This window comes from Flavobacterium jejuense (genome assembly GCF_006491595.2).
Lineage (GTDB): Bacteria > Bacteroidota > Bacteroidia > Flavobacteriales > Flavobacteriaceae > Flavobacterium > Flavobacterium jejuense.
Genome location: NZ_VEVQ02000008.1, coordinates 115343 through 173013 on the forward strand (window position 1 = coordinate 115343; position 57671 = coordinate 173013).

Genomic DNA, 57671 nt, shown 5'->3' on the forward strand with positions numbered 1-57671 from the left:
GGAAACTCAATGAATTGATTGTCTATTTTAAGTTCTAAAAGAATAAGTGAATCTTGAATATCTATAGTAAGGTTTATCTCAAAATAAGTACATTTTTTTTCGTTTAGAATTTTATATAATTTTTCAGTATCTATAGCTATTTCTAGCCATTTTGTCCGGTTAAAAGTATCACAATAGAAGAGTATTTTTCTTGGCAAACTATTTTGTAAAATGGATTGCTTTGTTTCTATATCTGTGAATCTACTTCGTAGAGATTCTTTGTTATTACAATCGTAAACACAGATTAGATGGTTGTGCGATAAATTAAGATTTAATGTCCAATTAAATGGTTTTTCTCTGATTTCTTGTCTTGTCTTTATTCTCTCTCGGGTTTCATTGTCTAGAAGTAATGTAGATGAGGTTTTCCTATTTTGATAAGGCTCTATTATCTCTTTGTATTCACTACTGTTTTCCGTTTTTAAATTGTCCTTTTTTAAGGTTGTTTCAAGAAGTAGTTCTGAACCTGTGAAAATTTTAATTTTTCCATTTTCATGAATTGTAATAGACAAAGGTTCTGTTTTTTTACCTCTAAGTATTTTGGATTTATTTAAAGGATATTTGTTTTCTTCAAAAATAAGTTGGTCATAAGGGAAAACAATTTCATCCTGATAATAGGTATCTTCAGAAATAGAATAATAAGCAATCTTTACTAAATTTGTATTTACAGGAACATACATTCTTTCGCTAAAAGCAGGAGAAAAAAGTATTTCATTTCTTTTGGCAATGTTTAGAGATTCTAATGTTTTTTGAGACTCAAATTCTCTGTTTTTTTTAAGAGTATATTTTGCTATTCTTTTTTTAGTATAATTTATAAAATGGATTTCATCTATTTTAATTAGGAATTCTGGGTCATAATTTATTTTTATACATACATTGGTAAACTGCAAAGCTTGTGAATAAATAAGTTGATAATATGTTGCAAATTTAAATGCATAATATATGATGGGAAATCCTAAAACTATAAATAACCAAATATAGAATATAGTTGCATGAAAAATATTTGTTTCTTGATATATAACGAATAAATAAGTGCCAATGTTCGTGAAAAACAGTAAGAAAAGAATAAAGAAATAACTAGGCAATAAAGAAGCAATTGAGGTAGATTTATAGCCTCCTCCATTTGGAGTCGCATGCTTTAAGGCATGATAGAAAGCATTCATAAAGAGTACTCCTATAACATAAAGTAAACTAGTAAAAGTGAGTCCAAAAAAGTATAAACTTATATATGATAGTACTGCTATTAAAAGTAAGGGTAGAACAGGGAAAAATAGATATTCATAACTTAGATAAGGAGGCTCTATTTTTTTATATTGCTTATATGAGTTCATGTATTAAAATGCTTCTATTAAAGGATCTTCATCAGGAAGATAAAGTTCTGGAGTTGATAATTATAGAAATAGTAAACTGTATTAAGTTCGTATTTTAAATAATTATTTTGTTTGTCCATTTTTACAAATCTTTTTAATGAAAAGATTCGTCAAAGTCTTCTATCTCAGAATTATTATTTTTCTTAATTGCTCTTAAAACAAATTGATTATCTGATTCATAACCAAGATCTATTTCGGTAGAAGTACGTTCTCCAAACATCCAAATCATGCGATTTAGAGGAGAAGGAGCTTTTTTTTGAATTTCAAGCCTATGTATAGCTTCAAGAAAAGCTTCTTTAGTAACAGGATTTTCGATATGAATTAGCCTATTTTTTAATATAGGAACAGCTTCTTTTACATTAAGATCGGCAAGTGCAGCAGCAACAAGTGATAGGTTTTTTGTGCGTTTGTAATTGTTTAGATATTCCAAAGCCTTTGTTTTATCATTTTTAAGAATACAAAAGGCATAGAACATTTCTAAGGTTTCTTTATTCTCATTGATACAATATTCACTTGATACAGCTTCTTCTAAATAAGCCAGAATTTCTTCTATTGTTCCCTCATACCCAAGTAAACTTAATGCAATACATACTGTTCCTTTTTCGAGATGAAGTTCATAGAAAGCTCCCTTTAAACCTAAAAATTCTTTGTATAAAAGAGGGGCAAGTTTTTTTTCTCCGAGCATTCCTACAAACTTAACCAATGCACTAAATAGAATATGATTTACATGTATGGGTGAATCAAATCCATCATTCCAAATCTTATCTTGTTCTATTTTATAATTTAACGCTGTTTCTCTAAGTATATCGAAACTATTTTCTAAGAAAGAAATAATTCTTGGTCTAAACAATGGCTCATTTCCATATTCGATTAACCTATAAATATTTTCAGGTTTTGAATCATAGTATTGAAGTAAAAGTTCTTTTTCTGCAATTTTTAATATTTTTTCAAACAATTCTATATTTTTATTCATTCAAATTTTATTTTAATTAGAAACTATAATATTTTTTAACTTACTAATTTAGTATTCTACATAAGGTAAACATTTTCGTCAGGAGATAAATTATTTTAAAAGACATAACATTATGTTTTTCAAATTAATGACAAATTTAAGTTGTTTATCCATTAAAATAAGAAGTGCTATTTTCCATAAGCTTAGTTTCTTAATATTTTCTAAATCAGTTATGCTAAAATTCATTTGGTTTATATATAAATGATTACAATATGGTTTTAATTATAAGGAATAAAAAACTTCAGGTAGCTCATCATCAAAGGCACTAAAACCAAAAAGACAAGGTGATTTTCTCGGCAATTTGTTAAAAGCTACTGCTTGTGCTATTTCTGGTGTAATTTCAATGATAAGCAATTCATATAATTGAATCAAAAAGGCATATTATAAAAACGCAATTTCTTCTAGTTTGTAAAACTCGATATGATCGTCAAACCCGCCATGAATAAATCCCTTTTCAAGTAAATGATCTCTCACACGTTCATGCACCAAAATAGTGAGTAAGCTTTCGGCAAGTCTAAACATAAGTAGCCCCTTCATATCATTTTCTTTCAGTATCAATTGATCAAAAGGGACATCCATCAAGGGAGTACTATCATCTAGTTCAAACTTGGACTTTTTCATATCTACTGCTGAAACAACACCAATAATGTTCACCGCTTTATAGTTATTGTACACCTTTCCGTCATCTGGATCAGTAATGGAGACAGGATACTTATGCAAGTTATCTACACCGACTGCTTCTAAAGCAGCGATAAGGTCGTCACGAAAAAAATGGCATCCGCATTGACTCATATAGGGCGCTAGAAAGTCAGACATTGAGGTATTTGCGGGATGATTGTGAAGGAGTTTTATATCCATGAACGGCACAGGGGCAGTAAAGACTTCACCCCTAAACCACTTATTAGGAGTTTTTTTATAGCTCTTCGATATGTAATCGTCAATATCAAGCCAACGTTTAGGCTTACCTGCTTGTTGCATACTATAAAACATATTGCTTCTCAAAATTTATATTAATACTAATAAGAATCTTATTCTTTGTCAAGTAATCCATCTTGTTTTTATAATCCTTTGATTATAAAAGTAAATTGTCTAAGAATTTTAAGAATCATCATTAATAGTGGTTTTAATTGAACCATTCAATTTAATAAGACTACTAATTTTGAAGAAAAATGGTTTAACATGAATTTGTTTTTTATTCTTCCTCAATTGCATTTAAAAAATCGTCATCATCCCAAAATTTTTCAAAATCGGTATCATCTAAAAATTGCTGTTTTGTTTTTCCTAATCGAATAGATTCTTTGATATGGAATATCATCTCCTCTTTTCTTTCAAAATGAGCAAAACCACAAGCCAAATTGAAAGCTAATAGAACTTTAGTGATTTCTTCTAATTTTTGAACTTCTTTTAGAAGAAGATCAAAATAGGAAGCATCATTTAATTTTATAGCAGCAATTACATTTAGATACAAAATATCTTCATCAGAATAGTTTGTCATTCTTGGAGATAAATAATTAAAAACAGTTCTACATTGCTCATTTTTATCATCACTAACTAAATAATAGGTGTCGTAATATAAGTTATTATACGAAAATTGATTTTCAGAATGATTAAAAATTGCGGTTATTTTTTCTAAAACCCAATTTGAATTATTTTTTTTCTGATGGTTTGATAATCTTCTATCAAAATAGAATGAAAGCAAATTTCGAACTTCTCCAGAATATATTTCACTAATGGCTTCTTTACAAACATTCACAGCATAATTTCGGTACACTTCTAAATCTTTAAAACTATAATTTTCAATTCTATCTAAATCTTGTATTAGTAATCGAATAACCTCAGAAATAAGATCCTTAGTCTTTTCAGAATTGTTTTCGGCAATCCAATTGTCAAAGTATAAAACTATTTTTTCAGGATTTGTTTCATGATATTTTGATCCTAAAATTTGAGCCATATAGGACGCTTTTTCTTTGTGGCTTAAAAAAGAAAGACATTGTGTTATCGACTTCTCATCGAGCGTATTTTTCTGTATTGCCTTTACAATGTTATACAGGTATTCTTCTTCTAATTTCTTCGAAATTCCATTACCTAACAGGGCTATTATTTTAGGAAGGTTTTCAGTATTTAGGTTCTCTAAATCTGAAATTAATGTTTCTTGTAGTTTGTTTTTTTCTTTTGTTTCTGTAAGGAATTCTTTTATTTCAGGTAAAGCTACAGCTTGAATTTGTGATAAAAGGGCATCAAAATAGTCTTTTCCAAAGTAAGCTCGATCTTCTTCTTCATACTTAAAGAACACTTTTAGTAGTTTTTTCTGTACATTGAAATCGGTAGTGTTTTGAAAAGCTGGCATAAAAAGATCTTCCATTTGATCTCCACCGTCACTATTAAGCATATCAGTAGAGGCTTTTTTCAAAAGTTGGTACAAAGCCTCAGAAGTAAATTGAGAAAAAAAATTATCTATTAACTGATCCTGAACTGTGCATCCCCAATAACGGTGCCCTGCATCATAATATTCACAAGCCTTGTAGAATTGTTTTACAATCTTTTTTTGAGTGGATTTATTTTTTCTTGAAATAATTTCTTCCAAAACAAGCAAAGTTGCATTATAATTATCATATGCAGATTTAAAAGTCATACCGAAAATAGTTGTCAAACAGGTGTCAGACAGATTTTTGATATGTTTTTGAATAGCTTGGTCTAGTATTTTAATTTCAGTAATTTTTTCTTCTTTGGCTTTTAGGTTAAAATAACTCGCAAGTGGATTTTTTTTGTTATTAAAATTGAGCTTTATATGTTTTGATAGTTGTAAAATAGCTTCCTCAAATTTTAGAACATCGTTAGTTTCTAATTGAGTTATAAGTACATCAATTGCAGGTAAAGTTTTGAATTTATCTTTATTTTTCCAGTTTTTTAAGATTTCATCGTTTGCTTTTAATTCTTTAATTGTTGGATGATTGTAAATAGGAGTATAGTCTTTAATATATCTGCAATTTTTAATATCTAATGATTCTAATAATTCTAAAAAAGAAATTACTTCAATTGATTTATAATAATTAGAAGATAGGTTTAGTTTTTTTATTGGTAACCCTTTCAAGCCTTCTAAGTTTTTTAAATCGTAGCTTGTTTCAAGGTTAAGTTCTTCTAAATGAGTAAAATTTGAAAAACCCTCACAATTTTTTAAAGCGGAATATCTTAAAGTAAGTTTTTTTAGTTTTTTTAGAGGGGTAATAGGGGTAATATCAAAAACACCACAAGTACTTAAATCAAGTTCTTCTAAATTTTCTAGTTTACCAATAGCTTCTGGAATAGGTCTTAAATATAAGTTTTCATCTCCTTTTCTAGTAATTTCCATTCGCCCTTCATTAAGAGAACCCCATAAATTAAGCTGTTTTAGTTTTTTTAACTTACTTAAACTGTCAGGGATCTTTGCTAAAGTAGTATTTATTTCTAAAGATTCTAAATTTTCTAAATCGGTTAGTATTTCTGGGAAAATATTCATTGGAAGACCAGCTAATCCAATCTTTTTTAGGTTTTTCAGATTTTTAAAAGAGTCAGGTAATGTTTTTAAACCACAAGAAATTAAATCTATTGACTCTAAATGGGTTAGATTTCCAATTTCGTCAGGTAATTGTTCTTTTTTTAGATGACTTCCCCAAATTTCTAATTCTTTTACATTTGGGAATAATTTTACAAGTTTTTGTGTGTCAGCTTTAGTGTTTTGAACAACAGTGTGTAAGGATTCAATATGGAGCATTTCTTTCAAAGAATTAAAATTACAAAAGCTCCAAAGTGTTAAATGTTTAATGTGTTTTAATTGATCTAAATTTTCTGGAACTTCATAGGTATTTTCTCTTGAAGCACTATGAAAACTTAGTTTTGTAATATTTGGATAGTCATTAATAGTTAATGGAATTTCAAATTTTTCAGTACAATTGTCAAATCGAATTTCTTTAATTTCATGTAGATTTTGTATTTCAGAAAAATTAAAAGTTTCTTTGGCTAAATCAATTCTTTGTTCTTGCGTTTCCATACTATTTGTTTCATAATTATATGCTTACAAAGCTAAATGGTTTAAGAATTTTAATAATCATTATTTATAGTGATTTTGTTATTAGAGTATTCAATTTTAGTCTAATAAAACTACTAATTTTAAAGAAAAATAGTTTTACCTAGATTTACTTTTTTATTCCTCTTCAATTGCAGTTAAAAAATCGTCATCATTCCAATATTTTTCAAAATCGGTATCATCTAAAAATTGCTGTTTTGTTTTTCCTAATCGAATAGATTCTTTGATATGGAATATCATCTTCTCTTTTCTTTCAAAATGAGCAAAACCACAAGCCAGATTGAAAGCTAATAGAACTTGAGTGATTTCTTCTAATTTTTGAACTTCTTTTAGAAGAAGATCAAAATAGGAAGCATCATTTAATTTTATAGCAGCAATAACGTTACGATATAATACATCTTCATCAGAATAGTTTGTCATTCTTGGATATAAATAGTTAAAAATCGTTCTACATTTTTCATTCTCACCATAATGAACTAGTTGAGAAATTTGATATCCAAAGTTTTCATAAGAGAAAAGAACTTTTGTTTTATTAAAAATTTCTTTTACTTTATTAAGTAAATAAGTTTGATCTCCAAAAGAAAAATAATCTTTAGCATTAAAATATCTAGTTAACAATTGTTGTATTTCATTGTCGTAAACGGTATCTATTAAAATGTTACATTTTGAAATTATAAAATTTCTATAGATTTCTAAATCATTAAAAAAAACTTGTTCATCATGAACTAGATTTCTAATAATTATTTGCACTACATTATAGGTTTCATTCTTGTCAAATGAATTAGTTTTTAATGCTTGATCTAGTATTGTAATAATTTTTTCAGGATTTGTTTTATGATATTTGGTTTGAAGTAGGTTAGCTAGATAATAACTTTCTTTTTTCTGGATTAAAAAGAGGATCAATTGGTTAGCCGTTTCTTCATCAATTTCAATTTTTTCACAGGCTTCATTAATCTGATAAAGAAAATCTTCTTCCATTTTTTCAGGAATTATATTGCCCAGCATTCTAATTGCTTTTGGGAGATTCTCTTCGTTTAAGTTTTCCAATAATTCACTTAACTCTTCTTGCTCTTTATTTTCTTCTTTTTTTGCTAAAATTAATTTTTCTAATTCTGGTGAAGCAATATCTATTATTTGCTGTAATAAACTGTCAAAACAAGATTTGCCATAATAGACACTTGCTTCTTCTACATATTTAAAGAAAATTTCTAATAACTTTTTGTGTAAAGTTTCATCAGAAGTATTTTGAAAGGCTGGAATAAAAAGATCTTCCATTTGGTCTCCAGCTTCACTATTAAGCATGTCTATAGAAGCTTTTTCTAAGAGTTCATACAAGGCTTCAGAAGTAAATTGAGGAAACAAATCATCGATTAATTGATCTTGAACTGTAGAACTCCATAAACGATGTCCAGCATCATAATATTTGCATGCTTTATAAAATTGTTTAACTATCTTTTTCTGTGTCTCTACATTTTTCCTCGAAATAATTTCTTCTAAAACAAGTAAAGCAACATTATAGTTGTCATATACAGATTTAAAAGTCATTTTAAAAATGGTAACTATTGTTTTTTCAGAAAGATTTCTTAGGTGTTTTTGAATAGCATTGTCTAAAATTTCAATTTTTGTAATTTCTTCTTCAATTTCAATATTAAAAAAACGAGCCAACGGATTATCATCATTACTATAATTTGCTTTTACATGCTTTGATAAGTCCAAAATAGTTTTTTCAAATGATACAACATCATCCGTTTTTAATTGAGTAATCAATATATCTATTGATGGTAGGTTTTTAAATTGGTTTCTTTTTTCCCAGTTTCTTAAAACTTTATAATCTGCTTCTAATTCTTTTAGTGTTGGGTGATTATAAACAGGATTAAAGTCATTAATATAACGGCAATTTTCGATATCTAAAGTTTCTAAAAATTTTAAAGTAGCAATTACTTCTATGGATTTACTATAATTAAAAGAAAGATCTAGTTTTTTTAAATGCAAATCTTTTAGCCCTTCCAAATCTTTTAATTCATAAGAGGTTGATACGTTTAAATCTTCTAAACAAGAAAAGTTAGAAAAAGCATCACAATTTTTTAAAATTGAATATCGTAAACTAAGTTTTTTTAATTTTTTAAGAGGAGTGATAGGAGTAATATCAAAAATACCACAGGAATTCAAACTTAATTCTTCTAAATGCTCAAGTGTTCCAATACTTTCAGGAATTGGTTTTAAATATTTGGATTCTTGTTTATCCCCATGATTTAAAGAGTTGTCTAGATTAAGTTTTTTTAATTTTTTTAAATTACCGAAACTATTGGGTAATTTTATTAAGGAATTACTAATTTCTAAAACTTCTAAATTTTCTAATTGGGTAATAATTTCTGGGAATGATTTTAATGAAAGACCTCTTAGTTTTAATTCTTTAAGCTGTTTTAAATTTGTTATAGAATTGGGTATGTTGCTCAATCCACACTCAACTAAATTTATAGATTCTAATAAATTAAGATTGCTAATTTCGTTAGGTAATAGTTGTTTTTTTAAGAAGTTACCCCAAATTTTAATTTTTTTCAGATTAGGAAAATGAGCAATTATTTGTTTGGTTTCTGTTTCTACATTTTTTACACTTACATATAGTTCCTCAATCTGAGGCATTGGTTTCATTTTGGTAAAATCGCAATCTCTCCAAAGTGTTAAGTTTCTAATATGTTCAAGCTGATCTAAATAATCTGGAGTTTCAAATAAATCTTCTCTAGATGCACCATGAAAGCTTAATTTAGTAATATTTGGATACTCATTTATAATAAGAGGAATTTCAAATTTTTCGGTACAATTATCAAAATGAATTTTGGTTATAGTTTCTGGATGTGTTATTTCTGAAAAATTAAAAGCTTCTTTAGCTAAATCATTTCTTAATTCTTCCGTTGCCATATTATTTGCTTCTTATTTATTTGATTACAAATATAATGGTGTAAGAATTTTAAGAATCACTATAAATAGTGATTTTAAATTTTTTGAACAGTATTATCTTTACAGAAGTTATAAAATTGAAGTTTTAAGACGAATAAAAATAATGAGTTGTCAATTGAACTGTTTGAATTATTAGATAAATATAAATATACTGCTGATTTAGTTAAAAAAGCCGTTGAGGTCTTAAAGAAAGGAGCTGACTCAACTTATAAGCAAGATAATTATCCATTTGAAACAAGTTTATATAAATGTTTGTCTTCAGACGAAAGTTTATATAAATTTGATATGGTTAAAATTTTGATTCAAAACGGAGCAGATGTTAATTTGGCAGCTGATATTTTTTCTCCATTGAGCCAGGCTGTAATGAAAAATGATATTGAAATTATTGAACTTTTACTGGAAAATGGAGCGGATGATTTAGGTAACTCTTTAAGATGCGCAATTGAACGAGATAATATAGAAGTAGTGCAATTATTAATCAATAATGGTGCTAATGTTAATCATTTTGAAGAGTATAATTGTTCCTTTTTGGAATTTTGTAATGAACCTTTTAGATGTAAAAAGGATTATGATTATGAAAAAGCACCAGGTTTAGCAATTGCAGAATTGTTAATTAGTTGCGGTGCAAATCCTGATGGAATAAAAAATGCAGCATCAAGTCCATTATCAGAAGCAATAAGACATGGTTTTATAGATTTAGTAAACTTATTGTTAGAAAATGGAGCAAAATTTGAGGATCAATTTATTTTTTGTTGTAAAACACCGTAGAAATGACCAAATTCTTATTGGAAAAAGAGATGTTTGTTAATAAGTTTTGTAAAAACAATAGAGGAGAAAATGTACTTATCTATAATGCGATGCAATCCGATTATGAATTAGTAGATTATTGGATTAAATTCTGGAATTGAACTATATGATTTTGATAAACAAGGTTTTACTGCTTTTCATTATTTGATTATGAAAGAGAAAATGACAATTTTTGAACGATTTTTGCCTTATTTTGATATTCATAAATGTAATGCAATAGAGCCAATCTTAGATTTAATAGATAATAAAAAAATGAAATTACGGATAAAAGAATTGTTAAACGTTTAATTTTTATAAGCACAATTAATCTAGCAAACCAAGCTCGATAGCATATTTCACTAAACCAGCTGTGTTTTTTACATTCAATTTAGATAATAAATTCCGTTTGTGGGTATTTACTGTGTTTAGACTAATAAATGTTTTTTCGGCAATTTCAGCAGCCGTTAATTGTTTGGCTATTAATATAAGAATTTCTTTTTCTCTATTACTTAACTCTGTAGTTGATGAAAGATTTTTTTTAAGAGTAGATTTAAAATCTTTTTGAATTTCGGCTACTTCTTTTGATAAATAACTTTCACCTGAGTTTACTTTTCTTATTGCATATAACAGTTCATCTTTTTCAGCATTTTTTAAAAGATACCCGTTTACACCTAAACGATTTAGTTTGGCTATAATATGCGAATTACTATGCGTAGTTAGAATTATGATTTTTAGTTCTGGATATTTCTTTTTTATAATTTTAGTTACTTCAATTCCATCCATTTCTGGCATGCTGATGTCTAATAGAACTATATCAGCTTTGTTTTTATCTAATAAATTGATAAGTTCTTTTCCGTTTACAGCTTTTGCTATTACAGTAACATCAGGAATATTTCTTAGTAAGGAAATAAGTCCTTCTAAAAACATGTTATGGTCGTCTGCAATGATTAGGTTTATCATACTAATTTTATAAAATAGGGATTTCTATATTAAAAATGGCACCTCGATTAGGAGTAGAATCAATATGTAAACTTCCATTTAAATTGTTAATTCTGTTCTTAATATTGGTTAAGCCAATTCCATCTTTGTTATTTTCAATAGTAAATCCTTTTCCGTTATCTTCAAAAATAACACTAAATAAGTTTTCTATCAAATTAAGTTGCAATTCAATGTTAGTTGCATGTGCATGCTTAATTGTATTAGTGATTAATTCTTGTATAATATGATATGTTTCAGAGAGAATCTTTTCGTCTATGTTATTAATTTTTTCTCTTGGGTGAGCTGAGAGATAAGCTTTGATATTGCTAGATTTAGCTACTTTGTTTTGGTATTCTTCTACAAACTCACAAAAATTATTCAGATTGAATCTTTTTGGAAGTAAATTATGAGAAATACTTCTTATTTGATTATAGGTTTCATTTATTTGAGAATTAATTCTTTTTATTTCATTCTCTTTACCGTAGGAAGAATTAGTAAGTTGTAGTTTTATTGCGGCTAAATTTCCTCCTACACTATCATGAAGTTCTTGAGCAATTCGAATACGTTCTTTGTCTTGCCCTTCTATTTCTGCTTTTACAAGTTTTAATTCTTGGTCTTTTAAAATGGCTTTATTTTTTTGTTCGCTAATTTCTTTTTGTTTTTTATTAATTAGAATTTGAGCCTTTTGTTTTTGATAATACACAAATGATAACGCTATAATTGGAATTAATAATACTAAAAAACCGATAATTACAATGTTTCTTACTTGTTTTTCTCTTAGTATTTCAGATTCTTTTATTTGTTTGTCTTTCTTTAAGAGATTAATTTGGGTAACTTTTTTTTGAGTAATTTCTTTTAATTTTAATAATTCGTTTTCATTTTGTTTTTTTTCTATAGCCTTTTGTAGGTTTAAGTTTTCTATAGTTTTTTCTTGGTTTTTGAGAAGCAACACTTTATTGTTGTTTTTAAACGTTAGGTCTTTTATTTCATTCTCCTTTTGTAACGTTTTAAATTTTATGTCTAATTCATTTATATCTTGATCATTCTGCATTTTTGCAATAGAATCTTTCACTTCTGAATATCTTGTCATTAATGCATACGCACTTTGATAATCGTTTTGATAAACTGCTATTTCTTTAAGTTTCAAATAAATTTCTTTTTGCTGATTTAAAAGGTTATATGCTAATGCAATATGAAGTGCGTTCAAGAAGTATAATTTTGACTCTTCATATCTTTTTTGCAAATAAAGTATTCTGCCTATATTTTGATTTGTTATAGATTCTATTCCATAAAGTTCGCTTTTTTTTGCGATTTCTAAGGATTCTTCATAATATTCCAAAGCCTCTTTGTGTTTCCCTATGTCTTCATAGTTCTCACCCATATTTAATGCACTAAGAGATTGACATTGAAAATTATTTTGTTCTTTGCATAGTGAGTTAATTTTTTTTAAATAGTAATTTGAAGATTCATATTCTTTTTTAAACCCATAAATAGCCCCTAAGTTAACATGGCTACCAATGGTTATTTCACTATCTTCTTTATAATCAAGGCATTGTTTGAAATATTTTATAGCATTAGTGAAATCTCCTAATTTCATATAAATATTTGCTAACCCATGTAAATTAACATAATAGGGATAGCCTTTCTTTTGTTTTTCAACAATTTCAATCCCTTTTAAATGGTATTTTTTACTAGCTTCAAAAAGACCTCTTTTGTTATTGGATAGTGCGAGTAAATTGTAACTGCTAGAGGCCAAAATTCTTCTTAAAGAATCGTTTGCTATTGCTTCTGTGTTTTTTAGTGCTTTATTTGCATAAAATGACATGGAATCTAATTGTGTCTTTTTATTAAAATAATAGGAAAGTATAATATTTAGCCGAACATTAGACTCTTTTGTTTTTAATAATTTGATAAGTCTTTTAGCTTCTGCATAAGCTTTCTCTTCCTCATTATTGTTTAAGAGATCAAATGTAGCATCTGTGCGAGTTTTTTCAAGTATCGCTAAATTCTCTTGGTTGAGAGTGATGTTTTTGTTTTTTACTTCTTGTCCATTCGCATTTGATAGAAAAAAAATAAAAGTAGAAAAAATAAAAAATTTTGAAATATAATTTGACATCAATAACTAATCTGATTGTTTTGCGATAAAATAATTAGCGACGTAAAGATAGTATTTATTAGTAAATCATTTTTTTTATAACATAAGTTACAATCCCCCAAATCATAAATTCGTTTTCTTCTAAAACTTCAATAGGTTTATAGGAATCGTTTTCAGGTTGTAAAAACAGCTTTTGGTTTGTGATTTTTATTCGTTTTACAGTGAATTCTCCATCAATATAACAAATAGCAATTTTATTATCACTAGGTTCTAGGCTTCTGTCAATCACTAAAATGTCACCATTATCAATTCCTGCTCCAGTCATGGAATTTCCAATAGCTTTAGCATAAAAAGTAGCCTCTTTGTTTTTAATCAAAAATGAATCAAGACTTATTTTTGTTTCTTCGAAATCGGAAGCAGGTGAAGGGAATCCAGCCTTTATACCTTCTGAAATATAAGGAAGTTCGGTTCCATTATCAAAACTGGGAATGAAAAAATGTAGTTTGTTATCTTTGTCTAACATTTTACTTCTAGTATTTCCTTAATATTTGTGGTGTATCTTCTTGATAAATGATTTTGTTTCATTTTCCAGGTTTTTTTTAAATCCTGATTGCCTAATTTTATTTTTCGTTCACCAGTTTTTAGCTGAAAATCATCCATTATTTTCATTAACAATTGGTGTTTTGGATTTTCTTCTTCAAATAAATTAAATTGTTTTTCGTTTTGTGGAATAATTTGGGTTACAATAACACCTGCTTTTTTGTAAACGTCACCTTCATTATAAATTTCTTCTAACATTTTTATGGCGATATTACTAATTGTTATTCCAGAATTTGTTCCAAAAGGCAATGTATGCATTTTGTAAAAGTTATAACGTTCGTTAGGGTTCTTGTACTTGTCTTTTCTAAGATAAATTATCACATTATAACAACATGATTCTTGTTTGCGAAGTTTTTCAGCACAGACCATTGCAAAGGTGGATATTCTTTCTTTTAATTCAGAATACTTAGAAATGTTTTTTTCAAAACTTCTTGTTATGGCAATGCTTTTTTTGTTTTTTGGTTCTTCAATGTCAATAACTGATTTTCCTTCTAATTCATATTTTAAACGTAATCCTACAACGCCCATTTCTTTCTTAATAAAGGCTTCATTATGGGTTTGAATAAAGTCATAAGCGGTTAAAATATTTTTTGCTTTCATTTTTTTACTTAAACGAAAACCAATTCCCCAAACATCTTGGATTTTAGTCCACTTTAGTGCTTTTTCTCTTTTTTCATCAGTATCGATGACGTAAACGCCATTTGTGTGTTCAGGAAATTTTCTTGCAATTTTGTTGGCTACTTTTGAAAGTGCTTTACTTGGTGCAAATCCAATGCTTGTTGGAATGCTTGTCCATTTCCTAACTCTTGTTTTTATTTGCAAACCATATTTTTGAAAATCTTCGATTAGCATTCCATCAAAGTTAAGAAAAGCTTCATCTATACTATAAACTTCTACACAAGGGGTGAAATATTCTAAAATTTTCATCACCCTGTTGCTGAGGTCTCCATATAAGGAATAATTGGAAGAAAATACTTTTACGTTATGTTGTTGTAATAATGTTTTTACCTTAAATTCAGGAACACCCATTGGAATTCCTAATTTTTTAGCTTCATCACTTCGCGATATAATGCAACCATCATTATTAGATAATATGGCTATTGGCTTTCCATTGTATTGAGGCTGGAAAACGCGTTCGCAAGAAGCGTAAAAATTATTACAATCGATTAAAGCATACATTTTGTAAAATTAATTTATAATTTAAACAAAAAGAAGTAATCAAAAGTTAATGTTGATAAGTTGTTTTTTTAAAAGACATAAACTAAGCCAATACCTAAAATTTGTTTTAATTGAAGTTTTGGTCCTATAATAACTTGTTCGCCATCAATTTCTTCCTTCGCTTTTATATCATCATCGTATAAAATGTGAGTCCCAATATTTGCTCTTACATATTCATTAATGGTCATGTTGAGTTGTAATTGCCAATCCACATCTATGTTGCCAAAGTTGTTAAGATAGTCTGTGTATAAACTAATGCGATGTTCTAAATTAATGTTTTTATATACTTCTTTTTCCCATTGATTGGTTATTAGAATACCAACTTCTGTTCTTGATTTTTTTCCATTTTGAAGTATTTCCCCTGTAACTTCATCAATTATTGCTTTATCCACTCCAAAAGCACCTTGATTGGCTAAACGTTGGTCTAAAACTAAAGTTGTTTTTTGTGTTAATGGTGATAAGTATAAGTTTAAATTGATGTCTTTTCTAGAATATTCTGCACCAATACCAAGAAATATATAGGCAGGAGCAAAAGGTTTTGAAATCGCTAATTCTGTATTTGGGTAAGAGTATCCATTAGCAAATTGTGTATTAAAAGTGAATTTTCCTCCATAAAACCAATTGGAAAGCGTATCTTTTCTAAAACCTATGGCTGAATTAATTTGTAGTTGGTCGTCTGTCTTTCTTACTTCTTGTCCTTCTTGTTTGTTAATTCCATAACGAAAAATTAATTCGTTTTTCCAGTTCAAATTCTTTTTTGAATATTCGCGGACAAAGTTTCCTTTTAATAACCCAGAAACAGAGTTGTTTCCACCAGCATTCCAGTTTACAAAGGTAATTTGTGAAATGTCTAAACCAACTTTATTGTTTTTTTTCCAATAAGAAATGGTATCAGGTAATTGTGTTCTAATGATTTGGGCATAATTAGATTGAATCGTAAATAATAAAAACCCTAGTAGGAAGGCTTTCTTCATAATTAAATTAAAATATTGATTTGGTTAATAATACTGTTAACGTCTAGTTGGCAAATTTGTTGTAATTCTTTAATGTTTCCATGTTCGATAAAGGAATCTGAAACACCAAGATTAACGACCTTATTTGGATGGCAATTTTCTAATATATATTGATTAATGAGTGAACCAAAACCACCTATTATGACACCGTCTTCAATGGTTATGATAGTTTTGTATTGGTTGCAAATTTTTGCTAATATAGTTTTATCTAATGGTTTTACAAAAGGGAAATGATAATGTGATACAATATTAGGTTGGTTAGATAATGGAATTGCTTTGTTTACATTTTTTCCAATAGTTCCTGTTGAAAGAAAAGCGATTTTTGATCCTTTTTTTAATTGTTTGGCTGTGCCAATTTCAACCTTGTTAAATGGTTTTTGCCAATCAACAATCTCTCCTCTTCCTCTTGGATAACGAATGGCAATTGGGTATTCCAAACCTAGTTGAGCAGTATACATTATGTTTCGTAACTCAATTTCGTCTATTGGAGCTGAAATAATTAAATTAGGAATACAATTTAAATAAGCAATATCAAAGACACCATGATGAGTAGCTCCATCTTCACCTACTAAACCAGCTCGGTCCAAGCAAAAAATAACTGGTAATTTCTGTAAAGCTACATCATGAATAACTTGATCATAAGCACGTTGTAAAAAGGTAGAATAAATATTACAAAAAACAACCATTCCTTGTGTTGCCATTCCTGCTGATAAAGTAACTGCATGTTGTTCGGCAATACCTACATCAAAAGCTCTTTCAGGAATTGTTTCCATCATGTATTTCATAGAAGAACCAGAAGGCATAGCAGGAGTTATACCAATAATTTTTTCGTTTTGTTTGGCTAATTCTACTAAAGTATGTCCAAAAACATCTTGAAATTTTGGGGGCAATCCTTCTTCATTTTTTGGATGAATTTTACCAGTTTTGGCCTCAAATTTACCTGGAGCGTGGTATTTTACCTGATGTTCTTCTGCTAATTGTAAGCCTTTCCCTTTTGTCGTTATTACATGAAGGAATTTCGGACCTTTTACCTTTTTTAATCGGTTTAATTCCGAAATTAATTTAGGTAAATCATGACCATCAATAGGTCCAGAATAATCAAAATTTAAAGACTTAATGATATTATTTTGTTTTGGATTTTTCCCTTCTTTTACAGCGGTTAAGTAGTCTTTTAAAGCACCTACACTTGGGTCAATTCCAATGGCATTATCGTTTAAAATTACTAATAGGTTAGCATTGGTAACTCCTGCGTGATTTAAACCCTCAAACGCCATTCCACTAGCAATTGAAGCATCACCTATAACTGCTATATGTTGTTTTTCTGTTTCTCCTTTTAGTAGAGAAGCCATTGCCATTCCTAAAGCTGCTGAGATTGAAGTTGAAGAATGACCAACACCAAAAGTGTCATAAATGCTTTCACTTCTTTTCGGGAAACCAGAAATACCGTTTAAATCTCTATTGGTGTGAAAAAGATTCTTTCTTTCCGTTAGGATTTTATGTCCATAGGCTTGATGTCCTACGTCCCAAACCAATAAATCTTCGGGAGTATTAAAGACATAATGTAGCGCAATAGTTAATTCAATAACCCCTAGACTTGCTCCTAAATGACCTTCTTTTTGTGAAATGATTTCAATAATAAAATCCCTCAATTCTTTGGCAAGTTGAGGTAATTGATCTTCAGAAAATTTTCTTAAATCAATAGGGCTTGATATTTTAGAAAGTAAATTTTCTTTCATCTTGCAAAAGTAATAATTGGAAATTGTAATTTTGACAAATGGAAAATATTTTTACTGATGAATATTTCATGAAAAAGGCTTTAGTTGAAGCTAAAACCGCTTTTGAAAAAGGTGAGATTCCTGTTGGTGCTGTTATTGTAATAGATAATAAAGTAATAGCAAGAAGCCATAATTTGACAGAATTGTTACATGATGTTACTGCTCATGCGGAAATGCAAGCTATAACGAGTGCAGCTAATTATTTAGGAGGAAAGTATTTAAAGGATTGTACTTTGTATGTAACGTTGGAGCCTTGTCAAATGTGTGCTGGAGCCTTGTATTGGAGTCAAATTTCTAAAATTGTTTATGGGGCATCAGATGAAAATAGAGGATTTGTTACAATGGGAACTCAATTGCATCCAAAAACAAAAGTAGTCTCGAGAATTCTTGAAAAGGAATGCTCATTATTAATGAGGGCTTTTTTTAGAACGAAACGATAAATTTTGTACGATTATTATTAAATAAATTATTACCTTTAGGACGGTTTTTTAAATCATTTTTATTTCTAAATAAAATTACCTTTTTTTCCACTTTCTAATTCCTTTTTTCTATGAAAATTAATCGCCTTTTAAAACTTTTTCTTGTTTTAATTCTTCTTGTATCTTGTTCAAAAGATAGCAAAGATTTCAATTCTGATGTGTCTTTATTTAAAGAGTATATTTTAAATTATAGTTCAGGAATTGTTTCTGCTAAAAGTGATATTAGAGTTGTTCTAGCTTTTGATAATGCTGATTGGACTCAAAATAAACCATTAGATAAGGATTTGTTTTCCATAAATCCTAAAGTGGATGGTAAAGTGATAGCGCTTTCTACAAATACTTTAGCATTTGTGCCAAGTGAAACTTTAGAATCGGAAAAAGAGTACCAAATTACTTTTCATTTATCTGAGGTTAAGGATGTAAAAAGAGAATTGAAAAATTTTAATTTTACTATAAAAACGATAAAACAAGATTTTATTGTTTCTACACTTGATTTACAATCCTATAGTAAGGATTATATGTATTTGAATGGAGTTGTTGCTACGAGTGATGTTTTAAATCTAGAAACAGCAAAGAAGTTACTTCAGGTTACTCAAGATGGAAAAATAGTTGATGTCAAATTTGATAAAGATTTAAGTAGCGAAAAGGAATTTAAATTTGTTATAGATAGTATTCAACGCTTTGTAGAAGATAGTAAGATAACCATTAATTGGAATGGTAAAGAGCAAGGAATAGATCAAAAAGGGACTTTAGAATATGATATTCCTGGAAAGAATAATTTCAAAATAATAAATGCTGAAGTTCAAGAGGATAACAGTCAAATTTTATTGTTAAACTTTTCTGATCCTTTAAAAAAGGGACAAGATTTTGACGGTCTTGTAGATGTAGAGTCGGCAAGTAATTTGAAATTTTCAACAGCAGGAAATCTATTGAAAGTGTTTTTTAATGAACCGATGAAAGGGGAACTACTTGTAGAAGTTTTTCAAGGAATCCAAAGTGAAGATGGGTATAAAATGAAACAAAATTTTTCTCAAAAAGTTTCATTTGAACAGATAAAACCAGCAGTTAGATTCATAAAAAGTGGAACCATTTTGCCTAGTTCTAACAATTTAAAAATAAATTTTGAAGCCGTTAACTTAAGTGCTGTTGATGTAAAAGTATATAAGATTTATAAAAATAATATTTTACAATTTCTTCAGGATAATCAAATAAATGGTAAGAGGAACCTTCAAAAAGTAGCTTCTCCAGTAGCTAAAGAAAAAATTGTATTAAAGACAAATAATTTAACAAATTACAGTAAATGGGGAGCTTATGCGTTGGATTTGGCAAAAATTATTACTCCAGAACCAGGTGCTATTTATAGAGTAGAAATAAGTTTTAATAAGAAGTATTCATTATATAAATGTACTTCTTCTGATGAGGATGAAAATGTAGAGGAAGAAGAAACGGTTGATGATGGTGAAATAAGAAGTAATAACGATTATTATGATGATTACTATTATGATGATTATGATTGGTATGAAAGAGAAAATCCTTGTGACAATTCCTACTACTATAAAAATAATATTGCTACAAATGTAATAGCAACTGATTTAGGTGTAATTGCTAAAAGAGGAGAAAACGGATCGTATTTGTTTGCAATAAATGATATAATTTCAACAAACCCTATTTCAGGAGCAACTATTGATTTATATGACTATCAACAACAGAAACTAGCAACAATAATCTCAGATAATAATGGGATTGCCTCTGCAGATGTTAAAAGGTATGCTTATTTTGCGATTGTAACAAAAGATAAAAATACTACTTATGTTAAGCTAGATGAAGGACAATCTTTATCAGTTAGTAACTTTGAAGTAAGCGGACAAACATTACAGAAAGGACTAAAAGGATATATTTATGGAGAACGAGGGGTTTGGAGACCAGGCGACACACTTCATATTGCTTTTATGTTGAATGATAATGAGAATAAATTAGATAAATCGCACCCGATTAAATTTAAATTATCAGATCCACGAGGCAAATTAACGTATCAAGCGGTTCAAAAATATAAAGAGGATAATCATTATAAATTTAAAGTTGTTACTAAAGACACTGATATAACAGGTAATTGGGAAGCAAAAATAACAGTTGGAGGAGCTAATTTCTTTAAATCTATAAAAATTGAAACGATTAAGCCCAATCGTTTAAAAATCAAAAATAGTTTTGCAGATGCTCAAATTTCAGGGAGCAGCTCTAACAAAGGGTCGCTTGAAGTAAAATGGTTGCATGGAGCTGTAGCCAAAAACTTAAAAGTGGAAATGCAAGCTAAATTCATGAAAGAAAAAACGACTTTTAAGGGCTATACGATTTATGATTTTGATGATGAAGTAAGAAACTTTAATACAGAAGAAGTAAATGTCTTTTCAGGAAAAGTAGATGAAGAAGGAAAAACAGAGGTGTCTCTTAAACCAGAAGTGTCAAGTCAAGCTCCTGGAAAATTAAAAATTGTAATGCAAACCAAAGCTTACGAAAATGGAGGTGATTTTAGTACAGATGTAGTAACGGCAAGTTTTTCTCCCTATGAAACTTATGTAGGATTAAAAAGTCCAGAAACGAATAAGTACGGCATGCTTGAAACGGATAAAATGAACCGTTTTGAAGTTGTTACACTTTCGGAAAACGGAAAGCCAAAAAGAGTTAAAAATCTTGAAGTACGTGTTTATAAAGTAGAATGGAGATGGTGGTGGAATAGTTCTGGAGATAATTTGTCACGATATAATTCTGATAATGTAACGACAGCTTATAAAAACTTTACTATTTCAACTAATAGTAGTGGAAAAGGTTCTTTTCAATTTTCTGTGCCAGAAGGAGATTGGGGGAGATATTTAATAAGAGTGGTTGATCCCAATGGAGGTCACGCTACTAGTACTACTGAACTTATCGATTGGCCCTATTGGTCTGGGAAAACAAAATCGGGTGACGGAAACACCGCAAATATGCTTGTTTTTGCCTCTGATAAAGAAAAATATGCTGTAGGAGAAAAAGCAATGATTTCATTCCCTTCTAGTGAAGGAGGAAGAGCTTTAATTTCATTAGAAAATGGTTCTAAAGTCGTAAAAACTCTTTGGGCAAATACAACAAAAGGAGAAACTAAAGTAGAAATACCTGTTACTCCAGAAATGGCTCCTAATGTTTACATTAATATTACTTTACTAAAACCTCATGCTTCAACTATAAACGACACTCCAATTCGTATGTATGGAATTATTCCAATCGAAGTAGTTGATAAAAATACAGTTTTGGAACCTCAAGTTAGTATGCCAGAAGTTTTACGACCTGAGCAGAAAGCAACGTTAAAAATTAGTGAGAAAAACGGTAAAGAAATGACATATACTGTCGCAATTGTTGACGAAGGTTTGTTAGATTTAACGCGTTTTAAAACGCCTAATGCTTGGGATAGTTTTTATTCTAAACAAGCGCTTGGTGTTAAAACTTGGGATATTTATGATGATGTAATAGGTGCTTATGGAGGGAAAATAAATCAAATTTTCAGTATTGGAGGTGATGAAGATTTAGGAGGTGGAAAAGCTAAAAAAGCAAACCGATTCAAACCAGTAGTTATTTATTTGGGTCCTTTTAAATTAGAAAAAGGGGAAACCAAATCACATACAATAGAAATGCCTAATTATGTGGGCTCTGTAAGAACAATGGTGGTAGCTGCAGATGTTGCTACAAATGCTTATGGAAGTACTGAAAAAACAACTCCAGTTAGGAGTCCTTTAATGGTTTTGGCTTCCGTGCCAAGAAAAATTTCTCCAAACGAGAAAATTACTTTGCCAGTTACTGTTTTTGCTATGGAAAAGAATGTTAAAAATGTAACCGTTCAGGTTAAAACCAATAATGGAATTCGAATTTTAGAATCGGCTAAACAACAAGTAAGTTTTAGTTCACCTGATGAAAAAATGGTGTATTTCAATTTAGAAGTGGGTGACATAATTGGAATAGGAAAAATAGAAGTAATAGCAACCTCAGGTTCTGAAAAAGCTTCTTTTCCTGTTGAAATAGATATTGTTAATCCAAATCCAGAAACGACCGATTTTATAGATTTGGTTTTAGAACCGAATGCAACAAAATCGATTAATTGGGAAACCTTTGGAGTGGTAGGAACTAATAATGCTAGAATAGAAATCTCCTCTTTTCCAACAATTGATTTCAATAGAAGATTAAAGTATTTAATTCAATATCCTCATGGTTGTGTGGAACAAACCACTTCAAGTGTATTTCCTCAATTGTATTTGGCTGATGTAGTAGCTATTGATGAGGTTCGTAAACAAAAAATTCAATACAATGTCAATCAAGGGATTCAAAGACTAGGAAGATTTCAAGTTTCTAATGGTGGACTTGCATATTGGCAAGGGCAAGGTACACCTGATGATTGGGGAACTTCTTATGCTGGACATTTTATGATTGAAGCGGAGAAAAAAGGCTATGTTTTACCTTCAGGATTTAAACAAAAATGGCTGTCTTATCAACAACGACAAGCCAAACAATGGAGATATAATGGTAGTTATTATAATGATTTCGCACAAGCGTATCGTCTATATACTTTAGCTTTAGCAGGTTCAGCTGATTTAGGTTCGATGAATCGATTAAGAGAAACTGTAGGAATTTCTGACGAATCGAAATTACGTTTAGCGGCTTGTTATGCTATTATTGGTCAAAAAGCAGCCGCTCAAAAACTAATTACTTCAGTCGGTTCATTTGAATACAATCCAAGAAAATATTATTACTACTATGGTTCTGAAGATAGAAGTAGAGCGATGTTGTTAGAAACATATTTACTAATGGATAATAAGACCAAAGCTTTTGAATTAGCAAATATATTAGCAAAAAACCTTTCTTCAAATCAATATATGAGTACGCAAACAACAGCTTATGCTTTATATGCAATGTCTAAGTTTGCTCTAAAAAATGGTGAAAAAGGAGTGAATACTGCTATAAGTTTTGGAGGAAAATCGGAGAATTTGGTTACCCAAAAATCTGTAATTGATAAAAATTTAGAAGTCAAAAAAGGAAAGTATTCTGTTAGTATTAAGAATAATAATAACAACACCATTTATGTTAGAGTACTAAATAGTGGTGTGTTGCCAATAGGAGAAGAAAAAGAAATTCAAAAAAATCTATCTGCCGTAATTTCTTATACAAATAAGAACGGTTCTTCTATTACTTTCAATTCGATAGATCAAGGAACAGAAATTAGGGCACAAATTACGATTAGAAATAATTCAACCGAACGCATTAACAATGTCGCTTTAACACAAATTGTGCCTTCTGGTTTTGAAATTATGAACTCTCGTTATACTGATTTTGGTAGTGAAACAGAAAACAAAGCCGATTATATTGATATTCGTGATGATCGAACTAATTTCTATTTTAGTTTAGGTGCAAATGAAGCGAGAACGTTTACCGTTTTAGTAAATGCTTCTTATTTAGGAACGTATTATTTGCCAGGAATTCAATGTGAAGCAATGTACGATGACAATTATATAGTGAGAAATAAAGGACAGTGGATCAATATAGTAAAAGAGTAATAGCATTTTTAAAAAAGCATAAATTTAAAACAACCATAAGTATTATGCTTATGGTTGTTTATTATTTTTCATTACCCAAAGTTCTTTTTACGTCGAATTATACAACAGTAATTGAAAGTGCAGACGGACAATTTATAGGAGCAAAAATTGCAGATGATGGCCAATGGCGATTTCCTGAAAGTGATAGTGTACCCACAAAATTTAAAAAATGTATTGTTGCGTTTGAAGACCAACATTTCTACAAGCATTTTGGGTTTAATCCCATTTCCATGTATCATGCTTTCCAACAAAATAGAAAAGCGAATAAAGTGGTTAGAGGTGGAAGCACTTTGACCCAACAAGTAATTCGTTTGCATAGAGATGGGAAAAAGCGTTCCTATTTTGAAAAAGGCATTGAAGTTATTTTGGCTACAAGATTGGAATTTCGGCATTCAAAAGATAAGATTTTACAACTATATGCAGCTCATGCTCCTTTTGGAAGTAATGTGGTGGGTTTGGAAATGGCTTCTTGGCGTTATTTTGGTTTACAGCCTAATCAATTGTCTTGGGCAGAAGCTGCAACTTTAGCAGTTTTACCTAATGCACCAAGCTTAATTTATCCAGGGAAAAACCAAAAAAAATTACAAGCTAAAAGGAATAGATTGCTAAAAAAATTGTTTGAGGATAAAACCATTGATAAGGATACATATGAATTAGCCTTATTAGAATTGTTACCTCAAAAACCGTTTGCAGTACCACAAATGGCGCCTCATTTATTGCAAAAAGTAGCCAAAGAACATAAAGGTAAAAAAATTAAGACAACCATTAAAGTTGGTGTTCAAGAACGAGTAAATGATATTGTCGGTCAATATTATAATTTGTACAAGCAAAATCAAGTATATAACATATCGGTTTTGGTCGTTGATGTAAAAACGAGAAATATTATTTCTTATGTAGGAAATAGTCCTACAGATAAGAATCATCAAAAAGATGTTGATATTATTGAAGCACCTCGAAGTACAGGAAGTATTCTGAAACCCTTTTTATATGCTTCCATGTTGGATGATGGTGAAATTTTACCCAATACTTTAATTCCAGATATTCCAACACAAATTTCAGGTTATTCTCCTCAAAATTATGATTTGTCTTATGATGGTGCAGTTCCTGCTAGTAGGGCTTTGGCACGTTCTTTAAATATTCCTGCTGTTTTAATGCTGCAACAGTATTCTGTTACCAAATTTTATGAACAACTTCAAAAGTTGAAACTAAGAGATGTGAATCGACATCCTTCCAATTACGGACTTTCTTTAATTTTGGGTGGTGCTGAAACCAATCTTTGGGATTTATGTCGTGCTTATTCTTATATGTCTGGAACCTTGTATAATTATACAAAAACACAAGACGAATTTAGAAGTAATGAATTAGCCAATTTGAATTATAACAGTGCTTTTAAAACAGATTTTGGTAAACCAAAGACAGCAAAAAATGTGTTTAGTGCTGGAGCGATTTGGCATACGTTTAATGCTATGAAAGAAGTTAATCGACCGCAAGGAGATGAAGCTTGGCGATTTTATGATTCCTCCCTTGAAATTGCATGGAAAACAGGAACTAGTTTTGGAGGAAGAGATGCTTGGGCTGTTGGTGTTACCAAAGACTACGTTGTTGGTGTTTGGGTAGGAAATGCATCAGGAGAAGGTCGTCCATTATTAACAGGTGTGGAAAGTGCAGCTCCTATTTTGTTTGATGTGTTCCGTTTGTTTCCAAAATCGAATTGGTTTACAAGTCCTTATAATGATTTAGAAGAAAAATTAGTTTGTAAAAAATCAGGTTATTTGGCTCAAGATAATTGTGAAGCTTCTTTACAATGGATTCCAAAAAATGACAAAAAAACAGAGAATTGTCCGTTTCATAAATTAGTTCATTTAGATAAAACTGAAGAATTTAGAGTGAATAGTTCGTGTGAGAATGTGAATGATATCGTTTCAAAATCTTGGTTTATTTTGCCTCCTGTAATGGAATGGTATTATAAAAGCAAGAATGCAAATTACGTTACACTTCCTCCTTTTAGAAGTGATTGTTTGGATGTAAATCAAGATAAAAAAATGGATTTTATTTATCCTAACCGAAATACAAAAATTATTTTAACTAAGAATTTTGAAGGGGAAGTACAACCTGTAGTTTTAAAAATAGCACATTCAAATTCAGAAGCTGAAGTTTTTTGGTATTTAGATGATAATTATTTAGGAAGTACCAAAACCTTTCACGAAAAACAAATTATAGCTTCAACTGGAACTTATATTGTTACGGTCGTTGATGAATTTGGAACCGAAATCAAAAGAAAAATAAAAATAGAAAACAACTAATTTAGAAAGTCAAAAGAGGTTTTCAGAAATACTATAGTATTATCTCATGACAAAGTTCTATTTTTGAATAGTTGAAAACCTTACTTTTATATAGTCTTTTTGTATTCTTAATGGTAAACGTATTGTTTGCCCAAGATCCTATCACTATAAAATTAACCGAAAAAGAGGGCTTGCCAGATGTTGAATTTTACGATATAGTCGAAGATACAAATGGATTTATATGGTTAGCTGCTGACAAAGGCTTGTATCGTTTTGATGGAAAAGAATATGTTTCTTATTCTAATAAAGAAAAAAGAGGACTTTCTGTTTTTGGTTTGAAATTTGACAATCAAAACCAGCTTTGGTGTAATAATATTTCTGGTCAATTTTTCTATTTAAAAGATAATAAACTAGAGCTTTTTTTAGATTTAAAGAATGAATTGAAAGGAGAGTTAGCTGAGTTTGTATTTCTTGATAATAAATTATTCGTTTTTTCAACTACTGTAATTTTTTCTGTTGATTTGAAAACTAAAGAGAGAAAAAAAATAGTACTACCAGTTATGTCCAAGTTTCCCATTATTCGGGCACTTCATAAATCAAATGATAAAATTTATTTTACTGGTGATAACTTAGTCTTTACTATTTCAAAATCAAATGAAATAAAAGTTTTGAATTGTAAGACAAAAATCTATGGTAGTAATGTGTTTCCAAAGTTTTTTAAATATCAGGATGAATTTTATTTGCTTTTGTATAATAATATTTTAAATGAAAATCTTTTTTTTAAAATACAAGAAAATAATTTTGTAGAGATTCCTTTTCCAAAAGAATTGAAAAATAATAGAATTATAACAGTTTCAGAAAACAAAGATGATTTATGGTTATGTACTTCTAATGGAGTTGTAATAGTAGAAAAAAGCAACAAGGATTTTGTGTTAAAAGATGTCTTTTTTAAAAATGATTTTATAACAAAAAGTATAGTTGACAAGAATGAAACGGTTTGGATTTCAACACTAAATAATGGTGTTTTTATAATTCCGAGCTTACAAATTAAATCCTATAAAAATGTGGTTGATAACGAAGTTATTTCAACTGTAGAAAAAATTTCAGCTACAAAATTAATTATTGGTACCACTAAAGGTAATCTGTTTATACTGGATTTAATAACAGCCAAAAAAGATAAAATCGAAATTAAAAATAACAGGAAAATTTCGGCTTTATTATTTTTAAAAAATCAAAATACTTTATTAATAAGCACAGAAGGAGTAGGTTATAGTTATCATTTAAAGTCCAAAAAAATAATCACATTAGAAAATCTAAATAATGCAAAAGATTTACAGCAAATAGGAAGATCTAGTATGGTTGTTTACGCAGGCTTTGATAGGGCTACTATTTTGAAATTTAAAAACAGTAAACTCACGAAAGTTAAAGACTTAAATTACAGTAGAACTTATCGCTCTTTTTTAGAGAATGAAAATCGTGAAATATTTGTTTCTTATGTAGATAATTTGATGGTTTATGATAGTGTTTTTAATGCTAAGATTTTAAAATTTAATGACAAAAGTATAACAGCAAAAGACATCTGTCAAGCAACTAATAAAATAGTTTGGATAGCCACTTTTTCCGAAGGTATATTGGGATACAAAAATAATAAGTTTGTAAAGAAATTAGACCTAACAAATGGTTTGAAATCTAATATAATTCAAGAAATAAAATGTGATGGTAATGATCTATGGATTGTAACTGATAAAGGAATTCAGATTTTTGACTCTAATACTGATGTGTTTAAGTCTACTTTAATAAATAATACGACTACAGTTGGTAATATAAAAGGACTAATTGTAAATGATAAAAGTATTTTATTTGTGAGCCAAGAATCTATTTTGGAAATAGAGAAAGATATAACCTTTAAAAGTTATGTTCCCAAAGAAATTTATATAAAAGACATCACAATAAATGAAAAAGACACTTTAGTTCAAACGAATTATTCTTTGCCTTATGATAAAAACAGGATTAAAATTGCTTTTCACGTTAATGGCTACTATCCTGAAGATGAGTTGTTATTTGAATATAGATTATTAGGCTTAAATGAAGATTGGATTTTATTAGACAGAAATCTTAATTTTGTTAATTTTACAAGTCTTCCTTCAAAAGAATATATTTTTGAAATTAGAGCTAAAAGTAGTAATGGAACTAAATATATTTCAGAAAAAATTAGTTTTCAAATTAATCAACCATATTGGAAAAAATGGTGGTTCGTTTTAAGTATTGTTTTAGTTGCTTTTGGTTTAATTATATTTTTTTATAGAAATAAATTAGCTGTAAAAGAAAAAGAAAAAGAACTGGCTTTGAAAAATGCTAAATTTGAAAATGAGTTGGCGATTCTTAAACTAGAAAATTTAAAATCACAAATGAATCCTCATTTTATTTTTAATGCTTTGAATTCTATTCAGGAGTACATTGTTTTAAATCAAAAGAATTTAGCCAGCTCTTATTTGGCCAAATTTGCAGATTTAATTCGTGCCTATTTAGATCATAGCTCTAAAGGTTACATTTCTTTAAGAGAAGAAATAGAATGTTTAAATATTTATTTGGAATTAGAAAAACTACGATTTGAAGATAAATTTACTTATAAGATTATTAGTTTAGAAAGTAATGAAGATGTAAAAATTCCTACAATGCTTATTCAACCTTATGTTGAAAATGCTATTAAGCATGGCTTACTTCATAAAAAAACTGACAGAGTTCTTGAAATATTTTTTGAAATTTTAAAAGAAGAACAAATGCTAAAATGTATTGTTTTAGATAATGGTGTAGGAAGAAATAAAGCTGCTCAATTGCGTAATAATAAACACCAATCTTTTGCGACTAAAGCCAATCAAAATAGGTTAGAATTGCTAAATTTCGGTAAAGAAATAAAAATAGGAGTTACTATTGAAGATTTAGCAAATGAAAATAAAGAGCCAATAGGGACGAAAGTCATTTTGTTAATTCCAATATTAAAATGAAAATATGAAAGCAATAATTATTGATGATGAACCAAAAGCAAGAAATCTGCTGGAAATTTTAATTAAAGAGAATACGACTAAAATTGATGCGATTTTTCAAGCTGAAGATTTGCTTTCTGGAGTGCAATTAATCAAAGAGCATTGCCCGCAAATTGTTTTTTTAGATATAGAAATGCCAGAACATTCTGGTTTAGAAATTTTAGACTTTGTCAATAAAGACGAATTAAATTTTGAAATTATTTTCACTACAGCTTACAGCGAGTATGCGATTAAAGCCTTTCAGTTGTCTGCAATAGATTATTTATTGAAGCCTTTACGAGCGGAAACAGTAAAAGAGGCCGTGGAAAAAGCAATTCAGCAAATAGGGAAATCTGAAATTAGCACCAAGTTGGAAGAACTAAAAAGGAGTTTAAAATCGGCTAATTTTAATAAAATAGGATTGCCTTTCTCAGACGGATTTAAGTTTGTTAATTTTGATGATATTATTCTTTTTGAAGCTGATGGGATGTATACCAAAGTGAGTACTACAAAAGAAACGGAATTACTAGTGTGTAAACCTTTAAAACATTTTGTGGAAGTACTAGAGCTGCAATCTAATTTTTACAAACCACATCGCTCTTACCTAATTAATTTAAAGTACATTAAAGAATATATTAAGAAAGATGGAGGTTATATAATTATGGATAATGATAAATCGGTTTCCATCTCAAATGAAAAAAAAGAAGAGTTCTTAACAATTGTACAAAATATAGGGTAATGACTTTAGCAAGTCAAAACCCAGTTTCAGAAAGTCGTTTTACTACGACTTTTTTTTATGCGCAATTTTGTTATCATAAACTATAAAATTTTTATTATGAGAGCAATTTTACTTTTATTAATCACAAGTATATGTTCGTTAGTGCAAGGTCAAACTATTTATGTTAATCATGCAGCAACAGGTGCTAATAACGGAACTTCATGGACAGATGCTTATGTAGATTTACAAGTAGCACTAAATTCAATAGCATCAAGTAACAGAACTGTTTGGATTGCTGGTGGAACATACAGACCTGCTAATACAGGTGTTAATGCTACTTTTTTAATTGATGATGCTAATACTGCTGTTTATGGAGGTTTTAATGGTACGGAAACACAGTTGTCTGAAAGAGATTGGATTGCAAATCCAACTATTTTATCAGGTGATTTATTGGCTAATGATAATACAACTATTGCATTCTCTAATACAACCAGAAATGATAACAGCCAACATTTAATGGTGATAAATGCAAACAATGCAATTGTTGATGGATTAATACTTTCTGATGGTCACGCAAATGGTGTAGGAGTGCATTCCTCTGGTGCTGCTTTGTATAGAGGTGATACTTTCGGAAGTCTAACGATTAGAAATTGTGAATTTAAAAATAATGTCAGTTTAAATGCGGCAGCAGGTGTTCATGCTCGATTTGATGTTTCTGGTTTTTTATTAGTTGAGAATACTAAATTTATAAATAACCTAGCGACTTATGCTACTTCTTTTTACCAATATACAAATGTGGCTAATGTTTCTGTGAATGTAGATATTAGAAATTCGTTATTTGAAAACAATAAAGCGATTGATAATGGAGCAACAAAAGGCTATGCTGGAAGTGCAGGTTGGTTTAGAGCCTACTCTGCTGGGTCAACTGTAAATGCTAATTTTGTGAATAATACGTATGTGAATAACGTAGATTCTGGAACCAATTCTTTCGTGGTAAATCGTGGAACAATCGGACTTTCTAAAAATGGTTCAGCTGCTGTTTACTTGAATAGTTCAATTTATAATTGTATTTTTTGGAATAATACTGGAGTAGGAGGTGCAACATCAATGGCTGTGAATAACATAGTAGATGCTTTTCCTACAACTTTAAGTGCTTATAATTCGTTAGATAGTGATAATTTTTCTACTGTTCCAACGAAACTAAATATAGTTACCGCTAATCCACTTTTTGTAAGTACTTCAGATTTTCAACTAACGAATGTGTCTCCCGCTAAAGATGCTGGAGATAATACTTATCTAAGTTTAACAACAGATTTGAATAATAATCCAAGAATAGTGAATACTACTATTGATATGGGTGCTTATGAAAATGGAGATTTATGTGCGTTCCAAGTTAGTTCAATTACTGATAATAGTGTAATAGCCACTTGGAATCCTAGTATTACTACCGATTTACTTTATGTGCTTTCTGGGCAATCAATCTCAAATGGAACTGTTGTTAATGGAATTTTATCTAATACTTTTACGTTTACCAATTTAACTTCAAATACAAGTTACGATGTTTATACAAGTGAAGCTTGTTCAGGAAACTCTAATTCTGGTTGGTATTTGGTTAGTACCTTTACAACTAAAGGACCTATTTATGTAAATTATGCTGCAACTGGATTGAATGATGGTTCATCTTGGGCAGACGCCTACACTTCTCTTGAAGATGCTTTTCAGAATATGACTTCAAATACTATTGATATTCGTGTAGCACAAGGAACATACAAACCTTCAACAAGTGGTTTGGCAGATGCTAAAAAAGCAACTTTTTTAATTCCTACAAATGCTAAAATTTATGGTGGTTTTAATGGAACCGAAACTACTTTGGCACAAAGGGATCCTAAAACGAATATTACTATCTTAAGTGGAGATTTGAATGATAATGACAATTCAAGTATTGTTTATAATAATGGATTACGTGGTGATAATGTATTTCATGTTATTTCTTTAATAGGTTCTTTATCAGGAATTGTAATAGATGGTTTTACAATTACTGGAGGAAATGCCAATGGAAGCTATAGTTATTCAAGTGGAGCCAATTCTTATGATGATACAAGAGGAGGAGCTATATGTGCGATAACAAATGATGCTGTAAATTATAGTATATATGCGGAGTTTAAGAATTGTATACTTGAAAAAAACACGGGTTCTGATGTCGGTGTATATTCACAATTTACGTTAATGTCTAATTCGTATATTTCTGTAAATTTTGAAAGTTGTATTTTTAGAAATAACCAGTCTTCAGGAAGTTTTTCAAATATTTTTCTACAAGGGAGAGGAAGTAATACTTTGAATCAACGAGTAAGTAGTTATTTTACAAATTGTTTGTTTCATAATAATGTATCAAATGGTACTTCTAACCAAGGAGCATCATGTATTACGACGTATCAAAACACGACAGCAGGTGGAAGTTATACTACAGCTTACTCAGGTATGACGAATTGTACTTTTACAAATAATACTGGCCCTAGTGGTCATGCTATTTCCATAATATATGGTTCTAATACAACTATAGTGAATTCAATTATTTATAATAATGGGAATACAACACCATTGTATATTTTTCCTTCTTCGGGTTCTATTAACCCTTCAGGGTTTAATAATATTATACAAGGTGGAGTTTTAGGAGGTACAAATGTAAATCCATTATTTGTAAGTAGCTCTGATTTTCAATTAACGAGTAGTTCTCCAGCTATTAATGCAGGTAATAATAGTTATTTAGGAGCTATAACAACTGATTTAAATGGAAATGCAAGAATTGTAAGTGGAACGGTTGATTTAGGTGTTTATGAGTTTGATCCAGCTTTACATTCAGAATTTTTTAATTCTTTTAATGATTTTGAAGTTTATCCAAACCCAACTTCTTCTTTATTGTTTATCCATACTAATGAAGAAATAAGTTCAATGGCTATTTACTCTTTAGATGGAAAATTGGTTATAGCAACAAAAGAGAATGAAGCAGATGTCTCTAATTTGCAAAATGGATTATATCTTATTAAGGTGACCACTAATCAAAATAAAGTAGGAATTAAAAAGTTTGTCAAAAAATAAGTCTGTTTTTTATAGTTTTTTGTTGTAATAATTCCGAAAATGATTTCAGGATTATTTAATTTGGTTTCCTTGTTTATCAAAGAAATGATATTCAAGATACGTGTAAGCGTCACGAGATTTGATAATAAGAGGAGGAAGTCCAGTGGACTTCAGGTATTTTTAAATAAAAAAACCGCTATTCAATTAAGAATAGCGGTTTTTTGTTGTAATAATTCCGAAAATGATTTCAGGATTATTTAATTTGGTTTCCTTGTTTATCAAAGAAATGATATTCAAGATACGTGTAAGCGTCACGAGGTATAATTTTCACCCATTTTTTATGTTCAAAAAACCATTTTGAACGTATTGATGGAAAACCTTTTTCAAGGTATGCTGCCACAAAAGGATGTGCGTTTAAAACGACTTTTTTATGGGCTTTTAAAATTCTTTCTAAGTCAGATTTTATTTTGTCAATAATTAAAATTGGAGCTTCAATCTCTCCATTTTCATTAGGATCTTCTTCTCTTGTTTTAATATTGACTTCTGGTCTAACTCTTTGTCTAGTAATTTGAATTAATCCAAATTTGCTAGGAGGCAAGATTTTATGCTTAGCCTTATCGTCACTCATTTCTTCTCTTAAGAAATCATATAATTGCTTTCTATTGTCTGCATTTTGCATGTCAATAAAATCTATTACTATGATTCCTCCCATATCGCGTAAACGCAATTGTCTTGCTATTTCAGCTGCGGCAATCATGTTTACTTCTAAGGCAGTATCTTCTTGGCTTAATGCCTTGTTTGAACGATTTCCGCTATTTACATCTATTACATGTAAGGCTTCCGTATGTTCAATAATTAGATAAGCTCCTTTGCTCATGGAAACTGTTTTTCCAAAGGAAGTTTTAATTTGTCTTTCGATATGATATTTCTCAAATAGAGGAAGATCTTTCGATTGATAGTGTTTTACGATAGACACTTTATCAGGAGCTATTTCTTGCAAATAGTCCTTCGTTTGAATGTATAATTCTTCATCATCTATATGAATACTAGTAAAAGTATCATTAAAAACATCTCTTAATATAGAAGATGCTTTGTTAAGTTCTCCTAATACTTTTGATGGATGATGTGCATTTTGTAGCCTTTTACTCATGGCTGACCATCTGTCTAATAAAAGCTGTAGGTCTTTATCTAGTTCTGCTACTTTTTTGCCTTCGGCTACTGTTCTCACAATAACCCCAAAACCTTTTGGTCGAATAGATTGAACCAGTCTTTTTAATCTGTCTTTTTCTTCTTTTGAATCAATTTTTTGAGAAATCGATACACGATCAGAAAAAGGAACTAAAACAACATATCTTCCAGCTAATGAAATCTCAGAACTTATTCTGGGACCTTTTGTGGAAATAGGTTCTTTAACTACTTGAACTAAAACCGATTGATTGGCACTGAGAATATCAGTAATAACTCCATCTTTATTGATTTCAGCTTCAAAAGGAAAATTTTTGAGTGAATAATCTTTTAGTTTACCTGCGCTTACAAGTTTAATAAATTTCATCAAAGAAGGTAGGTTGGGACCTAAATCATGATAGTGTAAAAAAGCATCTTTTTCATAACCTAAGTTAACAAAAGCGGCATTTAAACCAGCAACTGGTTTTCTTATTTTGGCAATAAAAATATCACCAACACTAAAATTTGTTCCTTTCTCCTCTTCTTTGTGTAATTCAATTAGTTTTCCATCTTTTAATAAGGCAAAATCTACTGCTTCTGAACCTGATCTAATAATTAACTCTTTGTTCACGCTGTACATTTTTATCCATACTTGTTAAGTGAACAGTAAATAGTGAATAGTGATTAGCATAAAAAACACTAATTACTGGTTACTAGTTACTAATTACTATAATAGTACAGATGGATTAAACAATATTTTACAGGTATTTTTACCCGATAATCAGTAATTAACTGATTAATTTCAAAGAACTTAAAAAAAAGAAAAGTAGTTTTAAACTACTTTTTCTTTTTGTGACGGTTAGCTCTCGCTCTCTTTTTACGTTTGTGAGTCGCTACCTTATGTCTTTTTCTCTTTTTACCACTTGGCATAACGTTGTTGGTTTAGATTAATAAATGATTTATACTGCTATTTCAGTTTTCGTTTTTACACTCTCAACAAACACTTTAGCAGGTTTAAATGCTGGAATATTGTGAGCAGGGATCTTAATTGTTGTGTTTTTTGAAATGTTTCTTCCAGTTTTTTCAGCTCTTGTTTTGATAATGAAGCTTCCGAAACCTCTTAAATATACATTATCACCTGTTTCTAATGAGTTTTTTACTTCTTCCATAAAAGTCTCTACAGTTGCTTGAACATCAGATTTTTCAAGACCTAGTTTTTCAGAAATTTTAGCTACAATGTCTGCTTTCGTCATTTTCTTTCGTATTAATATTTTTATCTTCTTTTTTTGAGTTTGCAAATATATGAATTAAAAAAATAATAAATCAATCATAATTAATTAATTTTTAAGCACTAATATTTTTATTTTTGTTTCCCAATATAAAAAAATGAACTTTTCTAAAACCTTAATTAATTGGTATTTACAAAATAAACGAAGTTTGCCTTGGAGAGAAACCAATGAACCTTACCAAATTTGGCTCTCTGAAATTATATTACAACAAACAAGAGTAGTACAAGGAAAGCCTTATTATGATGCTTTTTTAAGTCATTTTCCAACAGTATTTGATTTGGCGAATGCTACAGAAGAAAAAGTGCTTAAATTATGGCAAGGATTAGGGTATTATTCTAGAGCTAGAAATTTACATACTACTGCAAAATATATTGTGAATGAATTAAACGGTATTTTTCCTCAAAATTATAAAGAGTTACTTGTTTTAAAGGGTGTTGGTGAATATACAGCAGCAGCCATTGCTTCTTTTTCGTATAATGAACCTGTTGCAGTGGTTGATGGAAATGTTTTTAGAGTGCTTTCAAGAGTTTTTGGAATTACTTCTGATATTGCTATTGCAAATACAAAAAAGGAATTCCAACAATTAGCACAAGAATTGTTGCCTGAAAAGTATCCAGCACTATTTAATCAAGCTATTATGGAATTTGGTGCGCTTCAATGTGTGCCAAAAAGCCCAAATTGCCCAACTTGTGTTTTTAATGACAGTTGTTTTGCTCTTGAAAAAAAATGTGTAGCTGAATTACCAATTAAGTCTAAGAAAATAAAAGTTACTCATCGCTATTTTAATTATGTCATTATCAGAGATAGTAGTGATGGTTTTGTGGTCGTAAAAAGAGAAGGCAAAGGAATATGGTTTAATTTGTATGAGTTTACGTTACTAGAAAATATTCAAAAAAAGAGTTTGGCAGAGGTTGTGGAAGAAATTCGAGTTAAATTTAATTCTAACGAAATTATTTTAAAAAACGAGAAAGAATTGGTACACAAATTATCTCATCAACATTTGCATATTCATTTTTTTGAATTGAAGTTTAATCATAAAATAGAAGGTGCTTTGTCAATAGATGAATTAGTGAAATTGCCTTTTCCTATAGTTATTCATAACTTTATAGCTTCAAATTATTTATAAAACTTCAAAAAAAACACTATATTTGATTTATAAAATTAATACACGCCATGAATGGAACTTTAAACAAAGTGCTTTTGATAGGTCACTTAGGAGATGAGATAAAAATGCATTATTTTGAAGGAGGGAATTGTATAGGAAGATTTCCATTAGCAACAAATGAAGTTTATATCAATAAAACAACTGGGGAAAAAATAACATCTACAGAATGGCACAACATTGTAGTTAGAAATAAAGCGGCTGAAATTTGTGAGAAATTTCTTTCTAAAGGAGATAAAATTTATATTGAAGGAAGGATTAAATCCCGTCAGTGGCAAGCGGAAGATGGTAGTACTAAATATACAACTGAAATTCAAGTGACTGAATTTACTTTTCTAACTACTAAAAAAGATTCAGAAGCAACTAAACAAAATTTAAAAACTGATGTTTCTGAGTCCCCAAAAAACACTAATTTTGACAACTCAAATAGTGGTACTCATAACGATGATTTACCATTTTAATGTTTAATTAATACAATATTCCATTGGATCCAGATCCTTCCAGTTTTATAAATACTATAGATTTTGAGCTAATACTAGGATTAGTAGCTGTCTTTTTTCTGCTTTTTTGTTCTGCATTTATTTCAGGTTCTGAAGTGGCTCTTTTTTCTCTTTCTCAAAAAGATCTTGATGATTTAAAGGAAGAAGATGAGAATAAGGGTAATGTTATCAGTCATTTGCTAGAAAAGCCAAAGAAGCTATTGGCAACTATATTAGTAGCTAATAATTTTATTAATATAGCTGTTGTAATTTTATTTTCATCAATTAGTGAGAAGCTCTTTAATTCAATAAGTTCAAGTGTTGTTCGATTCGTATTAGAGGTTGTAGTAGTTACTTTTTTAATCTTGCTGTTTGGTGAAGTTTTGCCAAAAATTTATGCGAATAGAAATAATGTTAACTTTGCTAAAATGGTTTTTTTACCAATCTCAATTTTAGATAAAGTCCTTACTCCTGTTACTATTCCAATGAGAAATATAATTTTGTATGTTGAAAAGAAGTTCAGTGTACAAAGAACTAGTTTTTCTGTTGACCAATTATCTCAAGCTCTGGAGTTGACCAATCATTCAGAAACAACACAGGAAGAACAAAAAATATTAGAAGGAATTGTAACTTTTGGTAACACAGAAGTGAGACAGGTAATGAGCCCTAGAATTGATATTTTTGCTTTAGACAAGGAAGAAAGTTTTCCTGATATAATGGTGAAAATTGTAGAGAAAGGGTACTCGAGAATTCCAGTTTATCATGAAAATATAGACCAAATCGAAGGGGTTTTGTTTATTAAAGATTTAATTCCTTATATTGATGACGAAGGCTTTGAGTGGCAATCTCTAATCAGAGAACCTTTCTTTATTCCTGAAAATAAAAAACTAGATAATTTGCTTAAAGAGTTTCAAGGTATGAAAAATCACCTAGCCATTGTTGTAGATGAATATGGAGGTACTTCTGGATTGGTCTCTTTAGAAGATATTTTGGAGGAAATTGTAGGTGATATAAGTGATGAGTTTGATGATGAAAATATTATTTATTCTCAAATTGATGATAATAACTATCTTTTTGAGGGGAAAATTAGTCTTAAAGATTTTTACAGAATTATAGATGTTAATGGTGTCGATTTTGAGGATAAAAAAGGAGAAGCTGAAACATTAGCAGGTTTTATTCTTGAGATATCTGGAAATTTTCCTAAAAAAAATCAAAAAATTTCTTTTAATGCGTATATGTTCACTGTAGAAAATGTTGATAATCGCAGAATTAAACAAATAAAAGTTACTATAAATTAAAAAGATGAAATATATAATTCCTACTATAATATTATCTTTTTTGCTTGCTTCATGCGGAGAAGACAGTATTCCAAAACCCAAAGGACAATTGCGTTTAGAATATCCAGAACCAACCTATGGTTTGCTTAAAGGGAATTGTTCTTATTCTTTTGATGTAAATGATGTTGTGAAAGTGAAATCTAATAATGTATGTTCGTTTGAATTACATTATCCAAAAATGAAGGCAACAATTTATCTTACTTATAAGCCAGTAGATAATAATATTGAAGATTTATTAAAAGATGCACAAAAGTTAACTTATGATCATGTTATAAAAGCTGATGATATTTTGGAACAGCCTTTTATGAATAGTGATAAAAAGGTGTATGGAATGTTTTATGAAGTAGGAGGTAATGCGGCTACAAATGCTCAATTTTATGTAACAGATAGTACAAAGAATTTTGTGGTTGGAAGCTTGTATTTTTATGCAAAACCTAATTATGATTCCATACTTCCAGCGGCAAGCTATTTAAAAAATGATATTCGAAAAATAATGGAAACTATAGAGTGGAAATAAAAAAGAGCGAATGAAATCGCTCTTTTTTATTTCTGTTTTTTTTATGAAGAACTATAAAGTTCCAGACTCTTTTTTCTCACCGCAAGAAGATTTTCCTGCACAACAAGATTTTTTTTCAACATTTTCTTTAGAAGAAACTTTTTCTTTTCCTTTAGATTTTTTCTTTTTCTTCTTGTCTTTTCCGTTATAGTAAGCTTTATCAGTTGAAGATTTTACATCAGATACTTTGTAAAGTTCACCTCCACCAACTTTTTCAACTGTTTCTGCTAAAGTTTCAGGAGTTTGTTTTTCATTATCAAAAGTAACTGTTGCTTTTTTGTTTTCGAAATCTACTTTTGCTTCGCTAACTCCATTTAGACTGGCTAATTTATTTTCTATTAGTTTAGCACACCCTTCTGGGCAAGTCATTCCATCTATTGTAAAAGAAGCAGTTGCAAGATTTTCTGGAGCAACAGTTGTTGTGTTGTTTTCAACTGTATTTGCATTTTCGTTCTTACAGCTTACAAATAAAATGGCAGTGAATGCAGATAATGCGATTAGTTTAAATTCTTTCATATTAATTATTTTTATAAAAATAAGTATCTGTTAATTAATACAAATTTATATAAAAAAAGAATGGTTAAGTTAAAATAAAGTGTGAATTTTGGGATGCTAAATTTTTTTTATGGAAAATAACAATACAAAATGGTATTTATTAGCTTTTTTAGGCTGTGTATGGGGAAGTTCTTTTATATTGATGCAATTGGGTTTAAAAGGAGTAAACTCTGTTCAAATGGGGAGTTTAAGGATATTGTTTGCAGGTTTGTTTTTAATAGTAGTTGGGTTTAAAGAAATTCCTAAAATTCCATTGCATAAATGGAAGTACATAGCGATTACTTCTTTATTTGGAACCTTTTTACCAGTTTATTTATTCGCTTTGGCTTTATCTAAAATAGATGGCTCGGTTAGTTCTATTTTAAATTCACTAACTCCTTTGAATACTTTGGTGGTTGGTCTTTTGTTTTTTGGAACAATGGTTCAAAAAAGACAGGTTTTTGGAGTAATAATTGGATTTTTAGGATGTTTAATATTGGTTTTATTTGGTGAAGGGAGTAATACAACAGAAAATTATTATTATGCTTTATTAATATTGTTAGCTTCCTTGTTTTATGGAATAAATGTGAACTTGATTAAAAAGTATTTATCAGATTTAAAACCTTTGACTATAAGTACTGGAAATTTTATTATAATGTTTATTCCAGCATTTATAGTTTTGTATTTTTCAGGTTTTTTTGAAATTGCTTCACAAGATAAAGTAGTTACATCATTAACTTATATTGCTATTTTAGGAGTAGTTGGAACGGGTTTGTCAAATATTTTATTCTTTAAGTTAATTCAATTGTCTTCTCCCGTTTTTGCAGCTTCTGTGACCTATATTATTCCAGTAGTAGCTATTTTTTTAGGATACTTTTTTATGAATGAAAGTTTAAATTTATTTCAAGTTATAGGAGCTAGTATTGTTTTGCTAGGTGTTTATTTTTCGAGTCGAAAATAAAAAAAGCTCTCAAGAAATTGAGAGCTTTTATTTTACTGTTGTATTTGATTATTCAAAATCTTTATCTGTAACCCCTTCATTGATTTTTACATCAGAAGTGGTTAATTCAACTTCAATTCCCATATTTGCAATTGTTTTGTAAGGGAATTTAATTCCTTTAATCTCTTTATAATCTTGGAAATAAGTGGTTTGGCTTACTTTTTGTCCCGCTTGTTCAGCTTCTGAAGTTTGTGCTACTCTATAGCCAGTTTTGGTATCATAAAAATAAGTAGTATTTCCATTTTTTATACCATAAGCATCTTCTCCATTTATGTTTTCAATACCAGTTAGTACAGTTTCTTTATCATTCAATAAAGCTAATTCAGGGAATAACATTGCACTTTCTTTTGCTGAATCAAGTTGCGCTCCAGATAACTCTCTTTTTTGCCCTTGAATTACCATACTGCCTTTTCCGTTATTTAAGACAGTTTTCATGTATGGATTACCCATAGCTTTTACATCTGATGAAAATTTGTTTTCAGCATATTTATTAGTCATTTCCATATTCATTCCTTGAACAGTTGCAGTAGCGATAACTACAGCTGTCTTAACCTCTTTTAATGCTTTTTCACCACCTATTGCGTCAATGTATTTTTTTAATACTGATTGAGCTGTTATACCAGCAGGAATTTCTTTCTTAACAATTGGTTTTTCTGTTTTGTTTCCAAATTTGTCAAAATAGAAGATAGGTAATTTTTCTTTTTTACTCATTGCTTCTAAAGATGGTAATACTTCAGAAGCTTTACCAACAATTACTACTCTAGAATTGTCTGCTAAAAAGTATTTCTGAGCGGCATTTCTAATATCTTCAGCCGTTACTGCATTGATATTTTTGATGTAGTTTTCATAAAAATCATCAGGTAGACCTTGAGTTTCTTTGTTTAATGCATAACGAGCAACAGTTGCAGGTTTTTCAATTTGCATTACAAAGTTACCTACGTATTTTGCTTTTGCATTTTTTAATTCTTCAGCAGAAACTAAATCAGTTCTGATTTTTTTTAATTCGTTAAAAATTTCAACAACGGCACTATCTGTAACTGTGTTTCTTACAGCAGCTCCTGATCGAAATTTGTTGATATATTTTCCCGACCCAATGTTAGAATAAGATCCATAAGTCCAACCGTGTGCTTCACGTAAGTTTAAGAATAATCTTCCTTCTCCACCACCGCCAAGAATTTGGTTAGCCAAAATAGCAGCAAAATAATCTTTATCTGTCATTTTTAATTTAGAAAGATTCACCACGGCAATTTCAGATTGAACCGCATTTGGAGCATCTATAAAATTAATCTGACTGTATTGAACGTCTACAGGCTCAGAATAAGTTAATGAAGGAGCAGTAGCTTTTTTCCATTTACCGAACAATTTTTCAACTGCTTTTTTAGTGTCTTTATAGTCAACATCTCCAACGATAACTAAATAAGCGTTTCCTGGTACGAAATAAGTATTGTAATTTACTTTAACATCTTCTAAAGTGATGTTTTTAAGTGTTTCTTCTGTTGTAAACTCACCGTTGTAGTGATTTTTCCCATAAGTTAAGGCACCTTCAACTCTTCTTGCTATAGATGTAACACTTTTTTCGTCAGCTTTTAAACCTTCAATAGCTTTAGAAACCTCTTTATCAAATTCTTCTTGAACAAAAATTGGGTTTAAAGCACCATCAGCCATTAACTCTAATAATCTCTTAGAATATCTTGAAAGCCCATTTGCAGAAGCTCCTTCGCTCCAAAAGTTAATGTTTGCTCCTAAAAAATCGATTTCTTCATTGAAAGCGTCTTTTGAAGTAGTTGTGGTTCCATTACCAATCATAGCACTTAAAATGCTTGAAACACCTTTTTTGTTTCCCTCAGCATACGGAGTGTTGTCCATTGTTAAGGTATAAGAAACTCTAGGTAATTTGTGATTTTCAACGATTAATACTTTTAAACCATTTTTAAGTGTGAAACTTTCTGGTTTTTTGATATTAATAGATGGAGCTGGTCCTGGTTTAGGTTGTGGTCTGTCTTGTGCTTGCATTGTAATTGTTAGAAACAAACTTGCTGCAATATATAGTATTTTTTTCATCTTCAATTTTAGTTTTGAGTTTTGTCTTTAGCAGGAATATAATCTAAAATCATGCGTTGATTTGGATTTAAATATTTTTTAGCTACATCTCTAATTTCCTCTCTAGTAATCGAACGATAAATATCAATTTCTGTATTAATCAAATTAATATCGCCATACAATAAATAATAAGTAGCTAAATTGTCAGCGATACCTTCAACACTTGCATTGCTATTTACATATTGATTTTCAAATTTATTTTGTAATTTCTCGTAATCTTTTTCAGAAATTAAATCTGTTTGAACTTTTACAATTTCTTCGTCGATTTCTTTGATTAAATCATCAGATGTTTTGCCTTGCATTGGTATACCATAAATCAAGTACATACCATAATCTTCTTGACTGTTGTTAAAAGCTCCAACTTGCAAAGCCATTTTTTTATCGTCAACTAATTTTTTGTACAACTTAGAACTTTTTCCATCAGATAAATAAGAAGAAACCATGTCTAAAACTCTTGCTTCTCTTGTTTTCATTGAGGGTGTTCTGTAAGTAGCTAATACCATTGGTAATTGAACATTAGGATCTTCCCAAGTTGTTCTAAATTCTTTAGTGATTGGCTCTTCTGTGAAGGTTTTACGATCGATAGCTGGTCCTTTTTTAATAGCGCCAAAATATTGTTCTATCCATTTTTTTGCACTTTCTTTTTCAAATTGTCCAGCTACTACAAGAACAGCGTTGTTTGGAATATAGAATTTTTTATTAAAAGCTTGAAATTCTTCTAAGGTTGCTGCATCTAAATGTTCCATTTCTCCAATTGTTGTCCAACGGTATGGATGTACTTTAAACATATTTTGTTTTACAGCTTTAAAGATATTTCCATAAGGTTGATTGTCAACTCTTAGACGTTTTTCTTCTTTTACAACCTCATTTTGAGTGTCTACTCCAATTTGGTTAATTACTGGATGCATTAATCGTTCAGATTCCATCCATAAAGCTAATTCTAAGTTGTTTGAAGGAAAAACTTCATAATAGTAAGTTCTGTCATCTGTGGTGTTCGCATTGTTGTTTCCTCCATTTGCGGTTACTAATTTAAACCACTCACCACGTTCAATGTTTTTTGTTCCTTCAAATAATAAATGTTCGAAAAAGTGAGCAAAACCAGTTCTGTTAGGTTGTTCGTCTTTAGCTCCTACGTGATACATTACAGAAGTAATAACTACAGGAGCAGAATTATCTTGATGAAGCACAACGTGAAGTCCGTTTGCTAAATCATATTCATCAAATGTTACTTTTTGGGCATAAGTTGATCCACCTATAAGAAGCGCAGTACTCAAAGCCATTAAAGATTTTTTCATATGTTAATATTTGAGTTATTTTTTCTATATGTCGCGTGAAAGTTAATTATGTTACATTTTGATGTAAAAAAAATGTAATTTATGTTAGCTATAAGCCTTTAAAATAAAAAAATACTTGCGCTTGTTGTTTGAATAATAATTTGTTGTATATTTGCACACTTGAAAAATTAACTAAATTCATATTCGTATGTATGCAATCGTAGAGATAGCAGGGCAACAATTTAAAGTAAGCAAAGACCAAAAGGTTTATGTACACCGTCTAGGAGAAGAAGAAGGAAACAAAATTTCTTTCGATAAAGTTCTTTTATTAGATGATAATGGTACTGTAACTCTAGGCGCCCCAGCTATAGATGGAGCTTCTGTTGAAGCAAAAATCTTAAAACACCTTAAAGGTGATAAAGTAATCGTTTTCAAAAAGAAAAGAAGAAAAGGATTCAAAAAGAAAAATGGTCATAGACAATCATTGACACAAATTATCATTGAAGGAATCGTTGCTTCAGGAAGTACTCCTAAGAAAGTGGCTCCTAAAAAAGAAGCAGCTCCAAAAGCTGATAAAGTTGCTGATGCTCCTGTAGCTGAAAAAGCTGCTCCAAAAGCAAAAGCTTCTAAAAAAGGTGATGATTTGAAAAAAATTGAAGGAATTGGACCTAAAGCTGCTGAGGCTTTAGTTACTTCTGGAATTGATACATTTGCTAAATTAGCGAAAGCTAGTGCTGAATCTGTAAAAGAAATTTTAGATGCTTCAACTTCAAAATTATCTCATTTAGATCCAACAACTTGGGGACAACAAGCACAATTAGCTGCTGATGGGAAATGGGATGAATTACAAAAATTACAAGACGAATTAAACGGTGGTAAAGCGGTTTAATCATAATATTAACTAATAAAACTTAAAACGTCATGGCTCACAAGAAAGGTGTCGGTAGTTCTAAGAATGGTAGAGAATCAGAATCGAAACGTTTAGGCGTTAAGATTTATGGTGGTCAAGCTGCAATTGCTGGTAACATCATTGTTAGACAAAGAGGTTCTAAACACAATCCAGGTGAAAATGTTTACATGGGTAAAGATCATACTTTACATGCTAAAGTTGAAGGTGTTGTGAAATTTCAAAAGAAAAAAGATAACAAATCTTATGTTTCAATAATTCCTTTTGAAGCATAGTAATTTTATATCTCATCAAAAAGCCAGCTTTTAGCTGGCTTTTTTGTTTTATGAAATTTCTTTTCTATAAATGTTTAATTAAGTTTAGATAATTTTTTTTCGGCCTTTTCTAAATCGGCTTGTTGTTTGCGAAGTTTCTCTTCTTTTTTTAGTAATTTTTCTTTCCATTTTAATTCGTCATTCGGACTCAGTTTTCCTTTTATTTGACTTTTTTCAAACTTAGTCTTTTCTTTATCAATGTCTTTTCTTTGATCCGCTATTTTGTTTTTCATTTTTTTAACGTCTCTTTTTGCATCTTCTCTTTTGTCTTTTGCTTTTTCCGCTTTTTTTGCTTCTTTTTCTCTTTTTTTATCTGCTTTTTTTCTTTCTTTTTCTGCTTTTTCAAGCTTATTTTGTGCTTTTTCTCTTTCTTTCTCTGCTTTTTCGAGATCTTTTTTAGCTTTTTCTTCCGTTTTTAAGCGTTCTTTATCAGCTTTAATTTTTGCTTTTTCTAACTCTAATTGTTTTTCAGTTTTTATTTTTGTTGTAGAAATGCTATCTGTAATTTCTTGTCCAAATGAAAATTGTAAACTAAGAATTAAAATGAAGAATACTGTAACTTTAATTTTCATATATTTTATTTAATTTTATCTTTACAAAGATAGTTAAAAGCAAATAAAGATGTATAGTGTAAGGATTTCGTTTCTAATAATTTTGATATTTTGTTTGTCTTCTTGTCGTGACAATGGTGTTGGTCAAACTTTGCCAGAGATTATTAATGATGATGTACTAAATTCAGTGGGAGAATTTAACTATTTACCTTCTAATACTACAGGTGCTGTTTATAAGAAAAGAACTTATGCTTTGTCTTATTCAGAAGAATATGAACAGGCTGAATGGGTTGCCTATGTGTTAAAATCTTCTGATATAAAAGAGGTGGATTTTAAAAGGCCATATTTTGAAATTGATACTGATATTTTAACAGGAGCTGCTCATTGGAGAAATTATAAAAAATCGGGCTATAATAAAGGACATTTGTGTCCTGCAGGAGATAGAAGGTCTAATCTTAAAGATTATGAGGAAACATTTTTGACTTCAAATATTTCTCCACAAAAATATGATTTCAATGCTGGTATTTGGAATAGATTGGAACAGAAAGTTAGATATTGGGCCAAAAAGCAAGACAGTATTTATGTAGTTAGTGGTGGAGTTCTGACTGATGATTTAGAAACTATAGGTTTTGAAAATGTTGCTGTTCCTAAATATTTTTATAAAATTTTATTATCTAATGATCATAAGAAAATGATTGGTTTTTTAGTTCCTCATCAAAAATCGGATAAACCCCTGTATAGTTTTATTACTTCAGTTGATGAAATTGAAAAGATGACAGATATTGATTTTTTTCCTTCCCTAGATGATGATTTAGAAAACAGATTAGAATCTAATATAAATTATGATAATTGGGATTTTTAAATTTAACAATTTTGGTGGTTTTCTTGTAATATACTAAAAAAAATATTTTGTAGTATTGTTTAGAAGATTTTTAGAATAATTTAAATAAATAAACATGAAAAAATCAATTTTAAATTTAAATGGAGTAGTGTTATCAAGAAAAGAATTGGTAGCTATAAAAGGTGCTTTGAAAGATTGTATAGATCCTACAACGAATCAATGTAAGTACTACAGTTTGGCATGTGCAGCTCCTTGTAGAATAGAAATGTAAGTAAGTCTTTTTTGAAATTGGATAGATTTTATATTTAATTTTTAAGAATATGTAAAACTGTCTTTATTAGGCAGTTTTTTTGAAATTTATAATTCCTATAATACAACTATGTTTATGATTATTCCTGTACGAAAATTCCTAGAGATAAACAATTATAGAGACGAGAGTAACGATTTTGAGAATCTTTTTTTATCTCACCCTAATTATCCTAGTCTTTTTGCAGTAACGGATACCTTTGATTTGTTAGGAATTGAAAATGTTGCTGCGCAAGTTCCTAAAGAGCAATTTACTGAATTACCATCTTCTTATTTAGCAGTTGTAAATGATGAAGTAGTTTTGGTAAGAAACCATCAAAATAGTATTACTATTGAAAAAGAAAGTGAGACAAAAAAGTTGTCTATTGACGATTTTTTAATGCAATGGAATGGTGTTGTTGTGGCAATTGAAGCTAATGAGGTTACAGTAAAAAAGAAACTAACTTTGTTGAAAAACAAATACTTTCTATTCGCTTTTTTCTTGTTAGCTATTCTTTTATTACAGTTTCAAACTTTGGGTTGGATTTCTATTTTAAATTTGGGAATACTATCAATAGGATTTTTTATAGGTATTGTAATTATTGATGAAAAATTAAATAAAACAGAAGGAGTTGTTTCAAAAATATGTTCTTTTAGTGAAAACACTTCTTGTGATTCAGTAATTAAGTCAGAGAGTGCAAAGCTTACAAAATGGCTTGATTTTTCAGATTTGCCTATAGTCTTTTTTGGAACAGGAATATTAGCAATAGTTATTAACCCTAACTCATTTTCAATTATCAATTTTCTTAGTTTATTATCATTACCAGTTGTTGGCTATTCCATTTGGTTACAAAAAATAAAATTGGAGAAATGGTGTGTTTTATGTTTATCGATTTCGAGTTTGTTAGTATTACAATCAATCTTTTTTATTTTTTTTGTAGAAAATTTTAATTTCAATTTTTTAGCATTGGTACAAGCAGCAATGTTTGTATTGCCAATTTGGTTTTTTGTAAAACCTGTTTTGTTTGATAAAATAAAATTGGAGAAAGATAATTTAGAACTTTTAAAGTTTAAACGAAATTTCTCTATTTTCTCTTCTTTGCAAAAACCTGTCAAAGAACAAGAACAGCTAGAAAGTTTACAAAAAATAGAATTAGGAAATAAAGACACAAATGTAAGGTTAAATCTAATACTTAGTCCGAGCTGTGGTCATTGTCATACTGCTTTTAAAGATGGAATAGATTTGATAAGTAATTATCCTGAAAAACTCAAATTAGCTATCTTTTTTAATTTGAATCCAGAAAATGCAGATAACCCCTATTTGTCTGTAGCTAAAAATTTATTGCAGATTCATAAAGATTATCCAGAAAAAATAGAAGAAGCTTTATCAGATTGGCATATCGAAAAAATAAGCTTAGCTGAATGGACAGCTAAATGGGAACAAGAAAAAATAGATTTTCAAGTTCTAGAAACTATTAGGTCACAATATGAATGGTGTTTAGCTAATGAATTTAATTATACACCAGTAAAGTTAATAAATTCACATTTATTTCCTCAGGAATATGATTTGAAAGAATTAAAGTATTTTATTTCTGAATTAGAAGAAGTAAAGGAACCTGAAATGGTTTAAAATTTTCAGTCAAAAGCTGTATTTGACTTAAAATGCATGTAGTATTCAAAACAAATTAATAATACATAAATTATGAAAAAATCAATTTTAAATTTAGTAGGAGCTCAAGAATTATCTAAAAAGGAACAAAAAGGGGTTAATGGTGGAGTAATACCTGATTTGAGCAATTTGTGTGGTGCCTATACATTTAATTCTACCGAAAGACAATGTATGAGCTTAACTGGTTATAATCCTATTTGGATTCCTTCAACAAGAAAATGTTCAGTAATTGGATCAAATTGTTCTAATTTATAAATTTATTGTAAAGAGTTAAAAGTTAATGGTTTCATTGTGTATTTTAATAATAATAAAATCAATTTTAAATTCAGTAGGTACTTTAAATTCATCGGTGCATGAGTAAAATGCGTTACTTGTTATGGTGTTTGTGAAGAATATGGTTTGTAATTTACTGAAGCTAAATGAGGATACTTTCCATTGAAATGAAAATAATATTGATAGATTTTTTTTAAGTAATTGATTTTTAAGATATTAAATTCTACCTGTCTAAAGTGTTGTTTTAGACAGGTTTTTTATTGATAAACCATTATAAATAATGAAACTACTATTTTTAAAAAAACATTAATTGATATAAGTGTTTTGGCCGTTTCTTTTTATTATTTTTGAATAAAATCTAAATAAACTTTTGAAAAAATTTCCTCATTACATACAGACAGAGAGCAAAGATTGTGGTCCAACTTGTTTAAAAATTATTGCCAAATACAACGGCAAAGTCTTAAATACACAAATGCTTCGCGAACTTTCTGAAACCACTAGAGAAGGTAGTAATTTGCTTACTTTAAGTGATGCTGCTGAAAGTATTGGTTTCCGATCCTTAGGTATAAAGATTTCTTTAGATAAATTAGAAGAAGCACCGCTTCCTTGTATTTTGCATTGGAACAAAAATCATTATGTGGTTTTATATAAAATTAAAAAAGATAGATATTATATCTCTGATCCAGCTATTGGTCTAATTGAATATAACGAAAAAGAATTTTTAAAGTTCTGGATAGGAAATAATGCTGACGAAACTACAGAGGAAGGTATCGCCTTATTATTAGAGCCAACACCAAAGTTTTATGAATCTGAATTTGATGATGATAAGGATGAAGATGGAAAAACGAAGTTCGGATTTACTTTGCTGTCTAAATATATTTACCGATATAAGTCTTTTGTTGTCCAATTAGCTATAGGTTTGTTCGCAGGAAGTTTACTGCAATTGATTTTTCCTTTTTTAACCCAAAGTGTAGTTGATGTTGGTATCCAAAATCAAAATCTTCAATTCATTTATCTTGTTTTATTAGCCCAATTGTTTTTATTCTTTGGGAAAACAGCACTAGAGCTCATAAGAAGTTGGATTTTACTTCACTTATCTACGCGAATAAATATCGCTTTAATTTCAGATTTTTTTATCAAACTAATGAATCTTCCTATTTCTTATTTTGATGTAAAAATGACTGGAGATATCATGCAAAGAATAAATGACCATCACAGAATAGAAAGGATATTAACCACTTCCTCTTTAAATGTTTTGTTTTCGTTTATTAATATGATTATAATGGGCTGTGTTTTAGCTTATTATAATTTAAGTATATTCATGGTTTTCTTTGCAGGAAGTGTTTTGTATTTTCTATGGGTAATTTTATTTTTAAAACGAAGAGAAAAATTAGATTATAAACGTTTTGCAGAAGTTTCCCAGGAACAAAGTAAAGTGATAGAACTGATTAATGGAATGCAAGAAATTAAACTCCATAATGCAGAGAAACAAAAACGTTGGGGTTGGGAGTACATTCAAGCAAGGTTATTTCGTGTTTCATTAAAAAGTTTAGTATTGGAACAAACTCAAGGAATTGGATCTAATTTTATTAACGAACTTAAAAACATTATTATTATCTTTTTGTCTGCTAAATTAGTAATTGATGGTCAAATTACACTAGGTATGATGATGGCAATTACTAGTATTGTTGGTAATCTAAACGGTCCTATTGTTCAGCTGATTAATTTTATAAGAGAATTGCAAGATGCTAAAATTTCATTAGCTAGATTATCTGAAATTCATGAGATGAAAGATGAAGTGGAAGATGAAAGTGAAAAAACTAAAGATATTCCTGAAAATGATATTACCATAAAGGATTTGTCATTTCGTTATACTGGTTCAGATGTAAATGTTTTAGAACAATTGAATCTAACTATTCCAGCAAAAAAGGTTACAGCTATAGTTGGTACAAGTGGTAGCGGTAAGACAACATTAATGAAACTATTGTTGAAATTCTATGAACCTCAAGAAGGAGATGTGTTGATTAATAAAACATCATTAAAAAATATTTCACAAAAAGCCTGGAGAAATCATATAGGATCAGTAATGCAAGAAGGTTATATTTTTAGTGATACTATTGCAAATAATATTGCCGTTGGAGTAGATGTTATCGATAAAGAACGTCTGATTTACGCTGCTGATGTAGCTAATATTAAAGAGTTTATTGATGACTATCCTTTGCGATACAATACCAAGATAGGGTCAGAGGGTATTGGTATGAGTACGGGTCAAAAACAACGTATGCTAATTGCTAGAGCAGTTTATAAAAATCCAGAAATGTTGTTTTTTGATGAAGCTACAAGTGCTTTAGATGCAAATAACGAAAAAGAAATAATGGAAAAATTAAATGTCTTTTTCAAGGACAAAACGGTTTTAGTTATAGCACATCGATTAAGTACTGTAATGAATGCCGATAAAATTGTAGTTTTAGAGAAAGGTAAAATAATTGAGACAGGAACTCATGAAGAATTGGTGGCTTTAAAAGGGAGTTACTTTAAATTAGTGAAGAATCAATTGCAACTAGGGAATTAAAAAAAGACAATAGAACATAGATTGAAAATTAGTGAAATTTTTAAATCTATGTTCCAATACTATAAATGTTATTTTAAGATTAAAAAGATATAATGCCAAACGAGAATCAAAATAATCACGTTACAACTTCTTCTGATATAGAATTAAGAAGTGAACAGGTACAAGAAATACTAACAAAAGTTCCACATTGGATGATACGATGGGGAAATTTAGTAATTCTAATTATGTTGTTGATGGTTTTGCTATTTTCCTATTTCATTAAATATCCCGATATTAATACAACACAAATTATTGTAACTACGGCTATTCCTCCTGAAAAATTAATGGTTAGAACATCAGGTAAAATAGAATCAATTTTAGTAAATGATAATGATATTGTTGAGAAAAATACTCCTTTGGCTATTATTGAAAATTCAGCAAATTATGAAGATGTGTTTTTGTTAAAAAGTATTATTGATACAATTCAAGTTGATAGAATACCATTTCCTTTTGATAAGTTACAATATACCCAATTAGGAGATGTAGAAAACGCTTATGCTCTTTTTCAAAAAGAATACAGTGCAAATGACTTACTAAAACGATTAAAACCTTATCAAGTTGAGTCTAGAGCTCAAGGTTTTGAAGCTAGTCAGTTAAAAGAGAGACTAGTTTTATTAGAATCTCAGAAAAGTATTAATCAATCCGAATTAGAACTTGAAAAAAATCAATTAGATAGACAAGAGCTTTTATATAAGAAAGGAGTTATTGCAGCTCAAGAATTTGAAAAATTTAAACTTACCTATTTGCAATCTCAAAAGAATTACAAAAACTTATTAAGTTCTATTTCTCAATTGAAATCTTCTTTAAACGAATTAAATAGAAGTAGCAAAACCACAACTATAAATTCTACTAAAGATGCTGTTAATTTAGAAAGAAACGTGTTGCAATCTTTTTTTCAATTGAAAAAAGCCATTAAAGATTGGGAATTAAACTATGTATTAAGAACTTCAATGCAAGGAAAAGTTTCTTTTTTACAATTATGGTCTGCAAATCAGTCAGTTTCAGCAGGTGATCAAGTTTTTTCAGTAGTACCAATAAATGAAAAAAAATATATCGGAAAAGTAAAAGCATTGGCACAAAATTCTGGAAAAATTAAAAAAGGACAAACAGTAAATATACGCTTGGCTAATTTTCCAGATAGAGAATATGGTGTTGTAAAAGGAATAGTAAATAATATTTCAGCTACTCCTGATAAAGAAGGTAATTTATTGATAGATGTAGCTTTGCCAAATGGTTTAGAAACATCTTATGAAAAGAAAATAGTTTTCCAACAAGAAATGACCGGAACGGCTGATATTGTTACGGAAGATCTAAGATTAATTGAAAGATTATTGTATCAGTTTAGGGATATTTTTAGCAGAAGTAATGAATTGAAAAAAGAAGAAAAATAATTTCCATATAATTCTATTTTATATTTAACATAAAATTATTAATAGTTGATATTTCATTTTTTAGATTTGATTTGTAAGAAAATAATTTAAATAATGGAAAAATTAGTATTCAGATACTTACAAAAGGTAAAGTATGATTTTAAGGTTAATGAATATAAAGAAACTTATTCTTCTCATCCTAATTATCCAAGTTTATTAGCAATAACTGAATCATTAACTACAGTAGGAATTGATAATATTGCAGTAAATGTTCCTTTTGTACATATAGATGAATTACCTATTTTTTTCTTAACAGAATTAAGTATTAATACTAATTCTGAACTTTATTTGCTTGTAAATAAAGAAGAAAACTTTGTTATTGAAAATGAAAAACAAGAAATTGAAATTTTAAATAAAGAAGATTTAGAAAAGTACTGGAAAGGAACAGTATTAATCATTAAAGAAAATGAAAACTTAAATTAACTAATACTGAAAAGCTTAAAAAATTTCGTCTATTATTTCCTATATCTATTATATTATTGGCTTTTGTGAGTCTTTTTAACTCATGAAACCACTCTTTTTTATAAAATAATATTATTGTTATCTATTGTAGGTGTATTCATTACAAAAGAGATTCTGATTACTTATTTTAATGTAAATAACAAGGAAGAATCAAAGTTTTGTTCTGTTAATAAAGAGTTTTCTTGCAATACAATTATACAATCTAAATCATACGCTTTTTCAAAATATGTAGAATTTGTAGATCTACCAATAATATTTTTTAGTTTTTCTTTTTTAGGACTAATTTTTGGCATAAATATTGTAAGTATTATAGTGTTAATAAGTTCTTTTTCGTTACCAGTAATTGCTTTTTCAATTTATTTACAAAAAATAGTACTTAAGAAATGGTGTTTGTTATGCTTAATTGTATCATTTATATTAATTCTTAATGTGTTATTTTACTTATTAAATTACAATGCAGTTAATTATGAAATAAAAAATATCCTTATTGGAGCTTTATTTTTAGCTGTGGTTTCAGTTTTGTGGTTTTTTGTGAAAAGTAAAATAAAGGATTTGAATGCTAATAAAAATGAATTAAGACAATTAATCCGTTTTAAAAGAAGAGAAGAAATTTTTTATAAAATAGCTGATGCTGTTAATAATAAACAAGAATTACTAGCGTTAAATAAAATAAGTATTGGAAACAATAATTCAAAAAATGGACTGATTTTATTTTTGAGTCCTAGTTGTCCACATTGTCATGTAGCATTTAAAGAGGCATTAGATTTAGTATCAAAATATCCAGAAAAAGTTAAATTGAATATTGCATATAATTTAAGCATAAATAATACAGACAATCCTTATTTAGAAGTTGCAAAAACAATTATAGCTCTTTATAAAGATAATCTAGATTTTTTAAATGCTTTAAAGGATTGGCATGTCAATAAAATGGAGTTAAAAGATTGGACAGATAAATGGGAATTAGATTACAATGCTTTAATTGTAAATGAAATATTAGAAAAACAATTACAATGGTGTGAGTTAAATGATTTTAATTATGTACCTGTAAAGATTTTTAATGAAGTTTTAGTGCCAAATGAATACAGAATTAACGAATTACTCTATTTTTTTAAGGAGTAATTCTCAACGTATTTTTGCAAGAGTAGTCAGAGACTCAATTGACTTTAATAGTTTGAGTAATTTCAATTTATATAATTTACAAGTATGAAAAAATCAATTTTGAATTTAGAAGGAGTTCAAGTTTTAACAAAAAAACAAATGAAAATGGTTGATGGAGGGAGAAGATGTTCTCTTGACACAAGTACAGAGCCTCAAGTTTTATATTCTCCAGGAACTACGGAAGGCCCAAATGCTGGAGAGTTAGTCCCTGTTGCAGTTACTTGTGCTTATACATGTAGAAATACTTTTCTAGGAATTGGAGTAGGTTCAACATATACTGTATGGGGTGGATGTTAATATCAAATAAGGTAGGAGTTTTTTTACTCCTATCCTTTTTATTTAATATTTTAAATATATTTTCACAGAGAAAAATATATGTTTTTTCATGTAATGATAGTTTACCACTTAGTAATGCTATTCTTTTTTCAAAGAATAAAAAGATTGGACAAACTGATTCTTTTGGTAAAACAATAATAGAAGCAAGTGTTACGGATTTTAAAATCTTAAAAGAAGATTTTTTGGAACTGGATATTAAAAGTATTGAATCGGATTCTTTAGTTTTTCTTAAAAAAGATACAATTCATAATGTCGAAAAGGATTCTAAATTTGGGTTGTTTATTAAAGACAAACTTGATTTATTCTTCACAAAAGAGACTAATTTTTCATTTAATGAAAATGGAGTTGTCAGGTTTAAGAATATTCCAAATAAGAAAATTACTGAAATTTTAGTTGAAGTATGTGATGTATTTGGTGTTAAAAATATAAAATATAAACCTTTCAAGATTTCAATTTATGAGAGTGATAGTGTGTCAAACTTTATGGCTAATAAACTTTATGAAAGCGAAGTTTTATATAAGGAAAATAATGAAAAATATTTTAAATATATTTTAAATAGAAGCATTCAGATAAAATCTAAATATATATACGTTTCTTTTGAAATACTATCAATTGATTACTATGTCCCAAATTTTATACAGTCAAAAGTAGGAACTATAGCAGCGGTGCCAAGTATTAAACTAATAAAAGATAAAAATCTTTTTTCATTTAAATTCTCAACTCCATGTAAATCATGTGAGTCAAACGTAGTTTTCAAAAAAATAAATAAAAATTTTAATATAAAAGTAAAATATGAAAATTAAAGCATTTTTGATTATAATCATTTTACCCTTCTTGTTAGGAAATAGACAATCTAGTCCTGATAGAATTCCATATTCTAAAATTATCGAAAAGTATAAAGGTAATCTCATTTATGTTGACATGTGGGCTAGTTGGTGTAAACCATGTAGAAGTGAAATAAAAAAAATGAAGAAAATAAAAGAAAAATACCCCAACATTGTTTATTTATATATAACTATGGATTTAGACAGAGAAGCTTGTGCGAAAGCAATAAAAAAAGACGGCATAATTGATGAGAGTAAAAATTATTTTATCATAGACATAATAAAGGATGAAAAGTATAATGAAATTAAATCTGATAAGAGTATTCCTCATTATTTGCTTTATAATGAAAAAGGAGAATTGGTTAATACAAATGCCCCAAGACCAAGTAATAAAGAATTAATAATTGAATTAGATAAATATTTAAAACACTAGTTTAAATCTAATGAAATCAATATTAGTTATATTTTTAGTTTTTTTTATCTTTCCTCTTTTCTCCCAAGAAAAAATCAAAATATTAGATTTTAAGACCAAAGAACCTATTCCTTTCGTTACTGTTATTCTAGATAATAATAATGGAATTTATTCTGATGAAAATGGAGAAATTGATAATTCATTCTTAACTTCTGAGAAAATTCATTTAACATGTATTGGTTATGATGAGCTCGAAATTTTAGTTAAAGATTTATTAGATAATACAATTTTTTTAAAATCAAATACTACATTTCTAAATGAAGTTGTTGTATCAAACAAAAATAGCAAATTTAAAACGAGTAAATTTGATGTAACTAAACATAATAATTTTATGGATGGTCATATGTTGATAATAGGAGGAGAAATTTCTTGTTTTATTAATAATTCCAATGAAGGTAAAACGGTTCAAATAAAGACAATTAAAATTCCTGTAATAACGAAAACAATCTCTTTTTCAAAAGATAAGGAAAATAAGAAGCAAATAGTTAAAAAATTAAAGTTTGCTAGTAAATTCAAATTGTCATTTTATGATAATAATAATGGTAAACCAGGTAATCCTATTTATACCCCAAAAAGTATTGTTTTTAACTTATCTCAAGAGAAAAGTGTTTTTGATATTAATATTAGTGATTATGATATTTACTTACCTAACGAAGGACTTTTTGTTAGTTTGATAAATCTTGGACCAGTTGATGAAAATGATAAATTTATTCAAAGTGAACCATTTGAAGTAAAACAGTTTAATGGAAAGCAAGTTAAAGTTGTAAAACCAACAAAGCCATTTTTTCCAGTAATTAAAGAATGGAATGCCTCAAAGACTTTTTATAGATTTTCATTTGATAATGATAGCAAGTGGGAAATGTTTTACAAGCATGGAAAGAAAAACAATTCTGAAGTTCATAACTTAGGAATTGGTTATGAATTAAATGTTTATGAGCAATTTTAATATTTTTTTGTATCAGTTTAGAACTGTTTTTAGTTAAGCAATGAAATTTAAAAGGAAGAACAATAAGGTTTATCTAATGCTATTTTTAATTTTTATTTCATTTTCATGTAATAAAAAAGGTAATAAAGAAGTTGAAGGATTATTGTCTAATAATCTAAAAGCAACGAACGAAATAAATGATTCAATTATAATTTCAGTAAATTTTAAATCTGAAGGGAAAATTGCTTTTAATATTAAAGATAAATATCATCAGTATTATTTTTTAGGTTTTATTAATAATTCTCAAAAAGATACTACAATTGTAAAAAAAATACCTAGAATATTTAAAAACCAATTGATTGATTATTTTGGTTTTGAAAACAAAAATGGTAAACCTGAGTTTTTTGAAAACTATTTTTTAATTGATAGTACTAAAAATGAGATTTTATTTAATTATTCTAATGAAAAAGCAACACTAATTAGTCATAAAGATAAAAATGATATTAATTCTATACATTCAATATATAACAAGTTAGATGTTAAAATAAAAAATTCAGGTAAGCTTAATGAAGATCAAAAAAAGAAATTGTACTCTGAATTAGAAATGCTATATACATCATCATTA

At 28.9% G+C, this 57671-nt stretch carries 46 protein-coding genes (2 of these 46 running past the window's edge); 28 read left to right on the forward strand and 18 right to left on the reverse strand.

Annotated elements, in window-relative coordinates; all coding sequences use genetic code 11:
- The 6 genes from FIA58_RS13200 to FIA58_RS13225 all read right to left on the reverse strand — a co-directional run.
- Positions 1–1367: the 5' portion of a tetratricopeptide repeat protein gene (locus FIA58_RS13200; protein ID WP_140962953.1), read on the reverse strand. It extends 529 nt beyond the left edge of the window; 1367 of the gene's 1896 nt are visible here — the first part of the coding sequence; its start codon is at positions 1365–1367; its stop codon lies beyond the left edge, outside the window.
- 133 nt (positions 1368–1500) lie between these two features.
- Complete coding sequence (locus FIA58_RS13205) at positions 1501–2379, reverse strand: hypothetical protein (RefSeq protein WP_140962954.1); 879 nt, start codon at positions 2377–2379, stop codon at positions 1501–1503.
- Positions 2380–2640: 261 nt separating this feature from the next.
- On the reverse strand, positions 2641–2790 hold the full coding sequence (locus FIA58_RS13210; RefSeq protein WP_165928919.1) for a hypothetical protein: 150 nt from the start codon (positions 2788–2790) through the stop codon (positions 2641–2643).
- 9 nt (positions 2791–2799) lie between these two features.
- A complete protein-coding gene (locus tag FIA58_RS13215) occupies positions 2800–3396 on the reverse strand; it encodes a hypothetical protein (RefSeq protein ID WP_140962955.1) in 597 nt (198 codons plus the stop codon).
- Positions 3397–3610: 214 nt separating this feature from the next.
- Entirely contained in the window at positions 3611–6445 is a 2835-nt protein-coding gene (locus FIA58_RS13220) for a leucine-rich repeat domain-containing protein (protein ID WP_140962956.1), read from the reverse strand.
- 153 nt (positions 6446–6598) lie between these two features.
- Entirely contained in the window at positions 6599–9400 is a 2802-nt protein-coding gene (locus FIA58_RS13225) for a TPR end-of-group domain-containing protein (RefSeq protein ID WP_140962957.1), read from the reverse strand.
- Positions 9401–9547: 147 nt separating this feature from the next.
- Between FIA58_RS13225 and FIA58_RS13230 the strand changes: the two genes are divergently transcribed.
- Positions 9548–10207, forward strand: coding sequence for an ankyrin repeat domain-containing protein (locus FIA58_RS13230; protein ID WP_140962958.1), 660 nt, complete (start codon positions 9548–9550; stop codon positions 10205–10207).
- A gap of 2 nt (positions 10208–10209) precedes the next feature.
- On the forward strand, positions 10210–10347 hold the full coding sequence (locus FIA58_RS13235; protein WP_165928920.1) for a hypothetical protein: 138 nt from the start codon (positions 10210–10212) through the stop codon (positions 10345–10347).
- 202 nt (positions 10348–10549) lie between these two features.
- On the opposite strand, the gene FIA58_RS13240 is transcribed toward FIA58_RS13235, so the two are convergent.
- The 6 genes from FIA58_RS13240 to FIA58_RS13265 all read right to left on the reverse strand — a co-directional run bounded on the left by FIA58_RS13240 (position 10550) and on the right by FIA58_RS13265 (position 17865).
- Positions 10550–11185 carry a response regulator gene (locus FIA58_RS13240; protein ID WP_208022807.1) on the reverse strand — a complete coding sequence of 212 codons (636 nt, stop codon included), beginning with the start codon at positions 11183–11185 and terminating at the stop codon, positions 10550–10552.
- A 7-nt stretch (positions 11186–11192) separates the two neighbouring features.
- A complete protein-coding gene (locus FIA58_RS13245; RefSeq protein ID WP_140962960.1) occupies positions 11193–13319 on the reverse strand; it encodes a tetratricopeptide repeat-containing sensor histidine kinase in 2127 nt (708 codons plus the stop codon).
- A gap of 58 nt (positions 13320–13377) precedes the next feature.
- A complete protein-coding gene (locus FIA58_RS13250; protein WP_140962961.1) occupies positions 13378–13821 on the reverse strand; it encodes a LexA family protein in 444 nt (147 codons plus the stop codon).
- The gene (locus tag FIA58_RS13255) at positions 13815–15077 is read right to left on the reverse strand and encodes a Y-family DNA polymerase (protein ID WP_140962962.1); all 1263 of its coding nucleotides are present in this window, start codon (positions 15075–15077) and stop codon (positions 13815–13817) included. Before FIA58_RS13255 ends, FIA58_RS13250 begins: the two co-directional genes overlap by 7 nt.
- A gap of 68 nt (positions 15078–15145) precedes the next feature.
- Positions 15146–16090, reverse strand: a complete 945-nt coding sequence (locus tag FIA58_RS13260) for a DUF3078 domain-containing protein (protein WP_140962963.1) — start codon at positions 16088–16090, stop codon at positions 15146–15148.
- Between the two features lie 2 nt (positions 16091–16092).
- Entirely contained in the window at positions 16093–17865 is a 1773-nt protein-coding gene (locus FIA58_RS13265; protein WP_140962964.1) for a 1-deoxy-D-xylulose-5-phosphate synthase, read from the reverse strand.
- A 38-nt stretch (positions 17866–17903) separates the two neighbouring features.
- Here FIA58_RS13265 and FIA58_RS13270 point away from each other — a divergent pair, with 38 nt between their 5' ends.
- From FIA58_RS13270 to FIA58_RS13295, 6 genes are all read left to right on the forward strand, one after another.
- Entirely contained in the window at positions 17904–18344 is a 441-nt protein-coding gene (locus FIA58_RS13270) for a nucleoside deaminase (RefSeq protein ID WP_140962965.1), read from the forward strand.
- Positions 18345–18454: 110 nt separating this feature from the next.
- On the forward strand, positions 18455–23956 hold the full coding sequence (locus FIA58_RS13275) for an alpha-2-macroglobulin family protein (protein ID WP_140962966.1): 5502 nt from the start codon (positions 18455–18457) through the stop codon (positions 23954–23956).
- 44 nt (positions 23957–24000) lie between these two features.
- Positions 24001–26298 carry a penicillin-binding protein 1C gene (gene pbpC, locus FIA58_RS13280; RefSeq protein ID WP_140963038.1) on the forward strand — a complete coding sequence of 766 codons (2298 nt, stop codon included), beginning with the start codon at positions 24001–24003 and terminating at the stop codon, positions 26296–26298.
- A 71-nt stretch (positions 26299–26369) separates the two neighbouring features.
- A complete protein-coding gene (locus tag FIA58_RS13285; protein ID WP_140962967.1) occupies positions 26370–29282 on the forward strand; it encodes a sensor histidine kinase in 2913 nt (970 codons plus the stop codon).
- A 4-nt stretch (positions 29283–29286) separates the two neighbouring features.
- Positions 29287–30039 carry a LytR/AlgR family response regulator transcription factor gene (locus FIA58_RS13290; RefSeq protein ID WP_140962968.1) on the forward strand — a complete coding sequence of 251 codons (753 nt, stop codon included), beginning with the start codon at positions 29287–29289 and terminating at the stop codon, positions 30037–30039.
- A gap of 96 nt (positions 30040–30135) precedes the next feature.
- Positions 30136–33114 (forward strand): beta strand repeat-containing protein, encoded by a 2979-nt coding sequence (locus FIA58_RS13295; RefSeq protein ID WP_165928921.1) that lies wholly within the window; start codon positions 30136–30138, stop codon positions 33112–33114.
- Positions 33115–33346: 232 nt separating this feature from the next.
- Here FIA58_RS13295 and FIA58_RS13300 read toward each other — a convergent pair whose 3' ends face one another.
- Together FIA58_RS13300 and FIA58_RS13305 are read right to left on the reverse strand one after the other, a co-directional pair.
- Entirely contained in the window at positions 33347–34888 is a 1542-nt protein-coding gene (locus FIA58_RS13300; RefSeq protein ID WP_140962970.1) for an Rne/Rng family ribonuclease, read from the reverse strand.
- Positions 34889–35216: 328 nt separating this feature from the next.
- The gene (locus tag FIA58_RS13305; RefSeq protein WP_262887683.1) at positions 35217–35555 is read right to left on the reverse strand and encodes an HU family DNA-binding protein; all 339 of its coding nucleotides are present in this window, start codon (positions 35553–35555) and stop codon (positions 35217–35219) included.
- A gap of 88 nt (positions 35556–35643) precedes the next feature.
- Between FIA58_RS13305 and mutY the strand changes: the two genes are divergently transcribed.
- From mutY to gldD, 4 genes are read left to right on the forward strand one after another with little or no spacing between them, the layout of a single operon-like run.
- A complete protein-coding gene (gene mutY / locus FIA58_RS13310; RefSeq protein ID WP_140962971.1) occupies positions 35644–36672 on the forward strand; it encodes an A/G-specific adenine glycosylase in 1029 nt (342 codons plus the stop codon).
- Positions 36673–36719: 47 nt separating this feature from the next.
- Entirely contained in the window at positions 36720–37169 is a 450-nt protein-coding gene (locus FIA58_RS13315; protein ID WP_140962972.1) for a single-stranded DNA-binding protein, read from the forward strand.
- 23 nt (positions 37170–37192) lie between these two features.
- The gene (locus tag FIA58_RS13320; RefSeq protein ID WP_140962973.1) at positions 37193–38485 is read left to right on the forward strand and encodes a gliding motility-associated protein GldE; all 1293 of its coding nucleotides are present in this window, start codon (positions 37193–37195) and stop codon (positions 38483–38485) included.
- A 4-nt stretch (positions 38486–38489) separates the two neighbouring features.
- Positions 38490–39041, forward strand: a complete 552-nt coding sequence (gene gldD, locus FIA58_RS13325; protein WP_140962974.1) for a gliding motility lipoprotein GldD — start codon at positions 38490–38492, stop codon at positions 39039–39041.
- A 51-nt stretch (positions 39042–39092) separates the two neighbouring features.
- Here the strand turns inward: gldD and FIA58_RS13330 are convergent, their stop codons facing one another.
- On the reverse strand, positions 39093–39596 hold the full coding sequence (locus tag FIA58_RS13330; protein WP_140962975.1) for a heavy-metal-associated domain-containing protein: 504 nt from the start codon (positions 39594–39596) through the stop codon (positions 39093–39095).
- Positions 39597–39705: 109 nt separating this feature from the next.
- On the opposite strand from FIA58_RS13330, the gene FIA58_RS13335 reads away from it, so the two are divergent.
- Positions 39706–40575 carry a DMT family transporter gene (locus tag FIA58_RS13335; RefSeq protein WP_140962976.1) on the forward strand — a complete coding sequence of 290 codons (870 nt, stop codon included), beginning with the start codon at positions 39706–39708 and terminating at the stop codon, positions 40573–40575.
- A 48-nt stretch (positions 40576–40623) separates the two neighbouring features.
- On the opposite strand, the gene FIA58_RS13340 is transcribed toward FIA58_RS13335, so the two are convergent.
- Together FIA58_RS13340 and FIA58_RS13345 are read right to left on the reverse strand one after the other, a co-directional pair.
- The gene (locus FIA58_RS13340) at positions 40624–42675 is read right to left on the reverse strand and encodes an insulinase family protein (protein ID WP_140962977.1); all 2052 of its coding nucleotides are present in this window, start codon (positions 42673–42675) and stop codon (positions 40624–40626) included.
- An 8-nt stretch (positions 42676–42683) separates the two neighbouring features.
- Positions 42684–44009 (reverse strand): M16 family metallopeptidase, encoded by a 1326-nt coding sequence (locus FIA58_RS13345; protein ID WP_140962978.1) that lies wholly within the window; start codon positions 44007–44009, stop codon positions 42684–42686.
- Between the two features lie 187 nt (positions 44010–44196).
- On the opposite strand from FIA58_RS13345, the gene rplU reads away from it, so the two are divergent.
- Together rplU and rpmA are read left to right on the forward strand one after the other, a co-directional pair.
- A complete protein-coding gene (gene rplU, locus FIA58_RS13350) occupies positions 44197–44877 on the forward strand; it encodes a 50S ribosomal protein L21 (RefSeq protein ID WP_140962979.1) in 681 nt (226 codons plus the stop codon).
- A 32-nt stretch (positions 44878–44909) separates the two neighbouring features.
- A complete protein-coding gene (gene rpmA / locus FIA58_RS13355) occupies positions 44910–45170 on the forward strand; it encodes a 50S ribosomal protein L27 (RefSeq protein ID WP_140962980.1) in 261 nt (86 codons plus the stop codon).
- A 74-nt stretch (positions 45171–45244) separates the two neighbouring features.
- Here the strand turns inward: rpmA and FIA58_RS21340 are convergent, their stop codons facing one another.
- Complete coding sequence (locus FIA58_RS21340) at positions 45245–45781, reverse strand: hypothetical protein (RefSeq protein WP_208022809.1); 537 nt, start codon at positions 45779–45781, stop codon at positions 45245–45247.
- Positions 45782–45830: 49 nt separating this feature from the next.
- Between FIA58_RS21340 and FIA58_RS13365 the strand changes: the two genes are divergently transcribed.
- The 13 genes from FIA58_RS13365 to FIA58_RS13425 form a co-directional block, all read left to right on the forward strand.
- On the forward strand, positions 45831–46622 hold the full coding sequence (locus tag FIA58_RS13365; RefSeq protein ID WP_140962981.1) for a DNA/RNA non-specific endonuclease: 792 nt from the start codon (positions 45831–45833) through the stop codon (positions 46620–46622).
- A gap of 94 nt (positions 46623–46716) precedes the next feature.
- Positions 46717–46872: a hypothetical protein gene (locus FIA58_RS13370; protein WP_165928918.1), complete on the forward strand. Its 156-nt coding sequence runs from the start codon at positions 46717–46719 to the stop codon at positions 46870–46872.
- A gap of 114 nt (positions 46873–46986) precedes the next feature.
- A complete protein-coding gene (locus FIA58_RS13375) occupies positions 46987–48516 on the forward strand; it encodes a vitamin K epoxide reductase family protein (protein ID WP_165928922.1) in 1530 nt (509 codons plus the stop codon).
- Between the two features lie 72 nt (positions 48517–48588).
- Positions 48589–48810 (forward strand): hypothetical protein, encoded by a 222-nt coding sequence (locus tag FIA58_RS13380; protein WP_140962983.1) that lies wholly within the window; start codon positions 48589–48591, stop codon positions 48808–48810.
- A gap of 388 nt (positions 48811–49198) precedes the next feature.
- Positions 49199–51400 carry a peptidase domain-containing ABC transporter gene (locus tag FIA58_RS13385; RefSeq protein WP_140962984.1) on the forward strand — a complete coding sequence of 734 codons (2202 nt, stop codon included), beginning with the start codon at positions 49199–49201 and terminating at the stop codon, positions 51398–51400.
- Between the two features lie 92 nt (positions 51401–51492).
- Positions 51493–52830 carry an HlyD family secretion protein gene (locus tag FIA58_RS13390; protein ID WP_140962985.1) on the forward strand — a complete coding sequence of 446 codons (1338 nt, stop codon included), beginning with the start codon at positions 51493–51495 and terminating at the stop codon, positions 52828–52830.
- Positions 52831–52923: 93 nt separating this feature from the next.
- Positions 52924–53292, forward strand: a complete 369-nt coding sequence (locus FIA58_RS13395; RefSeq protein ID WP_140962986.1) for a cysteine peptidase family C39 domain-containing protein — start codon at positions 52924–52926, stop codon at positions 53290–53292.
- 114 nt (positions 53293–53406) lie between these two features.
- Positions 53407–54450, forward strand: coding sequence for a vitamin K epoxide reductase family protein (locus tag FIA58_RS13400; protein WP_140962987.1), 1044 nt, complete (start codon positions 53407–53409; stop codon positions 54448–54450).
- Positions 54451–54534: 84 nt separating this feature from the next.
- On the forward strand, positions 54535–54786 hold the full coding sequence (locus FIA58_RS13405; protein WP_140962988.1) for a hypothetical protein: 252 nt from the start codon (positions 54535–54537) through the stop codon (positions 54784–54786).
- Positions 54771–55628, forward strand: a complete 858-nt coding sequence (locus FIA58_RS13410; RefSeq protein ID WP_140962989.1) for a hypothetical protein — start codon at positions 54771–54773, stop codon at positions 55626–55628. The genes FIA58_RS13405 and FIA58_RS13410 overlap by 16 nt, the downstream gene beginning before the upstream one ends.
- Positions 55618–56082 carry a TlpA family protein disulfide reductase gene (locus tag FIA58_RS13415; protein ID WP_140962990.1) on the forward strand — a complete coding sequence of 155 codons (465 nt, stop codon included), beginning with the start codon at positions 55618–55620 and terminating at the stop codon, positions 56080–56082. The genes FIA58_RS13410 and FIA58_RS13415 overlap by 11 nt, the downstream gene beginning before the upstream one ends.
- Before the next feature lie 10 nt (positions 56083–56092).
- Positions 56093–57067, forward strand: coding sequence for a carboxypeptidase-like regulatory domain-containing protein (locus tag FIA58_RS13420; RefSeq protein ID WP_140962991.1), 975 nt, complete (start codon positions 56093–56095; stop codon positions 57065–57067).
- Positions 57068–57143: 76 nt separating this feature from the next.
- Positions 57144–57671 carry the beginning of a TlpA family protein disulfide reductase gene (locus FIA58_RS13425; RefSeq protein ID WP_165928923.1) on the forward strand. It continues 819 nt past the right edge of the window, so 528 of the gene's 1347 nt are visible here — the first part of the coding sequence; it begins with the start codon at positions 57144–57146; its stop codon lies off the right edge, out of view.

What these genes read in the sequence shown, in the direction of transcription:
- FIA58_RS13330 (WP_140962975.1), bottom strand. Translation starts at nt 39,596, where the DNA reads ATGAAAGAATTTAAACTAATCGCATTATCTGCATTCACTGCCATTTTA.
- FIA58_RS13340 (WP_140962977.1), bottom strand. Translation starts at nt 42,675, where the DNA reads ATGAAAAAAATACTATATATTGCAGCAAGTTTGTTTCTAACAATTACA.
- FIA58_RS13255 (WP_140962962.1), bottom strand. Translation starts at nt 15,077, where the DNA reads ATGTATGCTTTAATCGATTGTAATAATTTTTACGCTTCTTGCGAACGC.
- FIA58_RS13260 (WP_140962963.1), bottom strand. Translation starts at nt 16,090, where the DNA reads ATGAAGAAAGCCTTCCTACTAGGGTTTTTATTATTTACGATTCAATCT.
- FIA58_RS21340 (WP_208022809.1), bottom strand. Translation starts at nt 45,781, where the DNA reads ATGAAAATTAAAGTTACAGTATTCTTCATTTTAATTCTTAGTTTACAA.
- FIA58_RS13270 (WP_140962965.1), top strand. Translation starts at nt 17,904, where the DNA reads ATGGAAAATATTTTTACTGATGAATATTTCATGAAAAAGGCTTTAGTT.
- FIA58_RS13205 (WP_140962954.1), bottom strand. Translation starts at nt 2,379, where the DNA reads ATGAATAAAAATATAGAATTGTTTGAAAAAATATTAAAAATTGCAGAA.
- FIA58_RS13375 (WP_165928922.1), top strand. Translation starts at nt 46,987, where the DNA reads ATGATTATTCCTGTACGAAAATTCCTAGAGATAAACAATTATAGAGAC.
- FIA58_RS13365 (WP_140962981.1), top strand. Translation starts at nt 45,831, where the DNA reads ATGTATAGTGTAAGGATTTCGTTTCTAATAATTTTGATATTTTGTTTG.
- gldD (WP_140962974.1), top strand. Translation starts at nt 38,490, where the DNA reads ATGAAATATATAATTCCTACTATAATATTATCTTTTTTGCTTGCTTCA.
- FIA58_RS13245 (WP_140962960.1), bottom strand. Translation starts at nt 13,319, where the DNA reads ATGTCAAATTATATTTCAAAATTTTTTATTTTTTCTACTTTTATTTTT.
- FIA58_RS13265 (WP_140962964.1), bottom strand. Translation starts at nt 17,865, where the DNA reads ATGAAAGAAAATTTACTTTCTAAAATATCAAGCCCTATTGATTTAAGA.
- mutY (WP_140962971.1), top strand. Translation starts at nt 35,644, where the DNA reads ATGAACTTTTCTAAAACCTTAATTAATTGGTATTTACAAAATAAACGA.
- FIA58_RS13250 (WP_140962961.1), bottom strand. Translation starts at nt 13,821, where the DNA reads ATGTTAGACAAAGATAACAAACTACATTTTTTCATTCCCAGTTTTGAT.
- FIA58_RS13335 (WP_140962976.1), top strand. Translation starts at nt 39,706, where the DNA reads ATGGAAAATAACAATACAAAATGGTATTTATTAGCTTTTTTAGGCTGT.
- FIA58_RS13405 (WP_140962988.1), top strand. Translation starts at nt 54,535, where the DNA reads ATGAAAAAATCAATTTTGAATTTAGAAGGAGTTCAAGTTTTAACAAAA.
- FIA58_RS13235 (WP_165928920.1), top strand. Translation starts at nt 10,210, where the DNA reads ATGACCAAATTCTTATTGGAAAAAGAGATGTTTGTTAATAAGTTTTGT.
- FIA58_RS13395 (WP_140962986.1), top strand. Translation starts at nt 52,924, where the DNA reads ATGGAAAAATTAGTATTCAGATACTTACAAAAGGTAAAGTATGATTTT.
- FIA58_RS13275 (WP_140962966.1), top strand. Translation starts at nt 18,455, where the DNA reads ATGAAAATTAATCGCCTTTTAAAACTTTTTCTTGTTTTAATTCTTCTT.
- pbpC (WP_140963038.1), top strand. Translation starts at nt 24,001, where the DNA reads ATGCTTATGGTTGTTTATTATTTTTCATTACCCAAAGTTCTTTTTACG.
- FIA58_RS13410 (WP_140962989.1), top strand. Translation starts at nt 54,771, where the DNA reads ATGGGGTGGATGTTAATATCAAATAAGGTAGGAGTTTTTTTACTCCTA.
- FIA58_RS13420 (WP_140962991.1), top strand. Translation starts at nt 56,093, where the DNA reads ATGAAATCAATATTAGTTATATTTTTAGTTTTTTTTATCTTTCCTCTT.
- FIA58_RS13315 (WP_140962972.1), top strand. Translation starts at nt 36,720, where the DNA reads ATGAATGGAACTTTAAACAAAGTGCTTTTGATAGGTCACTTAGGAGAT.
- FIA58_RS13290 (WP_140962968.1), top strand. Translation starts at nt 29,287, where the DNA reads ATGAAAGCAATAATTATTGATGATGAACCAAAAGCAAGAAATCTGCTG.
- FIA58_RS13225 (WP_140962957.1), bottom strand. Translation starts at nt 9,400, where the DNA reads ATGGCAACGGAAGAATTAAGAAATGATTTAGCTAAAGAAGCTTTTAAT.
- FIA58_RS13380 (WP_140962983.1), top strand. Translation starts at nt 48,589, where the DNA reads ATGAAAAAATCAATTTTAAATTTAGTAGGAGCTCAAGAATTATCTAAA.
- FIA58_RS13345 (WP_140962978.1), bottom strand. Translation starts at nt 44,009, where the DNA reads ATGAAAAAATCTTTAATGGCTTTGAGTACTGCGCTTCTTATAGGTGGA.
- FIA58_RS13390 (WP_140962985.1), top strand. Translation starts at nt 51,493, where the DNA reads ATGCCAAACGAGAATCAAAATAATCACGTTACAACTTCTTCTGATATA.
- FIA58_RS13240 (WP_208022807.1), bottom strand. Translation starts at nt 11,185, where the DNA reads ATGATAAACCTAATCATTGCAGACGACCATAACATGTTTTTAGAAGGA.
- rpmA (WP_140962980.1), top strand. Translation starts at nt 44,910, where the DNA reads ATGGCTCACAAGAAAGGTGTCGGTAGTTCTAAGAATGGTAGAGAATCA.
- FIA58_RS13370 (WP_165928918.1), top strand. Translation starts at nt 46,717, where the DNA reads ATGAAAAAATCAATTTTAAATTTAAATGGAGTAGTGTTATCAAGAAAA.
- rplU (WP_140962979.1), top strand. Translation starts at nt 44,197, where the DNA reads ATGTATGCAATCGTAGAGATAGCAGGGCAACAATTTAAAGTAAGCAAA.
- FIA58_RS13415 (WP_140962990.1), top strand. Translation starts at nt 55,618, where the DNA reads ATGAAAATTAAAGCATTTTTGATTATAATCATTTTACCCTTCTTGTTA.
- FIA58_RS13215 (WP_140962955.1), bottom strand. Translation starts at nt 3,396, where the DNA reads ATGCAACAAGCAGGTAAGCCTAAACGTTGGCTTGATATTGACGATTAC.
- FIA58_RS13295 (WP_165928921.1), top strand. Translation starts at nt 30,136, where the DNA reads ATGAGAGCAATTTTACTTTTATTAATCACAAGTATATGTTCGTTAGTG.
- FIA58_RS13220 (WP_140962956.1), bottom strand. Translation starts at nt 6,445, where the DNA reads ATGGAAACGCAAGAACAAAGAATTGATTTAGCCAAAGAAACTTTTAAT.